Source organism: Chloroflexota bacterium (assembly GCA_016219275.1).
GTDB lineage: Bacteria > Chloroflexota > Anaerolineae > UBA4142 > UBA4142 > JACRBM01.
Window position 1 is genome coordinate 1 of record JACRBM010000067.1, and the last position, 57,671, is coordinate 57,671.

Annotated in this window: 56 protein-coding genes (1 of these 56 running past the window's edge); 38 read left to right on the plus strand and 18 right to left on the minus strand. The window is 57.2% G+C overall.

The annotated features are described in order from the left end of the window. The 6 genes from HY868_18835 to fdrA form a co-directional block, all read right to left on the minus strand. Positions 1-1,760 (minus strand): tetratricopeptide repeat protein (locus tag HY868_18835; GenBank protein ID MBI5304195.1); only part of this gene is annotated, 1,760 nt, incomplete at its 3' end. Positions 1,761-1,810: 50 nt separating this feature from the next. Continuing rightward, entirely contained in the window at positions 1,811-2,548 is a 738-nt protein-coding gene (locus HY868_18840; GenBank protein ID MBI5304196.1) for a DNA alkylation repair protein, read from the minus strand. Positions 2,549-2,636: 88 nt separating this feature from the next. Continuing rightward, positions 2,637-5,351 (minus strand): phosphoenolpyruvate carboxylase, encoded by a 2,715-nt coding sequence (ppc, locus tag HY868_18845; protein ID MBI5304197.1) that lies wholly within the window; start codon positions 5,349-5,351, stop codon positions 2,637-2,639. A gap of 7 nt (positions 5,352-5,358) precedes the next feature. Beyond that, positions 5,359-6,741 (minus strand): DUF1116 domain-containing protein, encoded by a 1,383-nt coding sequence (locus tag HY868_18850; protein ID MBI5304198.1) that lies wholly within the window; start codon positions 6,739-6,741, stop codon positions 5,359-5,361. Positions 6,742-6,808: 67 nt separating this feature from the next. After that, entirely contained in the window at positions 6,809-7,555 is a 747-nt protein-coding gene (locus tag HY868_18855; protein MBI5304199.1) for a SagB/ThcOx family dehydrogenase, read from the minus strand. Positions 7,556-7,663: 108 nt separating this feature from the next. After that, positions 7,664-9,235 (minus strand): acyl-CoA synthetase FdrA, encoded by a 1,572-nt coding sequence (gene fdrA / locus HY868_18860; GenBank protein MBI5304200.1) that lies wholly within the window; start codon positions 9,233-9,235, stop codon positions 7,664-7,666. A 144-nt stretch (positions 9,236-9,379) separates the two neighbouring features. On the opposite strand from fdrA, the gene HY868_18865 reads away from it, so the two are divergent. Then, the gene (locus HY868_18865; protein MBI5304201.1) at positions 9,380-10,648 is read left to right on the plus strand and encodes a helix-turn-helix domain containing protein; all 1,269 of its coding nucleotides are present in this window, start codon (positions 9,380-9,382) and stop codon (positions 10,646-10,648) included. Between the two features lie 49 nt (positions 10,649-10,697). On the opposite strand, the gene HY868_18870 is transcribed toward HY868_18865, so the two are convergent. Beyond that, positions 10,698-11,597: a sporulation protein gene (locus tag HY868_18870; GenBank protein ID MBI5304202.1), complete on the minus strand. Its 900-nt coding sequence runs from the start codon at positions 11,595-11,597 to the stop codon at positions 10,698-10,700. Between the two features lie 275 nt (positions 11,598-11,872). Here HY868_18870 and HY868_18875 point away from each other — a divergent pair, with 275 nt between their 5' ends. From HY868_18875 to HY868_18895, 5 genes are all read left to right on the plus strand, one after another. Beyond that, positions 11,873-12,586 (plus strand): HEAT repeat domain-containing protein, encoded by a 714-nt coding sequence (locus tag HY868_18875; GenBank protein MBI5304203.1) that lies wholly within the window; start codon positions 11,873-11,875, stop codon positions 12,584-12,586. Between the two features lie 223 nt (positions 12,587-12,809). Then, positions 12,810-13,286: a hypothetical protein gene (locus tag HY868_18880; GenBank protein MBI5304204.1), complete on the plus strand. Its 477-nt coding sequence runs from the start codon at positions 12,810-12,812 to the stop codon at positions 13,284-13,286. Further along, complete coding sequence (locus HY868_18885; protein MBI5304205.1) at positions 13,258-13,464, plus strand: hypothetical protein; 207 nt, start codon at positions 13,258-13,260, stop codon at positions 13,462-13,464. Before HY868_18880 ends, HY868_18885 begins: the two co-directional genes overlap by 29 nt. Continuing rightward, on the plus strand, positions 13,457-13,801 hold the full coding sequence (locus tag HY868_18890) for a type II toxin-antitoxin system PemK/MazF family toxin (GenBank protein ID MBI5304206.1): 345 nt from the start codon (positions 13,457-13,459) through the stop codon (positions 13,799-13,801). The genes HY868_18885 and HY868_18890 overlap by 8 nt, the downstream gene beginning before the upstream one ends. A gap of 274 nt (positions 13,802-14,075) precedes the next feature. After that, positions 14,076-14,510: a site-specific integrase gene (locus HY868_18895; protein MBI5304207.1), complete on the plus strand. Its 435-nt coding sequence runs from the start codon at positions 14,076-14,078 to the stop codon at positions 14,508-14,510. Here the strand turns inward: HY868_18895 and HY868_18900 are convergent. Next, positions 14,467-15,168 (minus strand): hypothetical protein, encoded by a 702-nt coding sequence (locus HY868_18900; protein MBI5304208.1) that lies wholly within the window; start codon positions 15,166-15,168, stop codon positions 14,467-14,469. The genes HY868_18895 and HY868_18900 overlap by 44 nt on opposite strands. A gap of 425 nt (positions 15,169-15,593) precedes the next feature. On the opposite strand from HY868_18900, the gene HY868_18905 reads away from it, so the two are divergent. The 7 genes from HY868_18905 to mutS all read left to right on the plus strand — a co-directional run bounded on the left by HY868_18905 (position 15,594) and on the right by mutS (position 25,731). Then, complete coding sequence (locus tag HY868_18905; protein ID MBI5304209.1) at positions 15,594-15,920, plus strand: hypothetical protein; 327 nt, start codon at positions 15,594-15,596, stop codon at positions 15,918-15,920. A 24-nt stretch (positions 15,921-15,944) separates the two neighbouring features. After that, positions 15,945-18,554 (plus strand): AAA family ATPase, encoded by a 2,610-nt coding sequence (locus tag HY868_18910; GenBank protein ID MBI5304210.1) that lies wholly within the window; start codon positions 15,945-15,947, stop codon positions 18,552-18,554. A 228-nt stretch (positions 18,555-18,782) separates the two neighbouring features. After that, positions 18,783-19,421 carry an SRPBCC family protein gene (locus tag HY868_18915; GenBank protein ID MBI5304211.1) on the plus strand — a complete coding sequence of 213 codons (639 nt, stop codon included), beginning with the start codon at positions 18,783-18,785 and terminating at the stop codon, positions 19,419-19,421. A 28-nt stretch (positions 19,422-19,449) separates the two neighbouring features. Continuing rightward, a complete protein-coding gene (locus HY868_18920) occupies positions 19,450-20,643 on the plus strand; it encodes an efflux RND transporter periplasmic adaptor subunit (GenBank protein ID MBI5304212.1) in 1,194 nt (397 codons plus the stop codon). A gap of 39 nt (positions 20,644-20,682) precedes the next feature. After that, complete coding sequence (locus HY868_18925) at positions 20,683-21,387, plus strand: HlyD family efflux transporter periplasmic adaptor subunit (GenBank protein MBI5304213.1); 705 nt, start codon at positions 20,683-20,685, stop codon at positions 21,385-21,387. 36 nt (positions 21,388-21,423) lie between these two features. Continuing rightward, complete coding sequence (locus HY868_18930; GenBank protein ID MBI5304214.1) at positions 21,424-22,956, plus strand: DHA2 family efflux MFS transporter permease subunit; 1,533 nt, start codon at positions 21,424-21,426, stop codon at positions 22,954-22,956. 180 nt (positions 22,957-23,136) lie between these two features. Then, positions 23,137-25,731: a DNA mismatch repair protein MutS gene (gene mutS / locus HY868_18935; protein MBI5304215.1), complete on the plus strand. Its 2,595-nt coding sequence runs from the start codon at positions 23,137-23,139 to the stop codon at positions 25,729-25,731. Positions 25,732-25,766: 35 nt separating this feature from the next. On the opposite strand, the gene HY868_18940 is transcribed toward mutS, so the two are convergent. The 3 genes from HY868_18940 to HY868_18950 all read right to left on the minus strand — a co-directional run bounded on the left by HY868_18940 (position 25,767) and on the right by HY868_18950 (position 28,583). Beyond that, positions 25,767-26,468 (minus strand): hypothetical protein, encoded by a 702-nt coding sequence (locus HY868_18940; protein MBI5304216.1) that lies wholly within the window; start codon positions 26,466-26,468, stop codon positions 25,767-25,769. A gap of 78 nt (positions 26,469-26,546) precedes the next feature. Further along, positions 26,547-28,088 carry a hypothetical protein gene (locus tag HY868_18945; protein MBI5304217.1) on the minus strand — a complete coding sequence of 514 codons (1,542 nt, stop codon included), beginning with the start codon at positions 28,086-28,088 and terminating at the stop codon, positions 26,547-26,549. An 18-nt stretch (positions 28,089-28,106) separates the two neighbouring features. Further along, positions 28,107-28,583, minus strand: a complete 477-nt coding sequence (locus tag HY868_18950) for a hypothetical protein (protein ID MBI5304218.1) — start codon at positions 28,581-28,583, stop codon at positions 28,107-28,109. Positions 28,584-28,807: 224 nt separating this feature from the next. Here HY868_18950 and HY868_18955 point away from each other — a divergent pair, with 224 nt between their 5' ends. After that, the gene (locus HY868_18955; GenBank protein MBI5304219.1) at positions 28,808-29,476 is read left to right on the plus strand and encodes a YdcF family protein; all 669 of its coding nucleotides are present in this window, start codon (positions 28,808-28,810) and stop codon (positions 29,474-29,476) included. 87 nt (positions 29,477-29,563) lie between these two features. Further along, complete coding sequence (locus tag HY868_18960; GenBank protein ID MBI5304220.1) at positions 29,564-31,279, plus strand: hypothetical protein; 1,716 nt, start codon at positions 29,564-29,566, stop codon at positions 31,277-31,279. A 42-nt stretch (positions 31,280-31,321) separates the two neighbouring features. Here the strand turns inward: HY868_18960 and HY868_18965 are convergent, their stop codons facing one another. After that, positions 31,322-32,221, minus strand: a complete 900-nt coding sequence (locus HY868_18965; protein ID MBI5304221.1) for a hypothetical protein — start codon at positions 32,219-32,221, stop codon at positions 31,322-31,324. A gap of 115 nt (positions 32,222-32,336) precedes the next feature. Beyond that, on the minus strand, positions 32,337-34,115 hold the full coding sequence (gene mutL / locus HY868_18970; GenBank protein MBI5304222.1) for a DNA mismatch repair endonuclease MutL: 1,779 nt from the start codon (positions 34,113-34,115) through the stop codon (positions 32,337-32,339). A 127-nt stretch (positions 34,116-34,242) separates the two neighbouring features. Here mutL and HY868_18975 point away from each other — a divergent pair, with 127 nt between their 5' ends. The 23 genes from HY868_18975 to HY868_19085 all read left to right on the plus strand — a co-directional run bounded on the left by HY868_18975 (position 34,243) and on the right by HY868_19085 (position 51,212). Further along, on the plus strand, positions 34,243-35,205 hold the full coding sequence (locus tag HY868_18975) for a pyridoxal-phosphate dependent enzyme (protein ID MBI5304223.1): 963 nt from the start codon (positions 34,243-34,245) through the stop codon (positions 35,203-35,205). Between the two features lie 25 nt (positions 35,206-35,230). Beyond that, positions 35,231-36,721, plus strand: coding sequence for an SUMF1/EgtB/PvdO family nonheme iron enzyme (locus tag HY868_18980; GenBank protein ID MBI5304224.1), 1,491 nt, complete (start codon positions 35,231-35,233; stop codon positions 36,719-36,721). Between the two features lie 98 nt (positions 36,722-36,819). Continuing rightward, positions 36,820-37,896 (plus strand): RNA-dependent DNA polymerase, encoded by a 1,077-nt coding sequence (locus HY868_18985; protein MBI5304225.1) that lies wholly within the window; start codon positions 36,820-36,822, stop codon positions 37,894-37,896. A 3-nt stretch (positions 37,897-37,899) separates the two neighbouring features. Next, positions 37,900-38,253: a diversity-generating retroelement protein Avd gene (gene avd / locus HY868_18990; protein MBI5304226.1), complete on the plus strand. Its 354-nt coding sequence runs from the start codon at positions 37,900-37,902 to the stop codon at positions 38,251-38,253. Between the two features lie 57 nt (positions 38,254-38,310). Then, complete coding sequence (locus HY868_18995; GenBank protein ID MBI5304227.1) at positions 38,311-38,724, plus strand: hypothetical protein; 414 nt, start codon at positions 38,311-38,313, stop codon at positions 38,722-38,724. Continuing rightward, positions 38,688-38,981 (plus strand): hypothetical protein, encoded by a 294-nt coding sequence (locus HY868_19000; GenBank protein MBI5304228.1) that lies wholly within the window; start codon positions 38,688-38,690, stop codon positions 38,979-38,981. Before HY868_18995 ends, HY868_19000 begins: the two co-directional genes overlap by 37 nt. Beyond that, positions 38,978-39,184 (plus strand): hypothetical protein, encoded by a 207-nt coding sequence (locus HY868_19005; GenBank protein MBI5304229.1) that lies wholly within the window; start codon positions 38,978-38,980, stop codon positions 39,182-39,184. Before HY868_19000 ends, HY868_19005 begins: the two co-directional genes overlap by 4 nt. Before the next feature lie 9 nt (positions 39,185-39,193). Beyond that, complete coding sequence (locus tag HY868_19010) at positions 39,194-39,424, plus strand: hypothetical protein (protein ID MBI5304230.1); 231 nt, start codon at positions 39,194-39,196, stop codon at positions 39,422-39,424. Between the two features lie 67 nt (positions 39,425-39,491). Then, positions 39,492-40,358: a DMT family transporter gene (locus HY868_19015; protein ID MBI5304231.1), complete on the plus strand. Its 867-nt coding sequence runs from the start codon at positions 39,492-39,494 to the stop codon at positions 40,356-40,358. A gap of 61 nt (positions 40,359-40,419) precedes the next feature. After that, positions 40,420-41,088, plus strand: a complete 669-nt coding sequence (locus HY868_19020) for a pyrimidine 5'-nucleotidase (protein MBI5304232.1) — start codon at positions 40,420-40,422, stop codon at positions 41,086-41,088. Positions 41,089-41,201: 113 nt separating this feature from the next. Next, entirely contained in the window at positions 41,202-41,474 is a 273-nt protein-coding gene (locus tag HY868_19025) for a hypothetical protein (protein ID MBI5304233.1), read from the plus strand. Beyond that, entirely contained in the window at positions 41,471-42,085 is a 615-nt protein-coding gene (locus HY868_19030; protein ID MBI5304234.1) for a hypothetical protein, read from the plus strand. Before HY868_19025 ends, HY868_19030 begins: the two co-directional genes overlap by 4 nt. 78 nt (positions 42,086-42,163) lie before the next feature. Then, on the plus strand, positions 42,164-42,856 hold the full coding sequence (locus HY868_19035) for a hypothetical protein (protein ID MBI5304235.1): 693 nt from the start codon (positions 42,164-42,166) through the stop codon (positions 42,854-42,856). A 5-nt stretch (positions 42,857-42,861) separates the two neighbouring features. After that, positions 42,862-44,253: a hypothetical protein gene (locus HY868_19040; protein MBI5304236.1), complete on the plus strand. Its 1,392-nt coding sequence runs from the start codon at positions 42,862-42,864 to the stop codon at positions 44,251-44,253. 29 nt (positions 44,254-44,282) lie between these two features. Further along, positions 44,283-45,272, plus strand: a complete 990-nt coding sequence (locus tag HY868_19045; protein MBI5304237.1) for a D-cysteine desulfhydrase family protein — start codon at positions 44,283-44,285, stop codon at positions 45,270-45,272. Then, complete coding sequence (locus HY868_19050) at positions 45,269-45,589, plus strand: hypothetical protein (GenBank protein ID MBI5304238.1); 321 nt, start codon at positions 45,269-45,271, stop codon at positions 45,587-45,589. Before HY868_19045 ends, HY868_19050 begins: the two co-directional genes overlap by 4 nt. A 93-nt stretch (positions 45,590-45,682) precedes the next feature. Beyond that, complete coding sequence (locus tag HY868_19055; GenBank protein MBI5304239.1) at positions 45,683-46,765, plus strand: class I mannose-6-phosphate isomerase; 1,083 nt, start codon at positions 45,683-45,685, stop codon at positions 46,763-46,765. 138 nt (positions 46,766-46,903) lie between these two features. Next, positions 46,904-47,293, plus strand: a complete 390-nt coding sequence (locus HY868_19060; protein ID MBI5304240.1) for a DUF2089 domain-containing protein — start codon at positions 46,904-46,906, stop codon at positions 47,291-47,293. Next, positions 47,293-48,315, plus strand: a complete 1,023-nt coding sequence (locus tag HY868_19065) for a GNAT family N-acetyltransferase (protein ID MBI5304241.1) — start codon at positions 47,293-47,295, stop codon at positions 48,313-48,315. Before HY868_19060 ends, HY868_19065 begins: the two co-directional genes overlap by 1 nt. 82 nt (positions 48,316-48,397) lie before the next feature. Next, positions 48,398-48,997: a hypothetical protein gene (locus HY868_19070; protein ID MBI5304242.1), complete on the plus strand. Its 600-nt coding sequence runs from the start codon at positions 48,398-48,400 to the stop codon at positions 48,995-48,997. A gap of 94 nt (positions 48,998-49,091) precedes the next feature. Next, complete coding sequence (locus HY868_19075; GenBank protein MBI5304243.1) at positions 49,092-49,478, plus strand: hypothetical protein; 387 nt, start codon at positions 49,092-49,094, stop codon at positions 49,476-49,478. 113 nt (positions 49,479-49,591) lie between these two features. Next, entirely contained in the window at positions 49,592-50,788 is a 1,197-nt protein-coding gene (locus HY868_19080) for a DUF4097 family beta strand repeat protein (GenBank protein ID MBI5304244.1), read from the plus strand. Between the two features lie 46 nt (positions 50,789-50,834). Further along, on the plus strand, positions 50,835-51,212 hold the full coding sequence (locus HY868_19085) for a phage holin family protein (protein MBI5304245.1): 378 nt from the start codon (positions 50,835-50,837) through the stop codon (positions 51,210-51,212). Positions 51,213-51,243: 31 nt separating this feature from the next. On the opposite strand, the gene HY868_19090 is transcribed toward HY868_19085, so the two are convergent. The 5 genes from HY868_19090 to HY868_19110 all read right to left on the minus strand — a co-directional run. Then, positions 51,244-52,263, minus strand: a complete 1,020-nt coding sequence (locus HY868_19090) for an undecaprenyl/decaprenyl-phosphate alpha-N-acetylglucosaminyl 1-phosphate transferase (GenBank protein ID MBI5304246.1) — start codon at positions 52,261-52,263, stop codon at positions 51,244-51,246. Between the two features lie 102 nt (positions 52,264-52,365). Then, positions 52,366-55,455, minus strand: a complete 3,090-nt coding sequence (locus tag HY868_19095; protein ID MBI5304247.1) for an efflux RND transporter permease subunit — start codon at positions 55,453-55,455, stop codon at positions 52,366-52,368. Positions 55,456-55,599: 144 nt separating this feature from the next. Beyond that, positions 55,600-56,667, minus strand: coding sequence for an efflux RND transporter periplasmic adaptor subunit (locus HY868_19100; protein ID MBI5304248.1), 1,068 nt, complete (start codon positions 56,665-56,667; stop codon positions 55,600-55,602). Between the two features lie 108 nt (positions 56,668-56,775). Next, a complete protein-coding gene (locus HY868_19105; protein ID MBI5304249.1) occupies positions 56,776-57,294 on the minus strand; it encodes a MarR family transcriptional regulator in 519 nt (172 codons plus the stop codon). Between the two features lie 187 nt (positions 57,295-57,481). Continuing rightward, positions 57,482-57,671: the end of an efflux RND transporter periplasmic adaptor subunit gene (locus HY868_19110; GenBank protein ID MBI5304250.1), read on the minus strand. It continues 899 nt past the right edge of the window; only the last 190 of its 1,089 coding nucleotides appear in the window; the start codon falls outside the window, past its right edge; it ends in the stop codon at positions 57,482-57,484.

Genomic DNA, 57,671 nt, shown 5'->3' on the forward strand with positions numbered 1-57,671 from the left:
CGATTGTAGTAGGCGTTAGCATACTTGGGGGCAAGTTCAATCGCTTTGGTGTAATCCGCGATGGCTTGGTCAAAGTTACCTTTATCTGTATAGGCATTGCCGCGGTTGTAGTAGGCAGGCGCATATTTCGGGTTGAGTTCAATTGCTTTGGTGTAATCCGCGATGGCTTGGTCAAGATTGCCATCATGGAGGTAGACATTGCCACGATTGGAGTAGGCAGTTGCACCTTTTGGATCAAGTTCAATCGCCTTGGTGTAATCCGCGATGGCTTGGTCGAGGTTGCCTTTGGCGGAATGGGCATTGCCGCGATTGTTGTAGGCACCTGCATACATGGGGTCAAGTTCAATCGCCTTGGTGGAATCGGCAATGGCTTGGTCGAGGTTGCCCTGGTTGGAATAGGCAGTGCCGCGATTGTACCAGAAGAGGGCATTCTTCGGATCAAGCTCAATCGCCTTGGTGAAATCCGCGATGGCTTGGTCAAAGTTACCTTTATCTGTATAGGCATTGCCGCGGTTGTTGTAGAAACCTGCATACTTGGGGGCAAGTTCAATCGCTTTGGTGTAATCCGCAATCGCCTTATCTAAGTTACCTTTATCCTTATAAGTAGTGCCGCGATTGTACCAGAAGAGGGCATTCTTCGGATCAAGCTCAATCGCCTTGGTGAAATCCGCGATGGCTTGGTCAAAGTTACCTTTATTTGTATAGGCATTGCCACGATTGTTGTAGGGTCCGACCAAGTTCGGATCAAACTCAATTGCCTTGGTGTAGTCCGTAATGGCTTGATCAAGATTCATCTTTTGAGTCTGTTGAATTCGACCACGATAAAAATACAAGGTACTGATCCCATTAACCGGCACAATACCATTTACCTTACTGCTCTGTTCAATATTCGCGAGTGCCACTTCAAAAGCAAGTATTGATTCATCGTACTGCTTATCCCAATAGTACAGTTGTCCAATAGTAAAGGTCGCAAAATAGGACATCTGTGAAGGTAATCCCTCACGAATATACAAATTAAAATCACGTAGCTCAGCAGGAATCTCTTTTAATTCTGCTTGTTGTAGTGGCTGTTTGTTCTCGCGAATGATAGTAAATTTGGAATTGAAACCTGCATCATCGTACCACCCCCAAATCACAAACACGGCTTGGTGAAGCGTTCCAATTCGGCGAGCATCGCTCTCGGTCTTCACTGTTGGCATCCTAGCAATTCGCGCGTTGGGAATATTGGCGTCTTTGATTGCTATTGTTAGTTGCGTTTGTATTCGCTCTTCTACGCTGTATTTTTTTGTGCCGCGTGGTTCAAAGTCTGCGAGGAGAACAAGCAATTCATTCGGAATTGCCGTTGGTGCAACATATCCATGGGCTTTAAGTGTGTCGGTTTGCCAATTTCCATAATCTTGCCATACATTGTAGCCAATCCAGGTCAAGCTAGCGATTGAAAGGAGGGCAATCAACAACAAAGCTTTTGCTTGGCGTTGTATTGGCGGTTTAGCGTCAACGGAAACAGTTTTGCTTTGTCCGTGGCTGACAATAAGTAGGTTACTTTTGGGGACAATTGGTTTGGTAAAGAGTCGCCACAGAAAAAAATCAATTGAAACACACGCTATCAAAATGAAAAGGTACGAAACAAGCCGATTGCCTGAAGCGAACGTAATTGCCGCAACCACCATCGCCACAAAACCGGCAAGTTTGTTTGCGTTCTCAAGCAAGTCTTTCAAGTCAGTCCAGAGGTTTTTGGATTTCTTTTCTGCGTCGCCCATTTTTCCTCCTTACCCAAACTTGACGCAAATCACGCGCCACGCACAACGCATCACGCATCACGTTTTACGCTTCTCGTCTTCCCCGCCTTCGTCCCCGTCTCCAACTTGACCCGCGTCTCACGAATCGCAATTTTCGGCAGAGTATCCGCGTTCGCCGCCAAGTACGCTTCCACCTCCGCGCGATGATGTTTGATGAGCGAGCGCAAAATCCACGACACGGCTTTGGTGATGAGAATGTCCTTCTCGTGCTTGAGCTTGTCCACATTCGCCAACGCAAGTTTCGCCAAACGCGCATCGTCCGACTCGCGCACCGGCACGACGAGTAAAACCAAACTCGCGCGACGTTTGTGAACGTTCGCATCGCGCGTGAACGCGGTCAACACGCTCTTCCACGTTTTCCAATTGTTCAACATTTCGTCCGCGCCAAAGTTGTTGCAGAACACATCCACTTCTGCCCAGCCCTGCGCGCGTTCCAGCCAGCGATCCAGGTCGCGCGGATCGAGAGCGGCGCGCAAATCGGGATACGCGCCGAGCAAAACGCCGACCGCGATAAATTCGTTGTACGTTTTGCCGCGCGCGAGCGAATCCAACAACGCGACAAATTCGGCTTGCGATAAATCGGTGTGCCGCTTTTTGAACTCGCGAAACATTTCGCCGACCATCGCCGCGCGAATCGAGAACATCGGCTTCGATGTGCCGACGTACCGATTGCCGTGTTGCGACGGCGTATTCGTTTCCTTGGCGCGCTGTTCAATCGCTGAAAAAATTTCCTTGTGAAGTTTATTCATCGCTCACCTCTCGCGCAATTCGCATCACATTTTACGATTTACGCATCACGCATCACGCCATCCGCAATATGCCATTCGCCATCCGCCATCAACCCGTATTCCTCAATCCCGCCGCAATCCCGTTGATCGTAATCTGAATCACCTGCCGCAACGTTTGCGCTTCGCCATTCGTGCGATCCGGCAATGCGCGCAAGCGGCGCAACATTTCGATTTGAATATAGTTCAACGGGTCCACGTACGGATTTCGCAAATGCACCGACGTTTGAATCACCGCGTCCGCATCCATCAACTCGCGATGCCCGGTGATTGCAAGCACCATCTCGCGCGTGCGCGCGTACTCGGCGCAGATGCGCGCGAATATATCGTCAGCTAATTTTCGATCCGGCACGAGCGCCGAATAGAGCGCGGCGATGTCCATGTCTGCCTTGAGCAACGACATCTCGGCATTGTCGAGCAGGGCACGCAGAAAATTCCACTCGCCGTGCATCTCTTGCAACAACGCGAGCGGTTGCGTCGCGAGCGCGGAACCCAGCCCGTACCAACTCGGCAAATTGAAACGCGCTTGCATCCACGAAAAGACCCAGGGGATCGCGCGAATCTGTTGCAGCGTCGTCGCCGGACCGCGCCGCGATGCGGGACGCGAACCGATGGACAAATCCGCGATTTCTTCGAGCGGCGTCGCCGCGCGCCAGTACTCGGGAAAACCCGGTGTGTCGTACACCAACGCGCGGTACGTCGTTTGCGCGCCGCGTGCCATCTGCGCCAGCGCGTCGCGCCACGCCGGGCGCACCGTGTGCGCGGACGTTTGCGGCATACTCGCCAAAATCACCGCGCTCGCGATTTGTTCCAGGTGCCGATGCGCGAGATCGGGATCGGCATACCGCGACGCAATCGTTTCGCCTTGCTCGGTCAAACGAAAGCGACCATTCACCGTGCCGTTTGGTTGCGCGCGAATCGCGCGATTCGCCGGACCGCCGCCGCGCGCGACCGTTCCGCCGCGCCCGTGAAACAACATCAACTCGACGCCGTGCGCGCGACACGTGTGCGCGATATTTTCTTGCGCCTCGTACAATGCCCAGTTCGCCGCGAGAAATCCGCCGTCCTTGTTGCTGTCGGAATATCCGATCATCACCATCTGTTCGTTGCCGCATGTTGCGAGATGCGCGCGATACACGTCGCGCGCGAACAGATCGGCGAGAATGTTGGGCGCGGCTTGCAGATCGGCGAGCGTTTCAAAGAGCGGCGCGATGGGCAAACTGTGCGCGCACCCTGCCCACTGCGCGAGCAACAACACGGCGAGCACATCCGCGACGTCGTGCGTCATCGAGATGATGAACGCGCCGAACAATTCGCGTCCGTAAATTTGTTGCGCGCGCGCGATCAAACGCAAGAGCGACCAGGTCTCGGACGTATCGGCGGTGACGCCAGGATTTTTCGCGAGCGTTGCCGGGCGTTCGGGTTGTTCGCGCAAAAGCCGCGTGAGAATTTCCGCGCGCGTCGCGTCGTCGTCCTGCTCGAACGTCGGCGCGATTTTCAACGCGCGCAAAATTTCGCCGACCGTCGCGTTGAGCCGCGTGGATTCTTCGCGCAAGTCGAGCCGCATCGCATGCAAGCCAAAGATGTCGAGTTGGCGGCGCACCGTTTTGATTTGATCGCGCGCGAGGCGCGGCGGCAACGCGCGCATGATGAGATCGAGCGGTTGCGTCAAATCGTTCAGGTGAAGCCGCGCCGCGTGCGGTTGATCGTCTAGCAAACGCGCTGCCATATCGCCGCGCGACGCCTCTTCCAAATCCAACGCGAGGAGTGACAAGATCAAACGGTACGGTTCGTTCGCGTAACGCGTCTCGACGAACGCGGCGTGTTGCGGAAAGGGTCGGCGCGCGGTGAGCCATGCGGCGAGTGCAGGTGGCATCGCGACGCGTTGCGCGTCCACGGTGATGCGCCGCGCCAGGTCTTGCAATGCCGCGCGATGTTTTTCGATCGCGAGACCGCGACGCAGACGCAACGTTTCGGCGGTGACCGGCGTCGTGACGTTCGGATTGCCATCGCGGTCGCCGCCCATCCACGAACCGATCGTGAGCCAGGTTGCCGGCGCGTCCAACCCAGGATAGTGTTGCGCGAGTGCGCGTTCGAGATCGGCATCCATGCGCGGCAGTGCGTCCCAGAATATGCGGTCCACAAAATACAAGCCGGTGCGAATTTCATCGGTCACGCTGGGGCGTTCGGTGCGCGCGCGGCGCGTGAGCCACAGCCCGGTAATCTCGTCGGCAATCGCGTTGTTGATGTCGGCGCGTTCGCGCGGCAGTGGATCGGTTTCGTACAACGACCGTACCGCTTGCGACAGGCGATCAATTTTAGAAAGGATCGTGCGGCGTTTCGCTTCGGTCGGATGCGCGGTCAAGACGAGTTCGATTTTCAAACGGCGCAACAAATCCGCCATCTGATCCTGGGTCACACCCGCGCGTACGAGCGCGCCAATCGCGTCCGCGATGGATTCGCCGATCGGCGCGGGATCGAGTTCGCGTTCGCGCGCGCGGAGGGCGTGCACGCGCGCGGCTTCTTCGGCGAGATTCGCGAGATCAAAGTACAGCGTGAATGCGGACGCGACCGCGCGCGCGGAATCCGGCGTCAGCGCGGCAACCGCGGCGGCGAGTTGCGTCGCGGCGACCGCGTCGTCGGCGCGGCGCGCTTTGGCGAGCGCGCGGATGCGCTCTTCGGTTTCAAAGATCGCGGGGGATTCTTGCTCGGTGATGACCGCGCCGAGCGTCTCGCCCAAAAAGCGAATCAACGATGAAAGGTCCATTTACCAATTACCAATTACGCACTATCTCAAACGCTTGCACGAAACAATCCATCGGCGCGCGCAACAAACCTGCGCCGACTTGCCCGATCCCAGGTTCTTTGTGCGCGATGCCGGTGTTGAGGCGCGGCGCGATGCCGGTCTCGACGACACGGCGCACGTCAATGCCGAGCGGCGCGCCGCGAAAGTTGAGCGCGGGGATCAGGAACGTGTCGTGCTCGCTCGCGCAAATATCGTACATTTCGAGCGTCGCGTCAATTGCGTCTTGCGGCACGCCGCCGACGAATTTCACAATCGCCGGCGCGCCCGCCATCGCCATGCCGCCAAAGCCAGCCGTTTCCGTGATCGTGCTGTCGCCCATGTCCGGGTTCGCGTCGGCTTCCGAGAATCCCGGAAAGTACAACCCCTTGACTTGCCCCGCCGGTGCGGTGAACCACTTTCCCGGCATGCCCGCGATGCGAATGCCAAAATCAGTTCCGTTGCGCGCCATCGTCGTAACGATTGTTGAACCTGGGATTGCTTCGGCGGGTTCGGTCAACGCTTTTGCAGCAGGCATCGATAGATTGAGGAAAAAGTGATCGTTCGAATCAATGAACGCGATGATACGCGCGATGGTTTCGCGATCATCGCACGTGCGGGCGAGCGCGGGCGCAATCGTGCGCAAGAACAAGGACGTGCCGGCTTTGTTGCGATTGTGGCATTCGTCGCCCATGTACAACGCCTGCGCGATCAAGTTCTTGATGTCAATGCCACCGTCAATCGAACGCACGGCTTGATCGAGCGCGGGATACAAAACGGTTTCCATCCATTTTAATTTCGCGATGACTTCGGGTGCGAACGCGCCAAAGCGCAAGACCTTGCCCAGTCCTTCGTTGAGCGTGCAGAACGCGCGACTATTCGCTTCGCGCGCGGCGTTCTCGATGATCCACACTGGCATCGAAGGCGACACGACGCCCGCCATCGGTCCGACCGCGTGATGATGATGACACGGCTCGAAGGTGAGCGCACCGCTCGCCGCAAGCTGGGATGCCTCGTCCGGCGATTGCGCCCAGCCCTCGTACAAACACGCGCCGATGACCGCGCCGCGCACCGGACCGCACATGCGATCCCAGCCAATCGGTGGACCCGCATGCAGAATCATTTTCTCGCGCATGCCTGGGACGACGTCGCGCGCGATGCCGAGTCCGACGAGCACCGCTTTGCCGGACGCGATGCGGCGCACCGCTTCCGCGTTCGCGGCTTCGATGTCAATCCCGGTTTTTGTGAAGGAGAGTCGCGGCGCGTCGTACGGCGACGGACGAAAATCCACGTCCACGACCTCGACGCCTTGCGCGCGAATGCTCTCGGCAAAAGTTTGTAAACCGATGTTGATTACTTTCAATGTGGTTGTCATTCAATCCTCAAGTGCGATAGTGCAATGGTGCGATAGTATTCAACTATCGCACTAACGAACTTTCGCACTATTGCACTTTGCCAACTGGCGCGCAATAGATCGTGAACTCGTCCTTGCCATCCACACCGAGAAACGCGTCCATCTTTTCTTGATGGTACGCACCGATGGCGCACGTCCCACAACCAATCGCCTCGCACGCGAGATACAAATTTTGGCACACGTGCCCCGCGTCAATCGCGATGAGCTTGGACGCGACAAAACTATAACGCCACTCGGTGCGGTACGGAATCGTCGTCCAGATGAAAATCACCGCACCGTTGTAATTCTGCTCGTTCGTCGCTTCGTTCGCTTTTTGGTACAACCCAGGATCGTCACGCAAAAGAATCAACTTGTGTTCGATAGGCAGATAACGATACATTCCCGGCGCGAGTCCGGTGACGCGCTCGACGCACAAGTACGTTTCGAACGAATGCCGCGCGCCGCCGGATGGCACGGTGCGTTTCGTCGCAAAGCCGTCCTTGACAATTTCTTTGACGCCCTGGGTTGTCCACAACAAAAACGCGAGTTCGTCAAGCGTGAGGAATTCATCGCTGAATTTGCGACGACTCTTGCGTTGATTGATCGCGTCAATCAGTGTAATCTTGCCGAGCGTGAACTGATCGGGCGCGAGCAGGTCAATCAGTTTCGCGTTCGCGGAGTACGGTTTTTCCAACGGCGGAAATGGCACACCGCTTTTCTGATCCGTCTTGGCTCCACGAAATTCGACCCACCGGTCTGATTTTAGAAAATGTCGTCCGTTCGTAATGTCGTCCACAGTTCACTCTCCACAACTTGATTGGTTTGACCGTCGGGGTTCAACCATCCAACGATTCAACGATCCAACCATCCAACGATTCAACGATCCAACCACCCAACTATCAAACTACCCAACCACCCAACTAACCAACTTGGCAACCGCCGCATTGCTCTTCAACACAATCGCCCCGGCTTTTTTCAACGCGTCCGTTTGCCGCGATAAATTCTGCGGATCGTTTTCTGTGCCCGTGACGGACGCGACAAAAATCAATTCGCGTTTTTTCTTCGCTGCGATGTGCTTCGCCTCGCGGATCGCCGCGCCTAGTTCGGAGGCTGGGTCGGGATGCGCGCCATAGCCGATGACGACATCGAGCGCGATAATGGCAACGCGCGGATCGCGTGCTTCTTGCAAAATGCGTTTAACACGAAGCGTGTTGTCAATCATCGGGTGCGGGCGACCGATCGTGAATTCTTCTTCGCCGAGATCAATGACGCTGTGCGCTTTGCTCGCGTTCGAGTCGGGCAATTGAAACCTGGGATCGAGCGGCGCGTTCGACCAAATGCCGCCGAGCGTCGCTTGCCAAATTCGCATCGTTTCCTCGCACAGTGTCCCGCCGGAGTACAACCCGCGCGCGAATTTTTGCCGCGCGTTCAACTTGCGCCGCAACGCGCGCGCCTTGAGTGCGAGCGCGCGATCTTCTGCCGCGAGTTTCTTGCGTGTTGCGTCCACGCTCTCGCCGCGCGATAACGCAATTGCTATCGTTGCCGCTTCGCGTAAATCAAATGCGACTTCCGACTTTCGAATTTCGAATTCAGAAATCGAAAGTCGAAAGTCGAAAGTCGTCATCAGCGCCAGCACTGTCGGCTTGGACGATTGTGCGACCTGGGTCACGATTTTTTCCGCGACTACTCGCGAAGGCAATTTCGAGACGACCACAATCACGCGCGTGTCTGGGTCGGCTTGGAGTCGCTTCAGTCCTTCGAGCAACATGATGCCGCCGACTTGTTCGCTCACATCGCGTCCGCCGACGCCGATGCCTTGCGTGATGCCCAGCCCGGCTTTGGCGATGAGCGTGCTCACTTCTTGCAGTCCCGTGCCCGCCGCCGCGACGATCCCAATATCGCCGCGCGGTACGGCGTTCGCAAAACCCAGCCCGACGCCGTCGAGCAGCGCGGTGCCCGCGCCTGGTCCCATCAACAACAAGCCATGTTCGCGCGCGTACTCTTTGAGCGTGATTTCATCTTCGAGTGAAACGTGATCGCTGAAGAGCAACACGTCCAAACCGGCGCGCAACGCGTCCCATGCCTGCGCCGCCGCGTACTGTCCCGCGACGGCAACAACCGCGACGTTCGCGCCGGGTGTCGCGCGAATCGCGCCGCGTATCGTCCTGGGTCGCGCTGCGCCTTGCGCTGACGACGACGCGGCTTTTTGCGCGAGCAGTGCTTGCGCCTGAGCGAGCGCGGCGCGCGCCGCCGCATCGTCTTGCGCTTGCACCGCGATCAGCAAATCGTTCGGCGATGCCGCGTCGGCATCCTTCGTCAGCAGACCGGCATGTTGCAGAACGGCTTTGTTTGCCGGCGTGCCCATCACGACCGAGACATCATTTACGCCGGGCAGCGCGCCCACCTCGCGCGCGAGCAACATCAACGCGACCGAATCGCGATATTCGCCGGGCTTGACCAGAGTTTGAATGACCAAAGCGATTCTTCCTTTGCGCTAATTCTCCATAATCACGACATCGTGCGCTGTTTTGTACTCACGACATCATACGCACTCTAACAACCGAATGTACTCACGACATCGTGCGCGATTTGCACATAATTCCTCCCACAAGGAGGAGATATGGACAAATTGCACACCGAACAAGCCGTGCGACGCGAAGCCATCCGGCGTCACTTGGCAGGCGAATCCCGTCGTGATATTTGTGCCGATCTCGGTCAAAGTCGCCGTTGGTTCGACAAATGGCGAGCGGAATTTGAACAGGATCCTCGGATCGATTTTGCGGATCGCTCGCGTGCGCCGCACCATTCACCACACCAAATTCCCGACGCAGTTGTGTGCGCCGTTGTTTCCGTGCGAAAAACATTCGAAGCCGCCGCAACCTTGGAAACAAAATACGGATTGATCGGACCGCGCGTGATTCAGGCGCGTCTCGAGACCTTGGGCATTCCGCCGCCCAGTCTCGCCACGATTCAACGCATCTTGCAAACACATGGACTGACGCATCCTATCGGGAACGGTAGCGACTCGGCGTATTATCCGTGGCCCATCGCCTGGGAGGTCAACGCGATTCATGCGACCGACATCATCACGCGGCATATTCGCGGCGGCGAAAAAATCGAGAACTTGCACACGATTGACCACTACAGTCATGCGGTCTCTCTGTCCCAGCATCTCACCAAATCGAGTCCGATCATCTGCGAGCATCTCGTAGCAACGTGGAGCAAGTTAGGGCTTCCGCAGATAGAGCAATTGGATAATGAAGGCGCCTTCTGCGGTGGGCATACGCATCCGCATATCCTGGGTCGGGTCGTCCGGTTATGTTTGTTTTGCGGCATCGAGCCATTCTTCACGCCGTATTACGAAGCCGAGCGCAACTACCAAATTGAGACCTTTCACAGTTTATGGACGGGCGGGTTCTGGGACAAACAAGAGTTCCGCAATTGTAAACATGTTCAAGCCGAAGCGCCGATCTTTGAACGCTGGTATCACACGATCTATGAACCACCCATCTTGGATGGGCGGACTCCCGCCGAGATGCGACGCGGCGCGCACGTGGTACGATTGACGCTCGCCCTCGCGTGCCTGATTCCTGAGGGCCGCTTGCCGATTACCGCAGGGCGGTTGCATTTCATGCGCAAAGTGGAACCTGCTGGACAGATTGAGTTGTTAAACGAAACCTGGGACGTGGGTAAAAAATGGATGGGCGAATACGTACGCACCACGATCAACACGGCCAAGCAAACCCTGACGATTTGGCATCAAGCAGATACCGATGCGGATTGGCGGTTGCTCAAGACCCGCCAGTTCCGTTTGAAGGAATCCGTGTGTACCCTGCTACCAGCCTTTCGTCGAAATCGCGCACGATGTCGTGAGTACTTCCCCGGTTAGAAATTTAAGATAAAACGCGCACGATGTCGTGATTATTGAGAGCTAATCGTTATTGCGCGGGCAGAAAGTTATAGACCCAGATGGTCTCGTCTACCGTCGTATCCCCGCGCAGACGCCGCGCCAAAACTCCTTTGATCGCCCAACTCACTTCGCCATGCGCGGTGTGTCCCGTAGGCGGGCGTGGAGTGGGAAGTGTGATTTGAAAAGGATACGTCAGTGTTTGCCCCGCCGCGAGTTTCGTTGCGCCAGCGAGCTTGATCGTGGCTTCTTCGACGAACGTGTTGCCCTGGTCGCGCGGAACAAATTCTTTGCGGATGGCTTGGATGCGGACTTGGGTCACGTCGAAATTTTTCTGCGGGCGCACGATGAACGTGCCGGCGACCGTTGCGCCCATCGCCCAGTGATGTCCAGGCAACGCGAGCGCGAGTTCCGCCTCGTTCGATTCATTCGAGTAGCCAAACTCGCCGGCAGTATTGGGTTGATTCGGTTTTGCCGCGACGAGAATCTCGACCTCTTCGTTCAAGTCCGAAGCCATCTTGCGGTCAAGCGTCGCGCGCACCAACCACTTGAGCCGGAGGATTCGCCCATCCGACATCGTCGGCGGCGCGTTCGTTGGAATCGCCAAATCAAATTCGAAAGTCTGTTTCGTGTTCGCGCGCAGCGTGCCGGCTTTGAGCAACACGACCGTGGCAACTGGCTTTTCTTCCGAGGTCCACAAAGTCTCCTCGCTCGTTTCGGTATTCCCATCCGAGTCGGTCGAGCGACTTTCGTACCGATATTGATATTCTTCTTTGCAGACCAACGCGATGCGCCCTTCTTGGAATTTGATTTCGTTTTGACTTTCGACGGTGAGTGTGCCGTGGACCGTCTCGCCGAAAGAAAACGTTGCCTGCGGGCGCGCGAGCGTGATGGTCTGGTAAGCCTTGCCGCCCTTGAGAAAATCGAACACGATCCTCCTCCTCTGGATTGGGTTTTGGAAAAGTTAAAGCACCTATCGTGCCGCGTGCATTCAGGGCACACGAAAGGTGCTTTGGTTTATCGCGATAAATGATTGATTTGACAGAGCCGGGCGTGGAGTTGAGACATCCTCTTGCTTCCCCTTTGAATGATCAAGTTGGATGTTGGTTGCGCCAAGTATAGCATATCTCTTTGAGAAATCAACTTGACGCATTGCAACGAATGGACGCGTGTGGTATCATCCGCGCACGGATTTCCGAAATGCAAATGACGCGTTGTTTAGGATTGACCGACGAACGTCGCCGTTGCGCGGCGTTGCCCATGAATGGGACCGGTTATTGCGCGCGACATCGCCCAGCGAATTTCGTCAACGAATCGGTTCGCGCCGAGCCAGGTTTCGTGCGGCGATGGCTCGCCCCATTTCGTCCGCGCGCGTTTACGGCAGTGGTGCGGGACGATGTGAAACTGCCGGTACCGCGGACGATGCGGCATCGCTCATTCGATTTCATCGTCGAGCAATTGTTGCGCGGCGCGGATTCGACCACGCGCTGGTCTGCCGCGTACGCCTTGCGGCGGCGGCGCGAGCTTGCCGCGCTCGAACCGTTATGGCACGTTCTGCATCACGAGCGCGTCGCGTTGGTGCGGCAACAAGCCGCGGTTGCGCTCGGCAAAATCGGTACGCGCATGGTTGTGTCTCCGCTCGTCGAAGCGTTGTGGCACGATGTTGATCCCGGCGTGCGCCATGTGTGCGCGATCGCGCTCGGCAACTTGGGCGAGCCGACCGCGGCGCGCGATCTTGCCGATGCGCTCGCGCGCGAGCACGCGATTTTTGTGCGCTGGGATTGTGTGCTCGCGCTCGGTCAACTCGGCGACCGCGCGTTCGAGCCGCTCCTCGTCGAACTCGCGCAGACGGAACGAACTGATGTGATTCGCCGCGCGTGCCAGGACGCGCTCGCGCAGATGCGACTACGCCAAGCATAATACTGTCACGCATCGCGCGACAGACCTAGGGGGCAAAGCGTGCCGATTAGTAGTTTGCCTATTCTGTTGACCCGTTTCATCGGTCGCGCGAAAGAGATCGCGAACGCGCGTCCCCCATGCCGATTGACCTCCTCAAGAATTTCCTCCGCGAGAAAAACCTACTCCTCGTGTTGGATACTGCGAGCATTTGATTCACGCGTGCGCACAGTTAGCTGAGTCGCTTTTGACCCATTGCCCCGATCTGAAAATTCTGGCGACGAGCCGCGATGGACTGAACATTGCGGGCGAGACCACGTTTCGCGTGCCGTCGCGCGCGCTTCCGAATGTTCGCCAATTGCCGCCGCTCGAATCATTCGCGCAATTCGAAGCGATTCGATTGTTCACCGAGCGCGCGCGTGCCGCAAGCCCCGACTTTGAGTTGACGGATGCGAACAAGGCATCCATTGCGCAAATCTGTGCGCGACTGGATGGGATGCCGCTCGCGCTTGAACGCAGTAGCACCCCGACAACGGCGGACGAATTGCAAGCACCTTCCGATTGCCAGCCGCCCCGCCGTTGTCGGGGTGCGTGTGTTTCGCGTTCGCGCAGTTTTTTCAATGTGCGTTTGTTTCCAACAGTGCTCTGTGTTATAATCATTCGCAGAAAGTTGCAAGTAGGTGGAGGTGATTTAGATGATGCAACAAACTGCCTTGAAGTATGACGTGCAAGTGCTAGAAAACGGGCATATCGAATTACCTGTTCCGTTCCCAGCTGGCGCACATTTGATTATCTTCATTCTTCCAGCCGACGATACTTTTGAAGACTTGCTCTTGGCTTCGGAGAGCCGTCTTGATTTCTGGAACAATCCCTGGGATGATGAGGACTGGAACAATGCCTAAGCAAGGTGAGATTGTCCTGATCCCGATTCCGTTCACCGACCTTTCATCACAAAAGCGGCGACCAGTTATCATCGTATCCAACGATGCCTACAACGGCAAGAGTACTGACATTGTTGTTGTCGCGATGACTTCCAACCCCGCGTCAGTGGATTACAGTTTCGCGATTACCTCTGCGGATTTAGAGACGGGCAGTCTCAATCGCCCATCGAAAATACGTGTGGACAAAATCTACACGCTGTCCCAATCCATCATCGTCAAGTCGTTCGGACAAGTGAATGTGAAAACGCTTGAGCGAGTCCGTCAAACGCTGAAAGATTTGACCGACAAAAAGTCATAGCGAAAAGTCGAGGTGCTGCCCGCACAAGCATTTTTGCCCGCCAACTTTGTTTGACGGTTGGCGGGCTTTGCGTGTCCGCGCGACGCCGATTACTTCCAGAACTGCCACCATTTTTTTGGTGCGGTTGATTTCGCAGGCGGCGGTTCTGTAACCCTACTTTAAATTAAGTTGCCCTCCTATCGAACGAGCGTTCCAATGAGTGCTCCTGGTGGTATGATTGGTCTGAAACCCGCCAAGGTTCTCAGCTCAAATCTCACCACCAGGAGGCACACGTATGTTACCCGAAGTCGAACGCTTCGGCAAATGGTTGCGCCGCCGCAACCCGCGCGCGTCCACCCACATCCACTACACGAGTGACCTCAAGCTTTTCTTCGCCTGGCTCAACAAACCATTGACCCAGGTTTCCGTCACCGACATTGATCGCTTCATTGAACACAGTCAGACCCTGGGTCATGCGAATGCCACGATTGATCGCCGTCTCGCCGCCATCCACTCGCTCTACCATTTCCTCCCGTTTGAATTCGAGTCTGCGCCACTCAACCCAGTTTTGCCGAAACGGCACATGATTCGCCAAGGGCGTCACTTGCCGCGCGATGTCGAAGATGTCATTCTCGACAAACTGTTTACCGTCGTCACCTTGCCGCGCGACCGTTGTATGTTTCTGCTCATGTTAACGTGTGGTTTGCGCGTCGGCGAAATTTGTTATTAGCAATCACCTGCCCTGTGCTGTTGTAAAGTTGCCGCACACTGCCCAACGCATCCGCGCCAAAATACTGCATCGTCGTTTGATATTGCGCAATGCGTCCATTGCCGTACAGGTACGCATTCGTCCCGTCGCTCAACACCTGGGTCAAGCCAGCACCTGGGTCAAGTGCGTAGCGCGTCTGCACGCCGTTGATCGTTTGCGACAAGCGGTCACCGACACCGTTGTAGGCGTACGTGTATGTGTTCGCACCTTGCGTCGCGGTCTTCAAGCGGTTCGCTTGGTCGTAGGCGTACGTGGGCAAACCATCGTTCAGCAAATTCCCGTTCGCATCCCAAGTATACGCCTGTCCGTTCGCACTCGTCAAGCGGTTGGCGTTGTCGTACGCATAGGTCGTCGCCGCGCCGTTCGCGGTCTGCGTCAAGCGGTTACCCACCGCGTCGTAGGTGTACGCAAACGTGTCAGTGTAAGTGCCCGTGGAGCGCGCTTGCGTCAAACGATACAACGGATCGTACGTGTAGTTGATGACCGTCGTCTGCGTGGGCGGCGCGAGCGTAATCACCACAGCCGCACATCCTGGGATCGCACAGTGATTCGTGTCACCGCTAAAATATTGCTTGCCGCTCTTGTCCGCGCGGAAGCGGTAACTCCCGTTCGGAATCACGAGGGTCGCCGTGCCTTAAATGTTTGTCGTCGCACTGTAGCCCGCGTAGGTCGCGCCATCGAACGCGTAGACGGGCACACTCGCTTGCGGCGCGCCGGCATTGTCTTTCACCGTCACCGCGACCGTGCCAACTGGAATGACGAGCGAGGCAACGGTGCATGTTGGCGTGGTACAGTGGTTGTTCGCGTTGCTGAAAAATTGTTTGCCGTTCTTGTCGGCGCGGAAACGGAGACGGTCTTAGCTTGTGTGATAACGTCGTCTCATTATAGTGCAACTCAATCGCCGGCGAACAAGTTTCTGTCCTTACATACGCTACGCGCGGCGTGAAATTCTCGAAATGCCAGGGTGGCGCGACTTTGACCAAGCCCTAGGAGTGTCAAGCCCGCATTTGCTTGTCATGTCAATTTGCGTTATTATTGCCGCCGATGACCACTCCTCTTCGCCAACAGTATCTCCGCATCAAACAACAATTCCCCGACACGCTTGTGATGTTTCGTCTCGGCGATTTTTACGAGACGTTCGACGACGATGCTAAAACGGTTGCGATCGTTTGCAACATCGTGCTGACTGGGCGCGATATGGGTACTGGCGCGCGCGTGCCGCTTGCCGGCGTGCCGTATCATGCGGTCGAATCGTACCTCGCCAAACTGATTCAAGCCGGGCACAAGGTCGCGATTGTCGAGCAGACCGGCGACGTGGTGAACGGCTTGATGCCGCGCGAAGTTGTGCACACCATCAATCCCGACACATAATGATCGGGACAGCGAGCTACGAGAATGCCAAGTCCTCTCCTCACGACCAAACTGCATATTCCTCCGGTGCGTCCTAACCTCGTCGCTCGCCCGCGATTGATCGAAAAACTGAACGAAGGGCTGACGCGTCCTCTCACGCTTATCTCTGCGCCGCCCGGTTTTGGCAAGACGACGTTGGTCACCACGTGGCTGGAGCAACAGTCTCAGACGGCGGCTTGGTTATCGCTTGACGAACGCGACAACGACCTCGCGCGCTTTTTGGCATACCTGATCGCCGCGCTCGAAACCGTACAAGCCGATGTCGGCAGACGCGCGCTCAACCGACTCGATACGCGACGGGTGCCACAGTTGGAATCGGTGATGACGCTCCTGTGCAACGACCTCGCGGTGAATCCGCGCGCGTTCGTTCTAGTCCTCGATGATTATCACCTGATCGAGGCGCAAACGATTCACGAAGCGATAACATTTTTGCTCGATCATCTTCCGTCGCCGCTGCATCTTGTCGTCGCCACGCGCGCCGATCCGCCGCTGCCGCTCGCGCGGCTGCGCGCGCACAGTCAATTGATCGAACTACGCGCGCCCGACTTGCGTTTTTCGGCTGACGAAGCGACAACATTTCTCAATCAACAGATGGGGCTGGGGCTGACGGCGGAACAGGTTGCCGCGTTGGACGCACGCGCCGAAGGGTGGATCGCGGGGCTGCAACTCGCGGCGCTCTCGATGCAAGGGCGTCAGGACATTGCCGCGTTCGTCAGCGCGTTTACGGGCAGTCATCGTTTCGTCTTGGATTACCTGGCGGAAGAAGTCCTGCAGAGACAAACGCCCGAGATTCAGAATTTTCTGCTGCAAACGTCCATCCTGGATCAGATGAACGGCGGATTGAGCGATGCGGTGACCGGGCGGAACGATGGCACGCAAACGCTGGCGCGACTGGAGAAGGCAAATCTCTTTGTGGTTCCACTCGACGATGCGCGACAATGGTATCGCTATCATCACCTCTTTGACGATCTATTGCAAAGTCGTTTGCGGGAATCGCGCGCCGAGCAAATCCCGGAATTGCACCGTCGCGCCAGTGCGTGGTACGAGCAAAACGGATTCGTCATTGAAGCCATTGACCACGCGCTTGCCGCACCGGATTTTGATCGCGCCACGCACCTGATCGAACAAGCCGGACTAGGGATGCTTTTGCACGGCGAAGATGCAACGATAGTCGAATGGATTGCGCGAGTGCCTGACGAATTGGTTCGCCAGCGTCCCCTCTTATCTCTTTGCCACGCCGCCGCCCTCACCAGCGCTGGCAAAATCGAGCTGGCGAGCGCGCACTTGGCGCAAGTAGATAATGCGCGCCTCGACGTGCAGACGCGCGGAATCGCCGATTTGCTGCAAACCGTCATTAGTTTCTACCGCACCGATTTGCCGCGTACCATTGAATCGCTGCAAGCCAAATTGGAATCGTCAAGAAATTCGAGCGCGCCTCTCGCCAATCTTCAAGCCGGGTTCGATGTGATTGTTCCTGCCTATCTCACGGTGGTGATCGTCATGCTGCAAATTGCAGCTGGCTTACTCCGCGATGCAACCGACGCTTGTTGCCGTGGACTCGAAATGACACATGCCGTCGCGGCGGATAGCCCCTGGAGAGTGGTTCTTGGGTTCCTCCATGTCCATTTGGCGGATTTGCTTTACGAATGGAATGAACTCAGCGCGGCGACGCAGCACGCCACGCAGGGAGTCGAGATTTGTCGCGCATGGCACAACGAGGAATTTGAATCCTATGCCCTCGTTCTCTTGTCGCAGATCAAACACGCGCAAGGCGATCCTACTGGCGCGTCCGAGTTGCTTGAAAAAGCCGCGCTGCCTTTGCGCGAACGTGAAATCAGCATGGAAGTGCAGTTCGTTCACGCGCGACAGGTGCGCTTGCTCATTGCGCAGAACCGCGTGGACGATGCCGCGCGGATCGTGGGCGAATTTCAAACCGACGATCAAACCTGCTTGAACATCGAGCAACCATTTGCATTTAAGGCTCATGCGGTCGTCCTCGCCCGCGCGCGGGTGCTGATCGTGCAGCGCGAATTTGAGCGAGCCGCGCTTTCGCTTCAAGTTTTATGCGAACGCGCGCAAGCCGACGTAGAGATCGGTACCTTGGTCGAGGCATCCGCACTGTTGGCGCTCGCGCGGCATGGGCAGGGCGACGCGGCGCAGGCAACGACCGCATTGATCCGCGCTCTCTCGCTCGCGGAACCGCAGGGGTACGTCCGGACGTTTGTGGATCTGGGCGAACCGATGCGAATTCAGATTTCAGAATTCAGACTTGAGATCGGAGAGAAAAGCGAAAAGGAACGGCTCGCAAAGTACGCTGACAAACTCTTGGCAGCATTTCCTCCTGTCGCTGAACTGCAACCAAACCCTGAATCTGAAATCTCAGATCTGAAATCTGAAATCATCAATCCTTTGAGCGAGCGCGAACTGGCAGTGCTCCGGCTGATCGCGGAAGGACTGACTAATCAGGAAATTGCCGAGCGGCTCGTTGTGACTCTGAGCACCGTCAAGTCCCACGTCTACAATATCTACGGCAAGTTAGGTGTTAGCAGTCGCACGCAAGCTCTCGTGCGTGCGCGCGAGCGCAAGTTGCTGTAATCAGTTAACCCGTTTAGACCCGGAAGGTTGTTGCCTCAAGCAACCTTCCGGGCTTTTTGTTTTTCCCCAGTTCGAGGGCTCGGTTTGACTCATACTTTAGTTCGATCGCTTCATCTCTACATTCATACTCCGGCTCAACCATTTACCTGATGACACTCAACCCCAAAATCCGTAAACTGAACGCAGAAAGAGAGACGTATGGATTGCCCCACGCATTACGAAATCCGAGTGGCTGAGCAGCTCGATGATCGTCGGGCGACATGGTTCGGCGATCTGGAGATCGTCCACGTCGCCGAATCCACCGGAACGATCCTTCGCGGTGTGATGGTGGATCAGCCCGCGCTCTTTGGAGTAATCGGCAAAATACGCGATCTCGGTCTGACGCTGATCTCAATTCAACGTTTGGACTCTGCGAATGGCGGTTTTGAAATGATGCGAATTGAACGCAGCATTACGCTAAGCCGCCCGGTCGATCAAGTTTTCGCATTTATGACAGACTTGCCGAATCTTGCTCGGTGGCAGTTAGGAACAGTTGAAATGAAAGAGATAACTCCTGGTCCGGTGAGGGTGGGAACACGGGTGACAATGGTGCGCCTGTTCTTGGGACAATGTGTCGAATCGAACTTGGAGATCACAGACCTTCAGCCGAACAAATCGTTTGCGATGAAAACCATCGCGAGACCAATGACGATGCGACTCGCCTACTCCTTTGAGTCGGTCGAGGGGGGTACGCGACTGGGCATGTTGGGCGAGTTAGATCCGAAAGGGTTCTTGAAACTCGCCGAACCGGTTGCCACGCAAGAGCTCAAACGTCAATTGGAATCCAATCTCGATAAGTTGAAGCGAGCACTCGAAACAGAAGCATGAGTCCAGATAGGAAATCTTGGAGGTGAATATGTTCAATCGCAAAACCAGGTTGGTGGCAACATTAACAATCATCGTGCTGGGAGTCACACTTCTGACTGTTGGCTGTCAATCTCTGTCCGTTAGCGCTTCCACAGCGACGCAACCCACACCAACAAGTACAACTCCGGCGAATCAACTGCCGGTCGCGCAACCTACGGCAGTTTCGCCGATGACTATTCAAGTGATGGGAATGTTTGTTGCGCCCAATCAGGCGGCGCTGACGTTCAAGGGCGGCGGGCGCATCACCGAACTGAGTGTCCAGGAAGGCGCAACGGTCAAGAAAGGGGATACGCTTGCGCTGCTGGATACGGTTGACCTGCAATTAGCGGTCCTCCATGCCCAAGCCGCGTTCGCGGGCGCGCAGGCGCGCCTGAGTCAAGCAAAATCGCCCGCCAACGATGCTGATATCGCAGCCGCGCAGGCGGTGCTTGACGCCGCGCAAAAGAACTACGACAAAGTCCGCGCCGGTCCAACCGCAAATCAGCTTGTCATGCTCAAGGCGCAAGCCGAGAATGCCAAAGCCACCGTGGATCAAGCGCAAGCCGCTTACGACCGGATCGGTGGGGCGAGCAATCCATTCATCGCGATGACGCCCCAATCTGCCACGCTGCAGCAAGCAACGAACAACTACAAGGCAGCGTTGGCGACAGCTAACGATGCAGCGACTCATCCAACCGACGTGGAACTCGCCACGGCGCAGGCACAACTGCAACAGGCACAAGCCGCGCGCGCGCGACTTGCACCGACAGCCGATAACATCGCCGCCGCGCAGGCGCAAGTCGATCAAGCGAAAGCCGCGCTCGCTCTCGCGCAGCAACAAGTCACGAACGCGACGCTCACCGCGCCGTTCGATGGCACGGTGATTTGGATCGGACCGCACGCTGGTGAAACGGTCGGACCCACCACGCCCATTGCGACGCTTGCCGATCTCACTCATCTTCAACTGCAAGGCAATCTGGATCAGATTTTTCTTGGACAGATTCAGGTCGGGCAAGTCGTGATGATTGTACCGGATGCGTTCAAAGGGAAAACGGTCACCGGGAAAGTGTCGCGGATCGGCTGGCTGGCGGCGACAACCGCAGGCGTCACCAACGTTCCCGTGACGATTGACGTTGATTCGAGCGATGTCCCGCTGCGTCCCGGTTTGAGCGCGACGGCGCAAATTCTGCTGCAGAACCAGTAGGGTAATCCATTTAGCCAAATCTGAAGGGAGGATATCAAAATGATTGAGAATGTTCAACTCAAAGAAGCGCAAGTAGATACGGGGCAGGCTTCACTGCTGCATGTCGCTAGTGAAAAGAAAAATGTCTCGCGCGTTCTCGCGAAAAATCCTCTGGTCGTCGGCATAGTTCTCGTCCTGGGTGTGATCGGTCTGCTCGCCGGATTCCGATATTGGCAAGACGCGCAGAGCAAGGTCTATATCGAGAAATCTGGGATTTCAGCGCCGGTCATTTCCGTGGGACCCGAAACCGCAGGAATTCTCAAGGCGCTCTTTGTGAAAGAAGGGGATCGCGTTTCTGTCGGTCAGCAACTTTTCAACGTAGGCGACCGCGTCACGAGCGCCCGCGCGCCCGGCATTATCACCATGATCCAAAACACGCCTGGGCAATTTGCAGGCAGCCAGACTGCCATCGTTCAGATGTACGATCCGAATCAGCTCCGCGTCATCGGTCACATTCAAGAAGACCAGGGACTGAGTGACATCCGGGTGGGGCAAAAAGTCATGTTCACGGTAGATGCTTATGGTTCGAAAGAATATCAGGGCACGATCGAGCGAGTTGCTGCCGCGGCAGACCAAGGGAACGTCGTGTTCAGCATCTCCGATAAAAGACAACAGAGCATCTTCTCCGTGACCGCGGCGTTCGACGTAAGCGCCTATCCCGAATTGAAGAACGGCATGTCGGCAAAGATGTGGGTGTCCAAATAATGCAATCAGAGGGAAATAAAGGAACTGAGGGAACTGATGGAAAACCAAAAAATACCGAGCGCACAAGATTCCTTGCGCTGGATGGTGCTTCTCACCGTCATCATTGCGACGGCGCTCGGCAGACTCGACCAAGTCGTCGTCAACCTCGCCATCCCCAAGGTTATGAGCGAGTTTTCAATCACGGTGCAAGACGCGGCGTGGATCGCCACGGCGTACATTCTTGCCAATTCGATTTTGGTGCCGGTGTGGGGCAAGTTGGGCGACACGATCGGCAGGAAAAGGGTTTACCTTTTCGGCTTTATAGTTTTCGTCGCTGGTTCGATGCTCGCCGGCATGGCGTGGAACCTGAGTTCGATGCTCGTGTTCCGCGTGATCCAAGCCGTCGCCAGTTCGGCGGACTATCCGACCGCGATGGCGATCATTGCCGTGACGTTTACGGACGTGAAAGAGCGCGCAACCGCGTTGGGGATCTGGGCGGCGGGTGCGGGCGTGGGCGGCGCGGTACTCGGTCCCTTGGTCGGCGGCTTGCTGATCGATACCTTTGGTTGGCGGTCGGTGTTTTACATCAATTTGCCGATCGGGTTGATCGGGATCGCGATGGCGCTGGTTTTTATCAAGGAATCGGTTTCGGAGCAGCCCACCAAGCAGTTTGACCTTGGCGGCGCGATCGCGCTTGGGACTGCGCTGGCGGCTTTGGTCTTGGTGATAGACAAGGGCAGCGATTGGGGCTGGCTCTCTACCAACAGTCTCCTGGCTTACTTGACGGTCGCAGTCTTTGGATTCATCTTTTACCGGATTGACCGAAACCATCCCGATCCGATCGTGGATTTCAAGTTCTTTAAGATCGAAGCGTTCGACAGCGCGCTGGTCAACAATTTTCTCGTTGCAGTGGAAATCAATGTCGGAATCTTTCTAATCCCGGTTTTCGCGCAGACCTTTCTTGGTTTTAGCGCGAAGGAGACGGGCTACATGTTCATCCCGATGGTTTTCGCTATGATACTTGGCACGGGCATCGGATCGCGATTTATCGGAAAAGTACGGATCAAGTACGTCTTGGCAATCAGTTCACTGATTGGCGCACTGGGTCCGCTGCTTTTGGCGATGACGCTCGATCCGCGTTCTACCGCCTTGGATTTGATATTGTCCTTGAGTATTCTAACTTTCGGTTTTGGCTTGGGTATGGCGCAGCGTATGAGCATCATTCCTGCCGTCGTGCCGACTAAAGAGGTCGGAGTCGCCTCGTCGGTTTTGATGCTCGTCCAGAATCTCGGCGGCGCGTTTGGGATCGCGGCGTTCTCCGCGATGCTCACTGGCGCGGCGGAAGACAGTGTGATCGCGCTTTCGAGGTACAGCATCGTCAACACCGTCAATCCCTTGCTGCGGGGCCAAGCTATGGTCTTGATGGGACTAAAAGCAAATATTGACGCCTACCGCATGATGTTCTGGTACGTGGCTCTCCTCGTCCTGGCGACTGCAGTCGTGGCGCTCGTCACCCTGAATATCAAAGATGAAATGGAAAAAATGAAAGGCATAGAGAAAGCTGGAGGCATGGAGATGGTTGCGGGATGAAATGTACCCGAGGTTCGAGCATCGCCTGTTCAGTTGGATCGTTGATAACGCGGTATTTTCGCGAGAGTCACGATGCAGACAAAAGCCCGCGCAGAATTGGTTTCGCGCGGGCTTTTGATTTTCCGTTCAGAAGATTAGCGTACTTGTCAGGTCTGACGAATTGCATTATTATTGCCGCCGATGACAACTCCTCTTCGCCAACAGTATCTCCGCATCAAACAACAATTCCCCGACACGCTTGTAATGTTTCGTCTCGGCGATTTTTACGAGACGTTCGACGACGATGCTAAAACGGTTGCGAGCGTTTGTAACATCGTGCTGACCGGGCGCGACATGGGTACGGGCAATCGCGTGCCGCTCGCCGGCGTGCCGTATCACGCAGTCGAATCGTACCTTGCCAAGCTCATTCAGGCGGGTCACAAGGTTGCGATTGTAGAGCAGACTGGGGATCAGCAAAAAGTTGAAGGAATTCCAGGGCGTACTTTAGAAACTCGTGCAGTGACGCGCGTCGTCACGCCAGGCACCGTCGTCGAGCCGAACTTGCTCGAAGAGAAACGTAACAACTATCTCGCCGCGCTCGTCGCCAGCCCAGACCGCGCCGGCATCGCGTACGCCGACATCACGACCGGCGCATTTGCCGCGACCGAAGTGTACGCGCGCGACGCGCGCCAAGAGTTGGATCGTCTCCACCCGGCGGAATTGTTGTTGGAAGTTGGAGTTTGGAAATTGGAAGTTGGAAATAACCAATTGCCAATCACCAACTACCACACTCCAGATTTAGATTCTGCGCGGCAAACGCTGCTCGATCATTTTCATGTCGCGTCGCTCGAGGGGTTTGGACTCGGCGCGATGCCATACGCGACGCGCGCGGCGGGCATGATCGTCCAGTACTTGCAGGACAATCAAAAAACCGCGCTCGCTCAACTCGTCACGTTCAAGACGTACTCGACGCAATCGTTCATGACGCTCGATCCATCCACGCGGCGCAACCTCGAACTCGTCGCGACGATTCGCGGCGGCAACGTCAAAGGGTCGCTCCTCGGCGTGCTCGACGAAACGCGCACCGCGATGGGCGGTCGTTTGCTGCGCGAGTGGCTCACCCAACCACTCCTCGATCTCGATGTGCTCAACGCGCGGCTCGATCACGTGGACGCGTTTTATCGCGATACCGCGCGCCGCGAATCTCTACGCGATTTGCTCAAGCGCGTGAGCGACCTCGAACGTCTGACGAATCGCGTTGCGCAAGGCATCGCCACGCCGCGCGATGTGGTCGCGATTCGCGCGAGTCTGGAAGTTGGACCCAAACTATTGCAGTTGCTGGAACAAACAGCAGGGGAGCAGGGGAGCAGGGGGGCAGAACACCCATCCGCAATTCGCAATTCGCAATTCGCAATTGATCCCTGCCCCGACCTCATCAACCTCATCGCGCGCGCGCTCGTCGCCGAGCCGCCGGCGAATCTGAACAATGGTGGCGTCATCGCGCCGGGCTACTCGACCGAACTCGACGGCATCGCGAGCGCATCGCGCAACGCCAAAGACTGGGTTGCGAATCTTGAACGCCAGGAACGCGAACGCACCGGCATTCGTTCGCTCAAGGTCGGCTACAACAAAGTCTTCGGCTATTACATCGAGATCACGACGTCGAACGTACCGCAAGCGCCGGCGGAGTACATTCGCAAGCAAACGCTCGCGAATGCGGAACGCTACATCACGCCCGATCTCAAAGAGTACGAGTCGCTGATTCTCAACGCGGAAGAACGCCTCGTCGAATTGGAGACGACGCTGTTCAAGGAAGTGTGCGCGCACATTGCCGGCGCGGCGTCGCGTTTGCTCGCGACCGCGCGTGCGCTGGCGGAACTCGACGTGTACGCGTCGCTCGCCGAGGTGGCGATGCGCTATCGCTACGCGCGTCCGCAGTTGACGCGCGACGACGCGATTCACATTGTCGCGGGACGTCACCCCGTCGTCGAGCTGACGTTGCGCGATGAGCCGTTCGTGCCGAACGATACGCGATTGTCGAACGACGAAGCGATTCACATCATCACCGGTCCGAACATGTCCGGCAAGTCCACGTTCCTGCGCCAGGTCGCGCTCATCACGTTGATGGCGCAGATCGGCTCGTTCGTGCCCGCCGAATCCGCGACGATCGGTTTGGTGGATCGGATTTTTACGCGCATCGGCGCGCAGGACGAAATCGCGGCGGGGCAGTCCACGTTCATGGTCGAGATGGTCGAAGCCGCGAACATTCTCACGCACAGCACGCGCCAATCGCTCATCATCCTCGACGAGATCGGACGCGGCACGAGCACGTACGATGGCATCGCGATTGCGCGCGCGATTGTCGAGCACATCCACAATCATCCCAACCTGGGATCGAAAACCTTGTTCGCAACGCACTATCACGAACTGATCGAACTCGAAACGTACTTGCCGCGTGTGCGGAATTACAACGTCGGCGTGTTGGAGCAGGGCGGGCGCGTGGTGTTTCTGCACAAGATCGTGCGCGGCGGCGCAGACAAATCGTACGGCATTCATGTCGCGCAACTCGCGGGGATTCCGAAAGCGGTGGTGCATCGCGCGGAACAAGTGTTGCAGGAACTCGAAGCGCAGCACGAAGAGACGCCAACGCGCGCCGGCGTGGGAATGCAACTTGCGCTCTTCGCGCAAACCGATCCGTTGCGCGAGGAACTTGCGGAACTCGACGTGCTTTCCCTGTCGCCGCTCGAAGCGTTGAACAAGTTGTTCGAGCTGGTAGAAAAAGCCAAGCAGAAATGAAAACCTGGCAGGTTTCTAAAACCTGCCAGGTTTCTTTATCGGTTGACTTTGAAATTCGCGCGCCCATTCCACGTAGCGTTGTTTTTGCCGTTCGCCTCCACGCGCAAAACGTAATCCCCATTCGCAATGACGGTATTCGTCCCAGGCCATTTCACATTCGGATCGCTGATGTTCAAGTACGGACATTGGTTCGAACCGCCAAAGATACAGAACGGCGCGTTCTGTTCCTCGCTGTCGAAAACCCACTGCAACGTATTTTGCGGTGTGCGACGAAACACGGTAAAGTACACATTGTTTACATCGCGTCCATCGGGACGATTGTTGCAGTTCGGCGCGCACGCGACCGCGCGAAAATTCAAAAACTTGCCTGTTTGTCCGCCGAACAAATACACATCCATGTTTCCGCCGCCCTGATCGAACACGGCGAGTTGCGGCAGGAACGGTGTGGCGGTTGGCGGCGGCGGCGGCGGCGGCGGCGCTTTCGTTGGAATGTTCGGCGTGGCGGTTGGCGGAACGAGTGTCTGGGTTGGCAGCGCCGTCGCCGCCGCGGGCTGGGTCGCTGTGGGAGGCGGAGTCTCAGTAGCGGGCGCGGGTGTTGCCGTGATGATGATCACGAACGGCGTCGCAGTCGGCGGCGGTGGTGTCGCGGTCACGACGATGACGACTGGTTGCGGCGGCGCGCACGCGCCCACTAGCAACAGCACACCGAGTATCGCTAAACCAATCGCGTGTCTCATTGCGCCACTCCTCGAAAAACCTTGCGAAGGCAGATCGGTTAAACCTTCGCCAGGTTGGCTGAATTCCCAAATAACGTCTTACGGTTTGTTCAGCGCGTTCTGCACGTCCGCGCGATAACGTTCGCAAAAAACGACCGCGCCTTGCACCAAGGTCGGATCGAAAATTTTCAAGTCCACGCATTTCCCGTACTGCTCGATCGCTTGCTTGAACGACGCCGCGCTCGCGGTCTTGTCGCCGGTCTGTTGTTGCGCGATGCCGCGTTCATAGTACGCATTGCCAAGCGTGAGGTATGCCTCGCCGAGCGAGCGCGGCTGATCCTTAAGGTTCGGCAATTCGGTCGCCGTGCGCTGAATCGCGTCGTCGAACGCACTGATCGCTTTTGCCCAATCGAATTTGTGCAAGTACGCTTCGGCTTGCAAAAAATGCGCGGTGCCGAGCGCGAGCCGGAGTTTGATCTGTGTTTGTTCTTCGTTCGCTTGCGCCGCGAATTTCAGCGCGAGGTCGTACTCCTCGAACGCGCGCGTGAGAAATGCCGGTTGCTCGATGCGTTGCGCCGCCGGTTGACGCAACGCGCGCAAACGATTCACGCCGCCCAAGCCGAAATGGGCGCGCGCGTACGATTCATTTTTCGCGCGCGATTGCTCGAACGCCGCTTGGGCTTGTGCGAGAAATTGTTCGATCTCGTTCGCGGCGTTCGGCGACTCGGCATTCTTTTTGTTCGCAAGGAAAAGATACTCGCGCCCGATGAAATAGTACACCGCTTCTTCGCCCGCGCGATTGTCCGTACCCTGGAGAATGCGTAACGCCTCTTGAAAGTGCGTGAGCGCGTCCTGGTGATCGCCGCGCAGGTCGAAAGTGAATCCGAACGCGATTTGCGCGAGCGCCTGTCGCCGCGCGATAAACGTCTTGTTCAACGCGAGACTGTCCGCCCACGTGCTGCCTTTTTCAGACGACAGGGGCATTGGGATCGGCGAGCCGAATTGGTACCGCCCGACGATCTCGTCCGCTTCGCCGGTCAGCGGCGCGACGTAGAACTCGGGAATGAAACTGGGAGGGAGTTGATCGGTCTGCAATGTGCCGTACACGATCATTTTTGCGCTAAGTTGGGTCGCCAGCGTTTTCGCCGCGTCCTGGCGCGCGTCGGGTGTGTTGCCGGCGACGAGCGGGATGCGCGCGCGAATTTGTGTGGGGAACATGCTGTCGTGCCACACGACCGGTTTGAACGGTCCTTGCAGACCCAGACCCAGCGGCAATAATTCATCGCGCAGGGTCGTGAAGACGAGACGACTGGAGATTTGTGAGTTCGCGGTGACGGTCACGCGTTGGTTCGCGCCCAGCTCGCCGAATTCCGCAACCGCGATGTTGAACAAGCCGGGCGGCATCTTGTCCGGCACCAAGTAGGCGTACGCGCCGAGCGCGCTCAACACGATGAACGCGACCACGCCGACAAACACCGGCACGGCGGGAATGACGAGCGTACCGATTTTGACGACGCGGATATTTTTGCCGACGACGACATCGCGCGCGCCTTCGCCGACGTTCGCGATGATCGTGTCGCCGCTTGTACGCGTGAATCGTTCGCGCAACCGCGCGAGCCAACCCGGTTTTTGTTCGGACAATGGATTACCTTTCGCCGATCACGCGGATGCGCTTGCCTTGCCTAGCCGGTCTTTCGCCCAATTGATGGCGATCTCGCCGGCTTTGCCGACAACCTTGCCCACCGCCGGCGTCGCGAATAAACCGACGACGGTCTCGGCGATCTGCGGCACATTGTCGAGCAGCCAATCGCCGACCTGGGTGATCGTGCTCGCGCTCGGCGTTTCTTTTTCGCCGGTCTTGGTCAACTCGCCTTGCAAGAGTTTCACTTGAAACTCCGCCATCTTTTTGGTGTTCACATCCACTTGGCTGCCCAACTTGCCGACCGAGTCGGACAGTTCCGCAAATTTTTTCTCGATGATTTCTTTATCGCCCGGGGTCGGCGCACCCAGGGTCGCGATCAAGGTCTGCTGAATGTTCTTGCCGACGGCGACGCCATGCGCGCCCGCGCCGATGTTCGCGATGATCGCGTCTCCGCCCACGGCTTTCGGTAGATCGTCCCACCATGCCTTGCCCATGTGTTCCTCCCTGAAAGACAAACGGACAGTCGCGATGAACGGACTGTCCGAGAAAAATGGTGTCTGCTTTGTCGCCGCGGTCATCACGGGACTGTGCCGCTTACTTTGTGGTGTAATTACGCTGGGATTATAGCATCGTTGCGCGCGCCGCGTCAAGGCGGGTCGCGTAAACTTGGTTGACACTCGCCGCGTCGCGTTGTATGATGCGTTCCAGAATGGGGACAATGACTTTCTCTCGCTTTCGTTTGCCGATGCGCTGGCGCAAATTCATTGCGGTGTGCGCGTTGATCGTCGTCGGCGGATTGGCATGGCTGTACGTTCAAGTGGATATGCGCGCACAAACTGACACGGTGCGTTCTGCCGACGCGATTATCGTGCTCGGCTCGGCGGTGTGGCAAGGTGAACGCGCCAGTCCTTCGCTCGATGCGCGCACGCGGCACGCGATTGCGCTGTATCAAGCTGGGTACGCGCCGCGCCTGATTTTTTCCGGCGGGCTGGGCAAAAATCCACCGAGCGAAGCCGAGGTGATGCAACGCATTGCAGTACGGGCAGGCGTGCCGGCACAAGCCATCGTGCTCGAAGACCAATCGCATTCTACCGAAGAGAACTTGCGCAACTCGAAAGCGTTGATGGAGGCGCGCGGGTGGCGCACCGCGATCATCGTGAGCGATCCGTTTCACATCCTGCGCGCAGAAACACTGGCGCGCGACCTGGGATTGAACGCGACAGGTTCCGGCGCGCGCGCGAGTCCGTCGTACACGACATTGCCAACGCGCGTGTGGTACACCGCGCGCGAATCGCTCGCGCTCGTGTGGTACTATGCAACCCGCGTGACCGGCGAGCCAACCTGGTTGTACGCGTGGTTGAAAGAGCGACAGCAAACGAGCAACTAAGAAGGGCACAATCTAGTCGCCTCTAGAAACCAGGTTTCCGCCGAAGGCGAGAAACCTGGTTTCTGCGGCTGAACAGTTGGAGAGATTATGGATCGTGGAATTCCTTCCTCGGCAAGTGAAGATATCGAATTGTACATGCGGACGTACTACTCACTGTTGCGGTCGAGCGGCGTGATTCACATTCGGTCGCTCGTCGAAACGCACACGCAGATGGATTCGTCGCTGCACACGCACGCGCGCGAAGAATATCCGGACATGGCGGCGTTCGTCTATTGCACGTTGCGTTTGCCCGCGTGCATCAAGGACGCGCAACTTGTATTGCTGGGACAATCGGACGATGTGTTCGATAAGGCGGGTTGGGTGAACGTGATCGAGGAATGGGAAGAGGTCAGCGCGCCGGGACGGCGACGCAAGTTGTATTTCGATGGCAAGGAAACGCTCGCCGCGTTCATCGCGAGCGCGTCCGATATTGACGACCTGATTCCGATTCTCACCGCGTTTGAGATCGAATGGAACAAATTGCACGACTTGCTGCAGTGGAGCGACGCAGGCGCGCGGCTGAATGCGATCCACGCGCGCGATGGGGTGTTCACGTCCGCGGAGCGCGAAGCGTTCGCGCGCGATTTGCGAATTTCACAGAGCGATTGGCAGACGCTCGAAAATATCTGGGGCGGCGCGTTGCTTGCGAATTTGCAAGCCATCGCGACGACGGACAAGCATTTCGATTTGCGTTTGCTGGCGGGTTCGCTCCTGGATTATCGCAAGGCGACGCGGCACTGGTGGAACAATGTCGCGTCCGACGCCGCCAAGTTGATCGCGGGCAGACCGGTGTATTTCGTGTCGAGCAACACACACAGTCTCCCCAATTTGGTTTCCGGTTTCGCGCAAGAGCACGAACGCGACTTGATCGCGTACATCGAGGATCGGCGACACGAAAATCTCTTGCGCGAATACGAAGCGATTCGCGCGGCGGAAACCAAGAGCAGTCGCGAAAACTTTTTGTACTATGTGCTCAAGAAATTTCTCGCCGATCCGGAAAACGACGCAATGCTCGCGCGCAAACAGCAAGCGGAACGCGCAGTGGGGTTGAGTTACTTTGTCAGCGAACGCTTTCTCGACGTGGACGCGCAAATCGTCGAACTGAATCGGCTCATCCCGGCGCGGCTCGACGCGCGTTTGCAGGTACCCGGCATCGAGAAATTGCGCGACAGCCGCGCGATCATTTTCAACATTGATTATCCGTTGGGACTCGCGGCGTACCAAATCTTGTCCGAAGTCTCGCGCAACGTGGACCAGGTCAAGGGCATCTACTTGTTGGGCAAGGCGGCGACGCTGAACGGACGCATCGGCGATGTGATCATTCCGAACGTGGTGTACGACGAGCACTCGCAGAACACGTACCTGTTCAACAACTGCTTCTCCGCGAGCGATGTCGCGCCGTACCTCGTCTTTGGCTCGGTGCTCGACAATCAAAAAGCCATCAGCGTCAAGGGTACCTTCCTGCAGAATCGCCGGTTCATGGAGTTGTTCTATCGCGAGGGATACACCGACATTGAGATGGAAGCGGGACCGTACTTGTCTGCGATTTATGAGATGACGTACCCCAAGCGGCATCCGGTCAACGAAATCGTGCGCCTGTACCAAACCGATCTCGACATCGGTATTTTGCATTACGCGTCGGACACGCCGTACAGCAAAGGCAAGAACCTGGGCGCGGTGCATCCGTCGTACTATGGCATGGACCCGACCTACGCGACCGCGATCGCTATTTTGCAGAGGATTTTCGCGAAGGAAACAGCGTAAAGAAAACGACCTGGCAGACTCGCATCTGCCAGGTCGTTTGTTTTATCGAATCGTTACACTCCCGACGCCGCCGTTCACATCAATATCAATTTTGTTCGTCGCGCTTGCGTAATCCGCGCTCTGATAAATTTTATCCGACTTGATGAAACGCGTTTGATCTACGTTAACTCCGCCCAAGCCGCTATCCACGCGAATGCGCGCGGCAACGCCGGCTGGAATCGTGACGACGACGTTGCCGACGCCGCCGTTGATCTTCATCGTCGTCGCGCCGGCTTGTGGTGTCGTTACGATGAGCGAACCGACGCCGCCGTTCACGTCGAGCATTGTCACATTCAGCGCGCTCAAATCCAAATTCACTGTGCCGATTCCACTATTCACGCGCAGTGTCAGCGGAATTTGCGGATACAGCGCGACATCCCAGCGACCATTGCTCGCGCCGATGAACATCGCCGGGTTGCCTTCCTCTTTGAGAACGAGTCGCCCGTTGCTGTCTGTCACATTATATGTTTTGGTGATCTTGATTCCTTCGCGATGACTGAACTTGCCGGACATCAAGTCGCTGGTGTCCGAACTCGATGCGGTGACAAACACTATGGACGCGCCCGCATTCAAATCAATCGTCGCGCTCTTGATGTCGCCGAGCGGCTCGCTCAACTGCTCGCTCACCATCGCGCTCAACGGAAGTAACGCGCTCCCGGACATGGCGAGCCACACGATTCCCGCGATCACCGCGATCCATAGCGCGAGGACGACCAGCCCTCCAATCCAGGATCGGCGTCCGAATAAAATCTCGATGCCGATCAAGATCAAGATGATGGGCCAGTACTGCGCGGCGATCTGCCAAATCGAAAGCGGCAGGTAGCCGAGATTCGAAAGCAACAGCAACACACCAAACGTAATCAAGATGAGTGGTCCGATCAAACTGGGTCGGCGGTGTTCCATGTTTCCTCCAGGTGTCTCAAATTCCCCGGTTCCCTCAGTTCCCTCAGTTCCCTCGTTTCCAAATAGGGAACAGAAGGAAATAAGGGAACTGAGAGAACTGGGGAAATGAGGGAACTCACTTTCTCCCAAATTCGCGTTCCAACAGCGCGGCATTCAACTGAATCATTGTCGGGCGTCCGTGCGGACAAGTACGCGGCGCGGTCGTTTGTTCTAGGCGGCGAATCAGTTCGCGCATCTCTTCGAGCGACAACACTTGCCCGCCTTTGACCGCGATGCTTTTGCACACGCTCGTGATGAGACGCGCCTCGGCAGATTTTTCGAGCGGCTGTTCGCCTTGTTCCAACTCGTCCAGAATTTCGATGAGCGTTGTCGTCGGCTCGCGGCGTTTCATCGCGGCGGGAATCGCGCGCAACAGAATCGTCTGATTGCCGAACGGCTCGATGCGAAAGCCGACCGACGCGAGCGCGTCGCGATGCGTTTCGAGCGCGCCGAGTTGCGCGGGCGTGAGTTGCAGCGCGGCGGGGTCGAGCAATTCCTGGGTCGCCATCGTCGCGCTCGCACGTTCCGCCGAGAGTTGTTCGTACAGCACGCGTTCGTGCGCGGCGTGTTGGTCAATCAAGTACAAGCCGTCCGCGCCTTCGGCGATAATGTACGTCGAAAGAATTTGACCCAGGACGCGCAACATTGGTAGTTTAGTTGGTTGGATAGTTGGGTAGTTAGGTAATTGAGTTGGATAGTCGGCGGTCGGCGGTCGGTAGTCGGCGGTCGCCAACGGACGCTGCAAATCAATTGCGAGTTGCGTTTCGGTTGGCGTCGGCGCGAAATTCGGCGACGGCGGAATCGTGATCGTCGGAATCGGCGCGTGTGCGGCGAGCACGGTTCGCACGGCGCGCTGCACCGCGAGAAAAACCGCGTGCGAATCGCGAAAACGCACCTGGCTTTTTGTCGGATGCACGTTCACGTCCACCGCGTCCGGCGGCACGAGGATGTCGAGCACCGCGATCGGCGCGCGCCCAACCATCAACGCGGTGTGGTACGCTTCGATAACTGCGTGTTGCAGCGCGCGGTCTTGCACCCAACGATGATTCACAAAGAACAACATCAGTTTGCGCGTCGCGCGGTTGATGCTGGGGGGTGAGGCAAAGCCGGAGACTTGGAGGTTGGAGGTTGGAGGTTGGAAATTGGAATCCGCGCGCGGGTTTCCATCTTCCAATTTCCAATTTCCAACTTCTAACATCTGATTTGCAATTTCACTGCCCAGCACTTTAACCAACGCATCAAACATTTTTCCGGTGCCCGGCGCTTGAAACACCAAGCGGTCGTCGTTGACGAGCGAGAAACGCAAGTGTGGAAACGCGAGCGCGTACGCGTTGACGAGATCGGCAATGTGCGCGGCTTCAGTCGCGGGTGTTTTCAAAAACTTGAGCCGCGCGGGCACGTGGCGAAACAAATCCTCGACGGTGATGATCGTGCCTTGCGGCGCGCCTTGCGCGTGTTGATCGAGCAGCTTGCTGCCGTCAATCCGAATCTGCGTCCCGGCATCTTCGCCGCGCGCGCGCGTGATGAGCGCGACGCGCGCGACCGCGGCAATCGAGGGCAATGCTTCGCCGCGAAAGCCGAGCGTCTGAATGCGAAACAGATCGTCGGCAGAATCGAGCTTGCTCGTCGCATGACGCGCGAATGCGGTGGCGACCTCGTTCGCCGGAATTCCGTTGCCGTCATCCGCGACGCGAATCAAGCGTTGTCCGCCGCCGCGAATTTCGATTTTGATTTCGCGCGCGCCGGCGTCAATCGAATTGTCCACGAGTTCTTTGACGACGGATGCCGGACGCTCGATCACTTCACCCGCCGCGATTTTTGCGGCTAGGTCGTCGGAGAGAATGTGAATTGGCATCACAGGTATTCTAGCACAGAATTGGGAAAATCGTAATTCGTAATTCGTAATTCAAAAATCGCTGTGTCCGAGAGCATTTCGAATTTTGAATTTTGAATTTGACTCAATATCAATTACAATGTCTCCGATGATTACCATTCAAGATATATTCCACGCCCAGAAAACAATCGCGCCCCACATTTTCCGAACGCCATTGCGCGACGCGTTTTTATTGAGCGAACGTGTCGGCGCGTCCGTGGTTCTCAAACTTGAAAACTGGCAAGTGACCGGCTCGTTCAAGCCGCGCGGCGCGATCAACATTCTCGCGCAGTTGAGCGACGCGGATCGCGCGCGCGGGATCGTGACGGCGAGCGCGGGCAATCACGCGCAGGGCGTCGGACTCGCCGCGCGTATTTTCGGCATCGCGCCCGCAACGATTTTTATGCCACGCACCGCGCCACGTACGAAATTGGATAAACTGCGCCAGTACCCCGTTGAGGTGTGGCTTGTCGGCGACACGTACGACGACGCGCATCACGCGGCGGAAACCTTTCAACGCGAGACCGGCGCGACGTTCATCAGCGCGTACGACGATCCGCGCGTCGTTGCCGGACACGGCACGATTGGCTTGGGGATCCTACAAGATTTGCCGGACGTGGACGCGATTCTTGTGCCGGTCGGTGGCGGCGGACTCATCGCCGGCATCGCGATTGCGGTCAAAGCAATCGCGCCGCGCGTTCAGGTGATCGGCGTGCAGCCCGCGGCGTCGCCCGCGTTGCGCGATTCGTTGCGCGACGGCAAATGTTACGCAGAGTACGCGCCCGCGCCGACGATTTGCGATGGACTTGCCGGCGGCATCGGGAAAATCTGTTTCGAGGTCGCGCAAAAATTCGTGGACGATGTGATCATCGTCGAAGAAACGGAAACGCGCGCGGCGATTCGCGCCTTGGTCGAGACCCAGCAAATCGTCGTCGAAGGTTCGGGCGCGGTCGGCATCGCCGCGTTGCTCGCGCGCAAAACGAATTTGCTCGGCAAGCGCGTCGCAGTTGTGTTGAGTGGGGGAAATATTGATCTTGACTTGCTCACCGAGATCCTAAATCAGAAATCGTAATTTGAAATTGAGCAACGGAGGCGCAATGTCGAATCCGACGCGCTTTTTTATCACTCATTCGTGGAACGACATTACGTTCGCCAAAAAATTGTGCGACGATTTGCACGCGAGCGGTTTGGACGGTTTTCTCGATGAACGCTCGATTCGCCCGGGCGAAAGTATTCCGTCGCGCATTGAGCATGGGTTGGAAGAGTGCGATGTGTATATCCCGGTGCTGTCGCCCGCCGCGCTGGCATCGCCCTGGTGCGATTGGGAAATTGACATCGCGATTACGCTGAGCCGCGACGCGACGCGCAACGAACGCCCGCGCATAATGCCGGTGATCGCGGAAAAATGTAAAGTGCCATCGCGCTTGCGCCATTTGCTCTATGTGGATTTCGGGAATTGGCGCGATGAGCCAACGTATCACCACGCGTTGAATGTGATGCTGGTCAACGGGTTCGGCGTGCGCGCCAAGCCATTCCCAATGATGAATATGATTCAGCCGCAATCCAGCACACCGCAAACGTTATCACTTCCGAACTGGCTCGTTCCGGTGGGGGCGAGTATTGTGGGAATTGTTGGAGTGTGCATCTTGATCGCGCTTGGCGTGAACGCGGTGATCAATAGCCCAACGCCAAAGCCGACCCAGGTTAGCGCGCCCCCACCGACTGCCGCGCCAACGGACACGCCCTCGCCAATTTCAACTTCAACTCCAACGGCAACCCAGGTTGTTACGCGCGCGCCGACTGTTCCCGCGCCGAGTCCACTGCCACAGCCGACCGCAACACCGCGCGTAATTGCCACGCCGACCCCGCGCGCCGGTGACACAACTACCTCTCCGCCCGACAACGCGCCGATACAGTTTGTGTCAGCGGGCGAGTTTACGATGGGGAGCAACGATTACGACGATGAAAAACCAGTTCACACGGTTTATCTCGACGCGTTTTGGATGGACAAGTTTGAGGTAACAAACGCGCTGTACAAAAAATGCGTGGATGCCGGAAAATGTTCGCGACCGAGTGAAACAAAATCGTACACGCGCGATGCGTACTTTGGCAACGCGCAGTACAACAATTACCCGGTGATTTACGTGAACTGGGATCAAGCCAGGACGTACTGCGAATGGGCGGGCAAACGTTTGCCGACGGAGGCGGAATGGGAAAAATCTGCGCGCGGGACGGATGGACAAATTTATCCGTGGGTTGGCGTGTTCGACGCAAGCAAATTGAATTCTTCAGATGGTGCCAAAGGAGACACAACCCAGGTTGGCGCGTATTCGTCAGGTGCGAGTCCTTACGGTATAATGGATCTCGCGGGCAATGTGTGGGAATGGGTTGCGGATTGGTACGATGGAAAATATTACGCGAGCTCGCCGCGCAACAATCCAATGGGACCGAGTTCCGGACAATTACGCGTCCTGCGCGGCGGCGCGTGGTACTTCTACAGTGACCTCACGCGCGCGGCTAGCCGCCACCTCAACGAACCCTCTAACTTCTACAGCCACTTTGGTTTTCGTTGCGCCCGCTCACCCTGATCCTGGGATCCTGGGTTCTGAATTTCTGGAATTCTGAAGCGGGGGGGCTGGGGGGCTGTGCCCCCCAGCGAAAATTTTTTTGTAGGGCAAATCGGACAATGGGCAAAATTTTTTACAACCTCTACCAGCAGGTCTGCCATTCCACCAATCTCTGGCGCGCGTTCGAGCAAGCCGCGCGCGGCAAGCGGATGCATCTCAGCGTTGCCGCGTTCGAGTTCGATCTCGAAGAACAAATGTGGCTGTTGCACAAAGAATTGACCGCGCAAACGTACACACCCGGCGCGTACCACAACTTTATCATCGGGCGTCCCAAACGCCGGCTCATCAGCGCCGCGCCGTTCCGCGACCGCGTCGTCCATCACGCCTTGATGAACATCATCGCGCCGTTGTTCGAACGGCAATTCATTTTCGACAGTTACGCGAATCGCAAGGACAAGGGCACGCATCGCGCGTTGGATCGGTGCACGGACTTTATGCGGCGTTACCGGTATGTGATGCATTGCGACGTGCGCCAATTTTTTCCGTCGGTGGATCATCAAATTTTGCGCGCCGTTCTCGCGCGCACCATCGGCGACCCCGACGTGATGCGTTTGATTGATCAAATCCTGGTAAGCGGCGCGCACGTGCAAGCGCGAGAGTACACGATGGTTTATTTTCCGGGCGACGATCTATTTGCGGCGCAACGTCTGCGCGGTTTGCCGATCGGCAATCTCACCAGCCAGTTCTGGGCGAATGTGTACTTGAACGGACTCGACCAGCACATCAAGCGCACGCTTAAATGCGCGGCGTATCTGCGCTATGTGGATGATCTCGTTCTCTTTGCGGATGACTCGCGCACGTTGCTCGCGTGGCGTCAAGCGATCATCGAGTTCTTGCAAGGTTTACGTTTGACTCTGCACGAAACGCGCGCGCAACCGCGCCCGGTCGCCACCGGCTTGCCGTTCCTGGGTTTTCACGTTTTCCTGGATCATCGCCGGCTCAAGCGGCGCAACGGCATCGCGTTTCAACGCCGACTCAAAACGCTCGCCGAACGTTGGTTCGCTGGCGAAATCGAAACTAGAGAACTCGAGGCGAGTTTGAACGGCTGGATCAATCACGCGCGGCACGGCGATACGTGGGGTTTGCGCCGCGCGGTATTGACCGCCGCGGGCTTGTCCTGGGATGCGTGGGAGTGACGAATGGATGAAACTACGCGCGCCCAATCGCCGATTTTTACCAAGACGTTCGATTTGATCGTGTGGCTGATGGATCGCACCGAAAAATTTCCCAAGGTCGAGCGGTTTCGGCTCGCGCGCCGGATCGAGGACACGGCGTTCACGTTTCACGAAACGCTCATCCGCGCGACGCGGACGCGCCAACCGCGCACCGTGTTGCTCCAAGCTGATTTGGAATTGGACAAACTACGATTCTACATTCGCATGGCGCACGCGCGCAAACGCTTGACGCCGCAACAGTATCATTTCGCCGCCGATGCGCTCGTTGAAATTGGACGTTTGTTAGGCGGCTGGCTCAAAACAATATCGCTCACCTAATGCTGTAGCGCAAATCACTGATTTGCGGTATGGGGACACTGGACAGCGCAACGCGTCCTGCGCGGCGGCGCGTGGAACAACAACAGTAACAACACGCGCGCGGCTAACCGCAACAACAACGAACCCACTAACTTCAACAACAACGTTGGTTTTCGTTGCGCCCGATCACGATCCGCCTTTCCAGCCAGAATGTGGCGCGTTCACGGACACGCCACGCATGCCAGGAAAGTGAGCGCCAGCGCTTCCCGTCCGGCGCGGTTCGTTACGCGCCGGGCAAATAGCCAATCGTCCTGCCCCCTTCAAGTCACTGATTGGGGCAGGACAAACTTGGAAATCAAATCAATCGAGTGCTGGTCGGGTTTCGGCTTGGCGAACGGCGCGGAATGTTGTATAGTGTGGCGGGCAAAATTTTTTCAGAAGACAGGAGAATCAAAATGGCTGAACGACGGTATCGCACGAATATCGCGTTAGAACCGGAGCAACGCCGCACGCTCGCGCAATTAGCGCATCGCGAAGGTCGCGCGGTCGCGGATGTTTTGCGCCAGGTCGTTCGTTTGGGCTTGGTGCAAATGCAAACACAAACTCCGCGTCCGCAACAAGCGCTCGAACGGCTCGCGCGAATTCGCGCGCGTGTCTATCGCGAACACGGATTATATTTCGGTGACCTGCTCGCGGAAACTCGAAGCGAACGCGAACGGCAAATCGCGGAACGGTGGCACACATTATGAAAATCGTCGTGGACGCCAACATCGCGTTAGCATTGGTAATGCCGTTAGCGTACTCGGAGCAAGCGCACCGGCAATTCGCAATCTGGGTCAAGGACAGCACAGAATTAGTCGCGCCAACATTGTGGAGTTATGAAGTGGTCGCGAGTTTGCGTAAAGCCGTTGCGACAAAATGGCTTACACCAGAACGCGCCGAATCCGCGTAGAAAGAAATTATGGCGTTAGGCATTCAGCAAATTCCGCCGACATTAGAATTGCATCGCCAAGCGCTCGAGTGGGCAAACCGCATTCATCAAGTTGTTGCTTATGACGCGGCATATCTCGCGTTAGCCGAATCGTTGGATGCAGAATTTTGGACGACGGCTGCGCGTTTGGCGGAAAGCGCGCGCAAAGCGGGCGCGAAATGGGCGCACGGTTTGGACATTCAATCATCGCGATCCGGGTAGACAATTTTCCACTCTCCCAGTTCCTCTCCCAAATCAGAAATCATAAATCATAAATCTGAAATTCCCCATGCGTCCTTACCTTGCTCTCGCCATCGGTATGCTCGCCGTCTCTTCGGCGGCGATTTTAATTTCGTTCGCGCGCGCCGAAGGGATGCCGGCTGTCGCGATTGCCGCGTGGCGGCTCACGCTGGCATCGCTCGCACTGTCACCGTTCGCGCTCGCGCGGGCGCGCGGCGAGTGGCGCGCGCTTGCGCCGCGTGAACTCGCGCTCGCGATTCTTTCCGGCGTTTCGCTCGCGTTGCACTTTGCCTTTTGGATTTCGTCGCTCGATTACACGTCGGTGATGAGTTCGGTCGTGTTCGTGAGCACCAATCCCTTGTTCGTCGCGCTCGCATCCGTTTTGATTTTGCGGGAATCGTTGCGACGCGGCACGATCATCGGCATCGTGATTGCGATGCTGGGCGGCGCGCTTATCGGCTTGAGCGACCTGGGCGGCGCGGGCGCGGAATCGCTGCAAGGCGATTTGCTCGCGCTTGCGGGCGCTGTGACCGTGTCCGGTTATTTGCTCATCGGGCGACGACTACGCAAACAGCTCTCGCTCATCGGTTACATAAGTATTGTGTACACGACCGCCGCCATCGTTTTGCTCGCGCTCGCGCTGGCGATGCAGGTGCCTATGTTCGGATACGCGTGGCAAGCGTACGCGCTCGTTGCGTTGCTCGCGGCAGGACCGCAACTCATCGGTCACTCATCGTACAACTATGCGCTCAAGTACTTGTCGGCGACGTTCATCACCGTCACGATTCTCGCCGAGCCGATTGGCGCGACCTTGCTCGCGATTCCATTGTTGAACCAGATGCCCGACCCGATCAAATTAATCGGCGGCGCGTTGATTCTCGTCGGCATTTATCTCGCGGCGCGCGCCGAGAAATGAGTTCCCTTGTTTCCATCATTTCCCTTGATTTCCCAATAAGGAAATGAGGGAAGTGAAGGAAATGAAGGAAATGAGGATTACGGAAAAGGTGATTCGCTACATTCTGTTCGATCTCGACGATACGCTTTACCCGACTTCTGCTGGGATGATGGGCGAAATCAGCGCACGGATGAACGTGTTCATGGTGGAACGGCTGGGTATTCCGCGCGCGGATGTGGCGCGCCAACGGCAAGATTACTGGGAACGGTACGGCACGACGCTGCGCGGGTTGTACATCGAGCGGCGCATTGACCCGCAGGAATTTCTGGCGTTCGTTCACGACATTCATATTGCGCAGTATCTGCGTCCCGATGCGCGTCTCGACGCGATGCTCGCGCAACTATCGCAAACGAAAAGCGTCTTTACGAATGCGCCGGCGGATTATGCGCGGCGCGTGTTGAGTGCGCTCGGCGTCGAGCGGCATTTCGCCAACATCTTTGACATCAACTTTATCGAGTATCAAAGCAAGCCGACCCAGTTTGCGTACGACAAGGTGATCGCCGCGTTGCCGGTGCGCGCGGATGAATGCTTGATGATTGACGATACCGCGCGCAACCTCGTCCCGGCGAAAAAACTGGGCATGCAAACGGCATGGCTCGCGAGTCCGCAAGCGTGGCAAAAGACGGGCGGCGATTCGAGCGCGGATCATGTGATCGAAACGATTTACGACTTGGCGCAGTTGTTATTGTAAATTGAAGTCAAACTCTGGGATGATGAATGGCGAACGAGTGAGAATGCTCGTTCGCTATTTTCGTTGCGGCGGACGCGGTTTGATTTTTGCGTGGATTAAGGTAGAATAAACGTATGAAGCAAAAGCTGAACAAGCGAATTGTGCGGCAAATAGTACGCGGATACAAGTCGGTCAACCGATTTACTGCGGTTGAAGAACGCGCCTGGGTGTCGCAGCTGACCGAGAAAGAAGCGCGCGCGATGTTTATCGAATTGTGCAAAGCATGGGAGCATGGCGGTGCGCGCGCGGGCGGTAATCTGAAAGCGATCGAACGTTTGCGGATTGCGGAGACGATCCGCGCACAACGACCGTTCGCACAAATCGTACGGCGGATGAAAAAACGATGATTCCTTTGCATGAAGCGGCGTGGGAAATTCATCAATTTCTCACCGAGCAGAAAATTCCGTACGCGATTATTGGTGGATTGGCAGTTCAACACTGGGGCGTACCGCGTTTCACGGCGGATGTGGATGTTGAGGTGCTCGCGCCATTAGTCGAAGGAAGCGCGAGTTACGTCCAACTTTTTCTTGGTCGCTTTGCTTCGCGCGATGGGATTGACCCATTCCTGCGCGCCAGGAGAGATCGCGTTGTGTTGTTATCTGCGTCGAACGGGCGCGGCGTTGACATTTCGTTTGGCGTGCCAGGTTACCAAGATGAGTTTCTGCGCCGCGCGGTGAAATGCACGTTGGTACGCGGAAAAACTGTATGGGTGTGTTCTGCTGAAGATCTCATTATTCACAAATGCGTTGCGAGGCGCGAAAAGGATTTGCGCGATGTAGAGGGTGTGATTGCGCGACAAAGGGAAATGCTTGCTGTGATGTACGTGCGTGAGTGGTTGAAGCGGTTCGACGAATTATTACCCGAACCGCACGCGGTTGAGGATTTCGAGCGCGCCTGGCGCGCGGAAAAACGCGCGGCGCGCGAAGCGCGGCAAGCGTATCGAACCAAGCGCAATTAGCGACCTGCAATCACACTTGCGGGTAATCACTGGTACTTTTCTGGTTTGACCTGGCATAGAATTCGCACGAGGTTGGAAATGACGCGACGACTCGCTGCCTTAGTCGAAAAACTGCGCGCCGCCGATCCCGACATTGTGAACATTCTCCAATTCGGGTCGTCGGTGTATGCGCCGCGCCTGGCGCGCGATGTGGATTTGCTGGTCACGACACGCGCCAAGAAAAAAAGAGACTTGTATTGGGACGCGGTTGAATCCTGGGACGGCGCGGTGGATATTCTCGTTCGCAAGCCAGGTCAACGCATATCATCGCAGATTGCGCTCGCGGTCCTGGCGTATAGCAAGCCATTATTTGGAGATGGACAAACGCGCAAGGAGGCAAAAAAATTTATGGGTGTTCCAACCTACGATGACGCGCGAATGTATTTGGATATGGCAGATAATAGCGTGGAACAAACACGCCATTCCAAAGACGAACGTTACCGCGATGCGTACTACCGCGCGGCGTTCGATCTCTTATTTGACGCGGCGCGACATGCCGCGATGACGTTTCTTGCCACGACTGAAAAGCGCTGGGGCAAGTTGCCAGACCGGCTGCCCGCGCCGTTTGAAAAACAGTTTCGCGAGTTTATCAGCGTTTTGCATGTCCAGTACAAATACGATGGAACCTATCCGAAAGACCAAGCCACAGAAAAATACCAGGAATGGCGTGCCAAAGTAAACGCGTTCATTGATGCGCTTGCCGCGTACGGACAAGCGGCTGAGGATAAATAGATCGTGTGAAACACTTCCTCTACTTTATCCTACTGGTTTACCTCCTCCTCGCCGCGCTCTACGCCGTCAACACACCCAAATGGCAAGCGCCGGACGAACCCGCGCATTTCAATTACATTCGCGCCATCGGTGACACGGGCAGCTTACCCGTCTTGCAACGCGGCGATTACGACCAGGATTATTTGGAGCGAATCAAGGCGGCGAAATTCCCGGCGACGATGAGTGTGGATGCGATTCGCTACGAAGCGTACCAGCCGCCGCTCTACTACCTCGCCGCGACGCCGGTGTATTTGATCGCGCGTGGCGCGGGACTGGACGCGACCGTGATTGCGTTGCGACTGTTTTCAGTCGCGCTCGGCGTGATCGTTCTGCTAATCGCGTATCGCGTCGTCGGCGAAATTTTTCCTGACGACAATTTGCTCGCGCTCGCCACGGTCGGCGCGTTGGCGACGGTGCCGCAACACCTCGCGGTCAGCGCGTCCATCAGCAATGACCTCGCCGCGGAACTCGTCGTCGTGTTGATACTTTGGCTCGCGGTCAAGCGCATCAACCATGTAATTGGTAATTGGAAATTTTCAATTTTGGGCGGCGTCTTGTTCGGCGCGGCATTGCTGACGAAAACGACGACGTATATTCCGGGCGCGTTGCTGTTGATTAGTGCGATGATTGCAAGTGAGTGGACGAGCAGGAGAGCAAGGGAGCAAGGCAGCAGAGGAGCAGAGGAGAGTGCATCGCACATCACGCATCACGCATCACGCAATTCGCCATCCGCAATTCGCCATCCGCTATCCGCGTTTGTGCTCGCCGCGCTCGTCTCCTCGCCGATGTTCATTCGCAACGCGCTCATCTATGGCATCGCCGATCCGCTCGGTCTCGCGCGACACGATTCGGTGGTGATCGGTCAGCCGACGACGGCGGAAATGATCGCGCAACACGGTTTGAAAAATATCGTGTTTGATTTTTTTGCCGTGACGTTCAAATCGTTCTGGGCGCAGTTCGGGTGGATGGGTGTGCTCGTGAACGACCGCATCTATGTTGCGCTGTTTCTACTGTGTGCCGTCGCCGCCTTGGGTTTCGCGTTGTACGCGCTCCGCATCCTGCGCCACCGCGAGTCGTTGACCGACGCGCAACATTGGGGCATCGGCTTGTTGATTTTGTTGTTCGGTGTCGCCGTTGCCGATTACGTCGGATACAATTTCAAATTCCTTCAATTGCAGGGACGCTACTTGTTTCCCGCGTTGATCGCAGTGGCATTCTTTCTCGTTATTGGTTTGCGTGAACTGACCGCACGTGAGTATCAGCGCGTCGTGTTCGCGCTGCTCTATCTCGCGTTCATCGCACTCGACCTGGCGTGCCTGTTTCTGTTTATCGTCCCGCAATTGCGCATTGCGAATTAGGAATTGCGAATTACGAAATTGGAGCGATCATGCCATCACTAGAAACCTTGCCGCGCTACAAACTTGCGACGCTTCCAACTCCGCTCGACGAACTGCCGCGTCTCTCGAAGGAACTGGGTGTGCGCGTCCTGATGAAACGCGACGACCTGACTGGGTTTGCGCTCGGCGGCAACAAGGCGCGCAAACTAGAGTATTTGCTCGCCGACGCGCTCGCGCAAAATGCGGACACGCTCTTGACCGGGGGCGGTCCACAGTCGAATCACGCGCGCATCACGGCGGCTGCCGCGCGCAAGGTCGGACTTGCCTGCACGCTCGTGCTTTCCGGCGTACCGCCCGCCGACGTGAATGGAAATCTTTTGCTCGATCACCTGCTCGGCGCGGACATTGAATTTGCCGATCCAAACGACCCGCGCGATGCCGATGTGATGATCGCCGAAACTGCAACGCGCTTGAACGCGCAAGGACGCCGCGCATACGCGATTCCAATCGGCGGCTCGAACGTCCTGGGTTGCATCGCGTACGCGCGTGCGATGGGCGAACTCGTCGAGCAGTTGAGTGCCGAGCGCATCACACCGGACGCGATGTTCGTCACGACGGGGTCGTGTGGCACACACGCGGGAATTCTTGCCGGATTGAAATACTATGGCGTGCCGATTCCACTGCACGGTGTCACGGTCAGCCGCGCGGCAGCCGCGTGCGCCGAACGCGTCGCGTCGCTCGTCGGCGCGACCGGCGAATTTATCGAACGCACGTTGCCACTCGCGCCGGGCGATGTGATTGTGCATGATGGTTATGTCGGACCGGGTTATGCCCAGATCACGCCCGGCGCGCGCGAGGCGATGCAGATGCTCGCCCAACTCGAAGGCATCATTCTCGATCCGGTGTACACCGGCAAAACGATGGCAGGGTTGATTGACCTGGTGCGGCGCGGCGAGGTGGCGCGCGGAGCAACGATTGTATTCTGGCACACCGGCGGCGCGCCGGGAATGTTTGGATATGCAAAGGATGTGGTCGGATGAATTTCTTGGACAAACTCAAAACGCTGTTCGCCGCGAATGCCGGTTCGGATTTGATGGTGACGTGGTTGTACGTGAAATGCAAGCGATGCGGCACGCCGCTGGCGGTGCGCGTGGATTTGCGAAACGATCCCAGTCTCGACGATGAAGGGACGGGATACATTTTGCGAAAAGAAATTATGGACAGCAAGTGTTACACGTTGATGCACGCCGAGTTGCAGTTCAACGCGGCGAAGAAAATTGTGTCACAGACGATTGACAAGGGCGAGTTTCTCACGCGCGAGCAGTACGAAGCGGCAACGGATAGAGGAAACGGATAGAGGAAACGGATAAACGGATAGAGGAAACGGATAGAGGCAACGGATAAACGGATGGAGGCAACGGATAAACGGATGGAGGCAACGGATAAACGGATGACAGCGAATCGAACCACTCAACTGCTCGACTTGTATCCGTACCATCTGCGCGCGACGCCGCGCGAAATGGTGTGGGGCGGACGCAAGTTGGAGAAACTTTTCGGCAAGGTATTGCCGCCAAGCAAACTGATCGGCGAGACCTGGGAAGCATGGGACGGACTCGTCATCGAAAACGGTGCGCACGCCGGCGAGACGCTCGGCGCGTTGATCGCGCGTGATGCCGCGGCGATTCTCGGCGCGAGCATGACCAAGTTTCCGCTGCTCTTCAAGTTCATTGACGCGCAAGATGATCTCTCGGTGCAGGTGCATCCGAACGACGCACAAGCGCAAGCGATGGAACATCTGCTGTTCGGCAAGACGGAAGCGTGGTACATTTTGCAAGCCGAGCCGAACGCGCGCCTCGTGTTTGGTTTTCAGCGCGATGTGGATCGCGCGACGATTGAAGCGAGTCTGCGCGACAAGACGCTGGTGAGTTTGCTCGCGCGCGTGCCCGTGCAAACGGGCGATGTGATTTTTGTGCCGGCGGGAACGGTGCACGCAATTGGCAAAGGCATCGTGCTCGCCGAGATTCAGCAGAACTCGGACACGACGTACCGGTTTTACGACTGGGATCGCGAAAACAAAGCGCGCCCGCTCCACATCGAGCAATCGCTCGCGGTCACGCGATTCGCGCGCATCACCGAACCAAAGATTCCGGCGTTGACGATTCATCACGATGCGTACGATCAAACGTTTCTCGTCGCGTGCCGGTATTTCGCGCTCGAGCGTTGGTCGGTACGTGCACGCGTCGCGTTGAACACGCGCGCGCGATTTCAAATCATCGCGAGCATTGCGGGACGCGCGATGATTCACACGCGCGGCGAAACGTTCGCGATTGAGCAGGGCGAAACCTGGGTCTTGCCCGCGCAGTTGGGCGAGTACGCCATCGCGCCAGATGACCCGCGTTGCGAATTGCTCGCGATGCGCGTGCCCGATCTCGCGCGCGAGGTGATCGCGCCGCTCGCGCAAGCCGGTTTTGATCGCGCGCAAATTGCGCGGCTTGGCGGCGTGATTCCTGGGCACAACGATTTGCAGATTTGATGGGCAAAACGACCTCTTGGGGAGTAAAAGAGGTCGTTTTTCAATAATTTATTTTTTCTTAAAATTATTGAACTATACTTGACAAAATTTGAATGTTGTGGTAAAAATATTTGCGAAATCAGTGAAGGAATTGAACACATGCATCCAGTTTTTGGAAAATGCCCGGTTTGCGGCGAGGAATTGACGGTGACGCGGCTCGAATGCCGCGCCTGCGGAACCGAAATCGGCGGACAGTTTGTGATTGGGCGCTTGGCGCGACTCAGCGCAGACGACATTCGTTTTATCGAAACGTTCGTGAAAAATCGTGGCAACGCCTACAAAGTCGGCGAAGAGCTCGAACTGCCGTACTCGACCGTGCGCGCGCGGCTGACTGACATTATTCTCGCAATGGGTTACGAGCCGGGCGCAGAACCGAAGGAAGAGCCGGTGACGGTCGCGCCGGAAAAACGCAAGACGATTCTCGATGAACTGGCGCGCGGCAAAATCTCCGCCGACGACGCGATCAAATTTTTGCAAGGCGAGTCGTGATGGTCGCGCAAGCCGTTCGTTCCAATGCGTTCCGCGGCATTCGCGCGCTCGATCCCGTGCGCGATATTTACGGCGTGGCGCGTTTACTCGAAGAGGCGTTTCGCCCCGAGCACAGATTTCCGCTCGGCGATTTTCCAATGTTGCGCGAGATCGGCATTTGGCTGTGGACGCTGAGTTACGCGCCGGCATTCCCGCCGAATCTCACCGGCTTTGTGTGGATCGAGGACAATCGCATCGTGGGCAACGTGACGATTACCCAGGATGAACGACGCCATGATTTGTTCATGATCAGCAATGTCGCCGTCAAGCCCGAGTATCGGCAACAAGGTATCGCGCGACAACTCATGCGCGCATCGCTCGACGATTTGCGTGCGCGCCAAAGCAAGACCGTGATTCTGAACGTGCGTCCGAACAATCCGAGCGCGACGCATCTTTACAACACACTCGGTTTTCGCGAACTCGAAATGCGCGGGGAGTGGTCGTTGCCTCACCCCACACCCCCTGCGCCCCCTCTCCCCTCTCCCGAACGGAGTTCGGGAGAGGGGAGAGGCGGGTGGGGGGAAAGAGGTGAGGTTCGCCCGCTCCGTTCTTCGGACACTCAAGCCGTTACCGAATTGTTGCGCGCGGTCGTGCCGGCGAACGTCGAGCCGTTCCGCACATTTCAAAACGAATTCGCTTTGCCGTTCGACGAATTGATGGTCGAGTGGCTGGGCGATTTGTTCATCGGACAAAGCACGCAACGCTGGGCGCTCGAACGCAACGCGAACATCGCCGCGGTGATGCGCGTGCGCGCACAATCACTCTGGTCGCCGCATCGCCTCGCCATTCAAGTGCATCCGCGTTTTCGCGGACAGGTCGAAGGCGAACTTGTCGCGCTGGCGCTCTCGCACTTGGCGACATTTCCGACGCGTGAAATTCGCGCTACTGCGACGGACTCGCATCCAGAATTGATCGCGGCGTTGGAACAAAATGGATTTGTGTTTGCGAATGGTTTGCGTTTGATGTCGTACGCATTTACGTAGGGCAAATTTCCAATTTGCTCAACCGTTTGAATCAAGCTGTAGAGCAATTTGGAAAATTGCCCCACAATTTCAGGGAGAAACGATGGAACAGTCTGACACACTGGGAGTGCTTCGTCAACTTGAACGGGGCGAAATTACGAGCGAAGAAGCGGACGCGCGCTTGAATGCGCCGACGGTCGAACGCGTGGACGAACCGCCATTCGAATTTGAAGGCGCGCCGCGTTGGGCGCGCGCGTTCTGGCTCTACCCGCTCGTGTCGGGTCTTGCCGGCGTTGGCATTGGCGCATGGATCATCGTCGCAACGCGCGCGAATCCGTTGTGGTTCGTCTGCGGTTTGCCGATTCTGTTGCTCGGCGCGTTGATTACCGCCATTTCCGCGTCGGCGACGAACGCGCATTGGTTGTACGTGAATGTGGACGAATCGCGCAAAGGCAAAAAGCGCGTGCGTTTCGCGATGCCGTTTCCACTTGGTTTGGTGCGTTTGGCGTTATGGTTCGCCAAGTTGTTCGGTCGGCATCCCAAAGCCAAGATGATGTTTCGTTCGCAACGCCACGAAATTCCACTAGACTGGGCGGACGCGGACGCGTTTCTCGACGCGCTCGAACGCGAACTGCGCGAGCATCGCGGGGTGACGGTGGATGTGGACGACAAGGGCGAACGCGTGCAAGTGTATATCGTGTAAGGGCGGCGATAGAATCCAGGTTTCCCCGAAGGGGAGAAACCTGGATTCTGGAAGGTGCCACAAACGCGTAATGGAATAGGTAGTGGAGGATAAAATGGCAACCGCAGAAGAACGGATGCAAATTTTGAAAATGATCGAGGCGAAACAGATCACTGCCGAAGAGGGGGCGAAATTGTTGAGCGCGCTCGGCGAGAAAGATCGCGGTGAACCCAGGGTCGCGTCTCCGTCGCCGGCGACGTCGGGGCGCTGGTTTCGCGTGCGCGTGACCGACTTGCGCACCGGGCGGCGCAAGGTCAACGTCAACATTCCACTCGGCTTGGTGGATGTGGGCTTGAAGATGGGCGCAAAATTCGCGCCCGCCGGCGTCGAAGGACTCGACATGAACCAGATCATTACCGCGATCAAAAGCGGCGGTGAGGGCAAGGTCGTGGATGTCGAGAACGAAGAAGACGGCGAGCATGTCGAAGTGTTTATCGAATGAACGCGGCTTCGAGTATGCAAACGATTTGGACGCGGATGAACGCGGACAAACGCGGATTATTTTGATCTGATTTTTCCGCGTTCATCCGCGTCCCATATTCTGGGAGGGTTATCATGCCACGGCAGAATTTTCAAGTGAATGAAAACGCGCATATCGAAATCCGCGCGTGCGAAGAACGCGTCACGGTGATCGGTTGGGATGACGCGCAGACGATTGCGGTAGATGGCGAGGCGCGCCAAGAGGGCAATACCATTTTTGTCGAAAAGCTCGAACGGGTGACGTTGCGCGTGCCGCGCGCGGCGACCGTGTTGATTCGCGATTGCGAAGCCGATGTGCGCGTCGAAGGTTTGCGCGGACGCGTCGAATTGGCGAGCATCGAAGGCGATGTGGTCTTGCGTGAGCTTCAAGATGTGCTGGCGCGCGATCTGGACGGCGCGTTGGTTGCGAAAGATGTCGTATCGCTCAAGGGTGAAGGAACCTGGGATGGCGATGTCGCGTTGCGCGGCGTCGAGCAACTCGCCGCGGACGAAATAGAAGGCGATGCGAGCATGGGCAGTCTCGGCACGGCAAACATCAAAACGCTGGGCGGCGATCTTGCCGCGCGCGGCATTCGCGGCGCGCTCGCGCTCGGCGATGTTGCAGGCGATGTGAGTCTGCGCGATGTCGCGGGGCAACTGAGCATCGAACGCGTTGGCGGCGATCTCGCGGCGTCCGACGTGCGCGGCGCGCTCGACGCGCAAGACATCGAAGGCGACGCGGTGATCACGTTCGCTCAGGTTGCGGAGACAAAACTGCGCGCCGATGGCGACGTGGTGATTCGTTTGCCCGAAGGCGCGAACGCCGAAATCGAATTGGACGCATTGCGCGGCGATTTGATGGTGAGCGGCGCGGTGCAGGTGCGCGAGCAGGACGACAGCCATCTGCGTGGCACGCTGGGCAGCGGCGGCGTTAAAATCCAAGCCGAGTCCACACGCGGCGACCTCGTGTTGAACGCGGGCGAGGTCGAGCGCGGGCGCGCGGAACGGCACGAGCATTGGCAAGGCGAGGACTGGGGCGGATTCGGTCGGCGCATCGCGGACGAAGTGCGCGAGAATGTGTTTCGTTCGCTCGGCAACATGCGTGTGCAAGCGCGCGTCACCCGGCATCGCGAACATCGGCACGGGCGGCACGCGCCCGACGCGACGCGCGAACCGTCGCCGCGACCGCGCGGTCCCGTCGCAGGTTCGCCTGAACGCCAAGCGATTCTCGACGCGATCTCGCGCGGCGAGTTGAGCGTGGACGACGCGATCAAAAAATTGCGCGGGGAATAAAATTGTAGAGACGCCCCAGCAGGGCGTCTCTACACGTGAGGATACGATGCGACACATCATACTACGACTTGTCATCAACGCGATTGGTTTGTATGCCGCGACGCGTTTCGTGCCCGGCATTTCGTTCGAGGGGGATTGGACGACGATTGCGCTCGTCGCGTTCATCTTTGGCTTGGTAAACGCGCTCGTGCGCCCGGTGTTGACCGTGCTCACGTGCCCGTTTGTCGCGTTGACGCTGGGTCTGTTCATTTTTGTCATCAACGCGTTGATGCTGGGATTGACTGCGTGGCTTGCCGGTCAATTCGGCATCGCGTTCACGGTTGCGGATTTTACCGCCGCGTTCCTCGGCGCGCTCGTCATCAGCATCGTCAGTTTCTTGCTGTCGTTGCTGATTCGCGGGGATGATCGCGACCGGCGACGATGAATCTAAAGTGATTGGAATCAAAAACCGCGAGTTAGTCTCGCGGTTTTTTCGTTGTTTGCTTGCGCGCGATTTCGTACAGCGCGATGACCGCGCCGATGCCAATCACGATCATCGCGATCAATTTGTACACGCCGAGCGGCAAGAGAAGCGCGAGCGCGCCAAAGATCACGGTGAACACATAGTACAGCAACACAATCGCGCGTTGCGGCACTCCCAGGTCGAGCAGGCGAAAGTGCAAATGTCCGCGATCCGCCGCGTACGGCGATTTGCCGGCGCGCACGCGCGCGATGATTTGCCACGCCACGTCGAGAATCGGGATGAACAGAACGAGGAGTGCGGTCGCGACCTTGGCGCCGCCAATCGTCGAGACGGTGCCGAGCGCGTAACCGAGCACGAGCGCGCCGCCGCCCATAAAAATACGCGCGGGGAAAAAATTGAACGGCAGAAATCCGAGCGACGCGCCGGCGAGCGCGAGCGCGAGAAATGAGATCGAGTACTGTCCGTCGCGATAACTATGGATGAACATCACGCCGCTCGCAATGACGACCACGCCGGCGGCGAGACCGTCCAGTCCGTCGAGCCAGTTGATCGTGTTCATCATTCCAGTCAGCCAAAACAACGTGAATGGCACGGCGAACCACGCGTCGAATAAAATCAGTCCGCCGAACGGACTTTGAACCTGATTGATGAGTACGCCCGCAGCGATGGCGATGCATGCCGCGATCACTTGCGCGGCAAGTTGTGACCACGCGTTCAATTCGCGATAATCGTCGTACGCGCCGACGAGGAACATCAAGACACAGCCGAACGTCAAACCGATCAAGCGCGCTGGTTCGTAGGGATCGGTGCGCGGGTAGAGGAGCGATACGCCGAGCGCGCCGAGAAACGCGAGGCAGAGCGATAGTCCGCCCAGACGCGGCATCGGCTTGGCGTGCCTGCGCCGCGCGTCCGGCAACGCAACCGCGCCGGTGCGTTCGGCGAGGCGAATCGCAAGCGGGGTGAGCGCGAGCGCCAAACCAAACCCAGTGACAAAGACAAGCAAGAAAATCATACGGCGTCGGTATTGTAACCGACGCCGTGTTGTGTGTCAAAACGACAGACCCGAAGGGTATTCGCGAAGCGAACCCTTCGGGTCTTGGCAAATGCCGTGTCCTTACTCCGCCGCGGGCGATGGCGCGGGCATCGGTTGGGGTTCTTTGGATCGTCGCCGCAATCGTCCCAGGATACTGTCCATGATGCTGTACGCAACTGGCACGAGAATCAGCGTGAGCAACGTCGAGGTGATGAGACCGCCGATGACCGCGACCGCCATCGAGGCGCGGAAACTGCCGCCTGCGCCCAGACCCAGGGCGACCGGCAGCATACCCAGGATGAGCGCCAGCGTCGTCATCAGAATGGGACGTAACCGGATCGGTCCCGCCGTGAGCAACGCTTCGTCGCGGCTCATTCCTTGATCGCGCAAGCGATTGGTAAAGTCCACGAGCAGAATCGAGTTCTTGGTGACCAAGCCCATCAGCAAGATGAGTCCGATCATCGCCATCATGTCAAACGCAAAGTGCGCGATCAACAATGCCATGAACGCGCCGATGATCGAAAGCGGCAGCGCGAGCATCAACACGAGCGGTTGCGTGAACGAACCGAATTGCGATGCCAGCACCATGTAAACAAAGATGACCGATAGGAACATCGAGAACAACAGCGAATTGAACGACTCTGCCATCATTTCGGTTTCGCCGCCGAAAGATACCGTCACGCCCGGCGGCAATGTCACCTTGTCCACACGCGCGCGGACGTCATTCACCACCGCGCCTTGCGTGCGTCCGACAAAGTTCGCGCCGACGGCGATCTGCGGTTGACGATTGATGCGCCGAATGGACGTGGGACCGGTACTCGACGAAACGGACGCGACGTTGCGCAGGGGCACTTGTTGTCCCGACGCGGAAGGAATCGCCAGCGACAAGATGTCGTCGAGGCGCGAACGATCTTCGGGACGCAATCGCACGACGATGTCCGCCTCGCGTCCACTCTCGCGATAGCGCGATGCCGTTTGACCGTTGATGAGCGTGCGCACGGTCGCGCCGACGCTCGCCGTGCTCAACCCCGCGCGGGAGGCGCGCTGCCGGTCCACTTCGATGTGCATTTCCGGTTTGCCGGATTGCTGAGTCCGATCCAGGTCAACGAGTCCCGGCACATCGGCAATCGCGTTCATCACCGCCAGGGATGCCTGGTCTAATTCTTCGAGCGAGCCGGTCGTTTTCACGTTCAGCAAGATGGGGCGCGAGGTCACGCCGCCGCCCCCTTCACCGAACGAGTCGCTGAAACTGAAACTGAGTCCGGCAACGTTCGCAAAACGCCGGCGAATTTCCGGTTCGGCTTTGGTGAGCAAACCGCTCTCGCGCATCTTGATCGTAAAGTTCGCGATCTCCGGCGCGCTTGTGCTGCCCACGCTGACGAAAACATCTACCACATCCGGCAGTTCCTTCAAACTGTTTTCGATCTGGCGCGCCACGGCGTCGGTCTGCGCCAAAGGTGTGCCGGGCTTGAGTTGCAGACGCGCGGTGAACGAGTCGCTGTCAATGGACGGGAAGAACGCCATCTCGACCAGGGTTGCCAAGCCGAAAATAGACACGAACACGAGCAAGCCGATGAGCGCGGTGATGATCTTGTGCCGCAGCGCCCAAGCCAGCCCGCGCCGATAAAACCGGTCGAGCCAACCCAGGTTACTCGCCGCGCCTTCTTCGTGCGCGTGACCGGGCTTGGGTTTCATCTGCTTGAAAAAGTACGCCGAAAGCATCGGCGCAAGCGTGAACGCTTCGACGAGCGAGATCGCCACGGCGATGGAAATAGTCAACCCGAACTCGCGGAAAAAGATGCCGATGAATCCCGTCGTAAACGCGACCGGCAAAAACACGGAGAGCACGGTGAGCGTCATCGCCAGCACCGCGAGCGAAACTTCATTCGTGCCGCGACTCGCGGCTTCTTTCGGCGTTTCGCCGCGCTCCATGTGGCGGAAAATGTTTTCGCGCACGACGATGGCATCGTCAATCACCAAGCCGACCGCGAGCGCCAACGCCATCAGCGTGATCATGTTCAAGCCCAGCCCCAGGGCATTCATCACCGCGAACGTGCCGATCATGATGACCGGCAAACCGACGACGGTGACAAGCGTATTCCGCACATCGCGAAAGAACAACAACACGACGAGCGAAGCGAACACGCCACCCAGGATCAAGTCCGTGATCGAGTCCTCGACCGAGCTTTTGACGAACTCGGACTGGTCGCTCGCGACGGTCAAGGCGAGATCGGGAAATTCTTTTTCGACGCGCGCCAACTCCGCCTTGACCTCGTCGGCGACGCGCACCGTGTTTGTGCCCGACTGTTTGATGATCGAAACGGCAACCGTGTCTTTGCCGTTGAGTCGGCTATAGTTTACGACCTCGGCAAAGCCGTCTTTCACCGTCGCGACATCTTTGAGATACACCGGCACCCCGCGCGGATTCGCGACGATGATCTCGCCAATCTCGGCAACACTTTTAAAGTTGCCCGGCGTGCGCACGAGAACGTCCTTACCGTTGTCGGTGATGCGCCCGCCCGGCAAATTCAGGTTTTCGGTTTGGATCGCGCTGACGATTTGCTGGGGCGCGATGCGGCGCAGACGCATTTCGTCGAGGTTGAGCGCGATCTGAATTTGGCGCACCCACCCGCCGGAGATGTTGATGTCGGCGACGCCGTCGAGACGATCCAGGCGTGGTTTGATCTTGTTCTCGACCAGGCGGCGCAATTCATCGGGCGGCATTTTGCCGGTCTGCTCGACGACGGCAAATGTCAAAATCGGCGCGGCGGCTGGATCAATCCGTTGGATGACCGGATCCTGTACGTCGGCTGGGAATGCGCCGCGCACCGTCGCCACTTTCTCGCGTACATCTTCCGCTGCGCGCACAGCCGAGAATGCCAAATCGTACTCGACGAGAACTTGGGACACATTCTCACTCGATGTGGAGGTTACATTCTTGACGCCGTTGAGTGTGCCGAGCGCCTCCTCCAAGCGTTCACTCACCTCGCGCTGGACTTCGTCGGGGCTTGCACCCGGATAAACCGTCATCACAAAAACGTATGGAATGTTGATGTTCGGTATCAAATCCACCGGCAAACGCGAGTAGCCGATGAATCCGACGACGATCAGCGCCAGCATCAGCATCGCGATAAAAACCGGCTGACGAATTGATATGTTCGCGATATTCATTCGCTCGTCCTTTCCTTGTTTGTCGTGTCATTGCGAGCCGCAAAGCGGCGAAGCAATCGCCGATTCGCGGATTGGGGATTGCTCACTTGCCCTGGCGGGAACGCAAGTGCCAGGGTCGCAAACTGTGCTCGCAATGACAAGGCGCTATTTCGCTTGAAACTCGATTGTCGCGCTCAAGCCCGGATAAATCGGCGCGTCGGTTGGATCAATGTCAATCGTCACCGGCACGCTGACGATGTTCGTCGTTGACGTACCGAGCAAACCGATTTTCCGCACGCGACCGGTGAGCATTTGTCCGTTGAGCACATCGAGCGATAACTTGACGGACTGTCCAACTTTCACCGATGCCAGCGTATTCTCATCCACATTGACGAGCACTTGCATTTTCGAAAGATCGGCGACGGTCGCCATCGGCACGCCGGTCGTGGCGGATTCGCCAACCTTCGCCGTGAACGCCACGACGGTGCCCTCGCTGGGCGCGATCAATTTCGCGTTGATGAGCGTTTGTTTCGCCTGATCGAGCGCGAGTTGCGCTTGCGCGACCTGCGCCGCCGCGGTGGCAAGTTCTTGCGCGGTCGGGTGATTCACCGCGAGATTGTATTGCGCGATGGCGGCTTGATAGGTCTGGGTCGCTTGTTGCAGTGCGAGCGATTGCGGCATCATCGCGATAAACGGCGCGGTTGCGCCGCCGATCCGATCATACGCCGCTTGCGCCTGATCCACCCCGGCTTTGGCGCGTTCCAAATTCGATCGCGCAATGGCTACCTCGTCAGGCGTGGGTCCGGCTCTCACCTTGTCAAACGTCGCCATTGCCGCGTTGAACAATGCTTGCGCCTGGACGACCTGGGTTTCGAGCGTGCCGGTATCGAGCGACGCCAGCACCATGCCGGCTTTGACCTTATCGCCTTCCTTGACAAAAACCTCTTTGACGCGCCCGCCGATTTGGAATGAAAGCGTCACTTGATTCTCAGAAAGCAAATTGCCGGTGGCTTTGACCGTTGACGCTGCCGTGCGATCCGCCACACGCGAGACGCTCGATGCCGACGCCGGCGTGGTAGGTTGTTCGGCGGAGTGCGCGATGATCACCGGGGTGGTGGTGGCGCTCGTCGTCGTCGCGGTCGGACGCTCCGCGCTACACGCGACGATCAAGGTGACGCCGATGACGAGCAGGGCGACTCCGATTCCAAGTGTAAATTTGTTGCGTGCAAACATGCCTGTCTCCTTGAATGTTCGATCTTGAACGTAAACTGAAAAAAGGCATTCACAGATTTCACAGAAAAAAATAACAATCCGTGTATTCTGTGGTTCGTTCCTTCGCCGTTACAAATCACCGCAACGGATTTTTTTCAGTGATTGGGCGATCTTGCCCAGCAGCGCTATAAATTGCCGGCGTTCCTTCGGCGTGAGTTGACTCAACACTTGCTCCAGTCTGTGCGCAAACAAGTTGTTCATTTCTTGATAGGTTTCGCGTCCGAGGGGAGTCATGCCGACGCGGACGATGCGCCGATCTTGGGGGTCGGGCGACCGCTCGGCGAAATGGTGGGCAACCAGCCAATCCACCATCCGTGTCGCGGTGCTCAGTGGAACATTCAGTTCTTTGCTCAGTTCGCTCATCGTCATCGGTTGGGCGTGCTCGTAGAGAACGACGCCGAGCCGGAAGAAGAGTCCCGAAACCTCAAAATGCCCGATGCCCACTTGCGCGTGCAATGCCTTCAAGCGCCGTGTGGCTTGGAGCGACCTGGGGGTGAGGGGTTCATTGAGCAGGGGTTTCAGGCGAATGAATCCACGAAGGATTTCGCCGACTTGGTCAACTTGGAGTTGGAGGTGAGTCTTTGCCATAATATTTCCGCAGTGGGATATTTCCACTGCGGAAGCATTATAGCGATTGGCGAGGGCTTGTCAAATTGCGGGCTTGTGTGCCGCCGCTTTTCAAAAGCCACGCGTAGACGCATCCCCTTGCTCCCTTCTCTAAGGGAAGGGGGTTGGGGTTTGGTTGACAAAGCGGGGTGATGTTTACAGGGAAACTTTACGAATCGGTTACAATCTCCACCGTTGCGCTCAACCCAGGATAGACGACGGCATCACTTGGATCAATCTCGACCCAGACCGGCACGCTGACGATCCCGCTCGCGCTGGACGCAATCATGCCGATTTTTTTTACGCGCCCCAGCAACGTTTTGCCGCCGAGCGCATCGAGCGTGATCGTCGCGGCTTGC

Excerpts from the sequence above, each read along its gene's own strand:
- HY868_19005 (MBI5304229.1), top strand. The coding sequence starts at position 38,978 with ATGAAAATCGTCGTGGACGCCAACATCGCGTTAGCATTGGTAATGCCG.
- HY868_18885 (MBI5304205.1), top strand. The coding sequence starts at position 13,258 with ATGATGCAACAAACTGCCTTGAAGTATGACGTGCAAGTGCTAGAAAAC.
- HY868_19085 (MBI5304245.1), top strand. The coding sequence starts at position 50,835 with ATGCGACACATCATACTACGACTTGTCATCAACGCGATTGGTTTGTAT.
- HY868_19015 (MBI5304231.1), top strand. The coding sequence starts at position 39,492 with ATGCGTCCTTACCTTGCTCTCGCCATCGGTATGCTCGCCGTCTCTTCG.
- HY868_18985 (MBI5304225.1), top strand. The coding sequence starts at position 36,820 with ATGGGCAAAATTTTTTACAACCTCTACCAGCAGGTCTGCCATTCCACC.
- HY868_19000 (MBI5304228.1), top strand. The coding sequence starts at position 38,688 with ATGGCTGAACGACGGTATCGCACGAATATCGCGTTAGAACCGGAGCAA.
- mutL (MBI5304222.1), bottom strand. The coding sequence starts at position 34,115 with ATGCCAATTCACATTCTCTCCGACGACCTAGCCGCAAAAATCGCGGCG.
- HY868_19055 (MBI5304239.1), top strand. The coding sequence starts at position 45,683 with ATGACAGCGAATCGAACCACTCAACTGCTCGACTTGTATCCGTACCAT.
- ppc (MBI5304197.1), bottom strand. The coding sequence starts at position 5,351 with ATGGACCTTTCATCGTTGATTCGCTTTTTGGGCGAGACGCTCGGCGCG.
- HY868_19030 (MBI5304234.1), top strand. The coding sequence starts at position 41,471 with ATGATTCCTTTGCATGAAGCGGCGTGGGAAATTCATCAATTTCTCACC.
- HY868_18910 (MBI5304210.1), top strand. The coding sequence starts at position 15,945 with ATGCCAAGTCCTCTCCTCACGACCAAACTGCATATTCCTCCGGTGCGT.
- HY868_18895 (MBI5304207.1), top strand. The coding sequence starts at position 14,076 with ATGTTACCCGAAGTCGAACGCTTCGGCAAATGGTTGCGCCGCCGCAAC.
- HY868_18960 (MBI5304220.1), top strand. The coding sequence starts at position 29,564 with ATGGATCGTGGAATTCCTTCCTCGGCAAGTGAAGATATCGAATTGTAC.
- HY868_18930 (MBI5304214.1), top strand. The coding sequence starts at position 21,424 with ATGGAAAACCAAAAAATACCGAGCGCACAAGATTCCTTGCGCTGGATG.
- HY868_19075 (MBI5304243.1), top strand. The coding sequence starts at position 49,092 with ATGGCAACCGCAGAAGAACGGATGCAAATTTTGAAAATGATCGAGGCG.
- HY868_19035 (MBI5304235.1), top strand. The coding sequence starts at position 42,164 with ATGACGCGACGACTCGCTGCCTTAGTCGAAAAACTGCGCGCCGCCGAT.
- HY868_18890 (MBI5304206.1), top strand. The coding sequence starts at position 13,457 with ATGCCTAAGCAAGGTGAGATTGTCCTGATCCCGATTCCGTTCACCGAC.
- HY868_18920 (MBI5304212.1), top strand. The coding sequence starts at position 19,450 with ATGTTCAATCGCAAAACCAGGTTGGTGGCAACATTAACAATCATCGTG.
- HY868_18850 (MBI5304198.1), bottom strand. The coding sequence starts at position 6,741 with ATGACAACCACATTGAAAGTAATCAACATCGGTTTACAAACTTTTGCC.
- HY868_18975 (MBI5304223.1), top strand. The coding sequence starts at position 34,243 with ATGATTACCATTCAAGATATATTCCACGCCCAGAAAACAATCGCGCCC.
- HY868_19070 (MBI5304242.1), top strand. The coding sequence starts at position 48,398 with ATGGAACAGTCTGACACACTGGGAGTGCTTCGTCAACTTGAACGGGGC.
- HY868_19025 (MBI5304233.1), top strand. The coding sequence starts at position 41,202 with ATGAAGCAAAAGCTGAACAAGCGAATTGTGCGGCAAATAGTACGCGGA.
- HY868_18875 (MBI5304203.1), top strand. The coding sequence starts at position 11,873 with ATGACGCGTTGTTTAGGATTGACCGACGAACGTCGCCGTTGCGCGGCG.
- HY868_19060 (MBI5304240.1), top strand. The coding sequence starts at position 46,904 with ATGCATCCAGTTTTTGGAAAATGCCCGGTTTGCGGCGAGGAATTGACG.
- mutS (MBI5304215.1), top strand. The coding sequence starts at position 23,137 with ATGACAACTCCTCTTCGCCAACAGTATCTCCGCATCAAACAACAATTC.
- HY868_18950 (MBI5304218.1), bottom strand. The coding sequence starts at position 28,583 with ATGGGCAAGGCATGGTGGGACGATCTACCGAAAGCCGTGGGCGGAGAC.
- HY868_19020 (MBI5304232.1), top strand. The coding sequence starts at position 40,420 with ATGAAGGAAATGAGGATTACGGAAAAGGTGATTCGCTACATTCTGTTC.
- HY868_18965 (MBI5304221.1), bottom strand. The coding sequence starts at position 32,221 with ATGGAACACCGCCGACCCAGTTTGATCGGACCACTCATCTTGATTACG.
- HY868_18840 (MBI5304196.1), bottom strand. The coding sequence starts at position 2,548 with ATGAATAAACTTCACAAGGAAATTTTTTCAGCGATTGAACAGCGCGCC.
- HY868_19045 (MBI5304237.1), top strand. The coding sequence starts at position 44,283 with ATGCCATCACTAGAAACCTTGCCGCGCTACAAACTTGCGACGCTTCCA.
- HY868_19080 (MBI5304244.1), top strand. The coding sequence starts at position 49,592 with ATGCCACGGCAGAATTTTCAAGTGAATGAAAACGCGCATATCGAAATC.
- HY868_18865 (MBI5304201.1), top strand. The coding sequence starts at position 9,380 with ATGGACAAATTGCACACCGAACAAGCCGTGCGACGCGAAGCCATCCGG.
- HY868_18905 (MBI5304209.1), top strand. The coding sequence starts at position 15,594 with ATGACCACTCCTCTTCGCCAACAGTATCTCCGCATCAAACAACAATTC.
- HY868_18925 (MBI5304213.1), top strand. The coding sequence starts at position 20,683 with ATGATTGAGAATGTTCAACTCAAAGAAGCGCAAGTAGATACGGGGCAG.
- HY868_19095 (MBI5304247.1), bottom strand. The coding sequence starts at position 55,455 with ATGAATATCGCGAACATATCAATTCGTCAGCCGGTTTTTATCGCGATG.
- HY868_19105 (MBI5304249.1), bottom strand. The coding sequence starts at position 57,294 with ATGGCAAAGACTCACCTCCAACTCCAAGTTGACCAAGTCGGCGAAATC.
- HY868_18980 (MBI5304224.1), top strand. The coding sequence starts at position 35,231 with ATGTCGAATCCGACGCGCTTTTTTATCACTCATTCGTGGAACGACATT.
- HY868_19090 (MBI5304246.1), bottom strand. The coding sequence starts at position 52,263 with ATGATTTTCTTGCTTGTCTTTGTCACTGGGTTTGGTTTGGCGCTCGCG.
- HY868_19010 (MBI5304230.1), top strand. The coding sequence starts at position 39,194 with ATGGCGTTAGGCATTCAGCAAATTCCGCCGACATTAGAATTGCATCGC.
- HY868_19065 (MBI5304241.1), top strand. The coding sequence starts at position 47,293 with ATGGTCGCGCAAGCCGTTCGTTCCAATGCGTTCCGCGGCATTCGCGCG.
- HY868_19050 (MBI5304238.1), top strand. The coding sequence starts at position 45,269 with ATGAATTTCTTGGACAAACTCAAAACGCTGTTCGCCGCGAATGCCGGT.
- avd (MBI5304226.1), top strand. The coding sequence starts at position 37,900 with ATGGATGAAACTACGCGCGCCCAATCGCCGATTTTTACCAAGACGTTC.
- HY868_18940 (MBI5304216.1), bottom strand. The coding sequence starts at position 26,468 with ATGAGACACGCGATTGGTTTAGCGATACTCGGTGTGCTGTTGCTAGTG.
- HY868_18955 (MBI5304219.1), top strand. The coding sequence starts at position 28,808 with ATGACTTTCTCTCGCTTTCGTTTGCCGATGCGCTGGCGCAAATTCATT.
- HY868_19100 (MBI5304248.1), bottom strand. The coding sequence starts at position 56,667 with ATGTTTGCACGCAACAAATTTACACTTGGAATCGGAGTCGCCCTGCTC.